At 65.3% G+C, this 55,379-nt stretch carries 47 protein-coding genes and 1 pseudogene; 27 read left to right on the forward strand and 21 right to left on the reverse strand.

Features of this window, described 5'->3' with window-relative positions:
• Positions 1 to 260: 260 nt before the first annotated feature.
• The 3 genes from folD to AC6LJW_RS20660 are packed head-to-tail and all read right to left on the reverse strand — an operon-like array spanning position 261 to position 3,486.
• Positions 261 to 1,112 (reverse strand): bifunctional methylenetetrahydrofolate dehydrogenase/methenyltetrahydrofolate cyclohydrolase FolD, encoded by an 852-nt coding sequence (gene folD / locus AC6LJW_RS20650; protein ID WP_498088163.1) that lies wholly within the window; start codon positions 1,110 to 1,112, stop codon positions 261 to 263.
• Positions 1,109 to 1,735 (reverse strand): response regulator transcription factor, encoded by a 627-nt coding sequence (locus AC6LJW_RS20655; RefSeq protein ID WP_056570132.1) that lies wholly within the window; start codon positions 1,733 to 1,735, stop codon positions 1,109 to 1,111. The genes folD and AC6LJW_RS20655 overlap by 4 nt, the downstream gene beginning before the upstream one ends.
• Positions 1,732 to 3,486: a PAS domain-containing sensor histidine kinase gene (locus AC6LJW_RS20660; RefSeq protein ID WP_105238467.1), complete on the reverse strand. Its 1,755-nt coding sequence runs from the start codon at positions 3,484 to 3,486 to the stop codon at positions 1,732 to 1,734. Before AC6LJW_RS20660 ends, AC6LJW_RS20655 begins: the two co-directional genes overlap by 4 nt.
• Before the next feature lie 352 nt (positions 3,487 to 3,838).
• On the opposite strand from AC6LJW_RS20660, the gene aceE reads away from it, so the two are divergent.
• From aceE to lpdA, 3 genes are read left to right on the forward strand one after another with little or no spacing between them, the layout of a single operon-like run.
• On the forward strand, positions 3,839 to 6,547 hold the full coding sequence (gene aceE / locus AC6LJW_RS20665; protein WP_056570137.1) for a pyruvate dehydrogenase (acetyl-transferring), homodimeric type: 2,709 nt from the start codon (positions 3,839 to 3,841) through the stop codon (positions 6,545 to 6,547).
• A gap of 12 nt (positions 6,548 to 6,559) precedes the next feature.
• On the forward strand, positions 6,560 to 8,239 hold the full coding sequence (aceF, locus tag AC6LJW_RS20670; RefSeq protein WP_498088164.1) for a dihydrolipoyllysine-residue acetyltransferase: 1,680 nt from the start codon (positions 6,560 to 6,562) through the stop codon (positions 8,237 to 8,239).
• 12 nt (positions 8,240 to 8,251) lie between these two features.
• On the forward strand, positions 8,252 to 10,039 hold the full coding sequence (lpdA, locus tag AC6LJW_RS20675; RefSeq protein WP_498088165.1) for a dihydrolipoyl dehydrogenase: 1,788 nt from the start codon (positions 8,252 to 8,254) through the stop codon (positions 10,037 to 10,039).
• Positions 10,040 to 10,134: 95 nt separating this feature from the next.
• Here the strand turns inward: lpdA and AC6LJW_RS20680 are convergent, their stop codons facing one another.
• A complete protein-coding gene (locus tag AC6LJW_RS20680; RefSeq protein ID WP_498088178.1) occupies positions 10,135 to 11,319 on the reverse strand; it encodes an MFS transporter in 1,185 nt (394 codons plus the stop codon).
• 112 nt (positions 11,320 to 11,431) lie between these two features.
• On the opposite strand from AC6LJW_RS20680, the gene AC6LJW_RS20685 reads away from it, so the two are divergent.
• Positions 11,432 to 11,935, forward strand: a complete 504-nt coding sequence (locus tag AC6LJW_RS20685) for a MarR family winged helix-turn-helix transcriptional regulator (RefSeq protein WP_498088166.1) — start codon at positions 11,432 to 11,434, stop codon at positions 11,933 to 11,935.
• Between the two features lie 110 nt (positions 11,936 to 12,045).
• Here the strand turns inward: AC6LJW_RS20685 and AC6LJW_RS20690 are convergent, their stop codons facing one another.
• From AC6LJW_RS20690 to AC6LJW_RS20755, 14 genes are all read right to left on the reverse strand, one after another.
• Positions 12,046 to 12,603: an REP-associated tyrosine transposase gene (locus tag AC6LJW_RS20690; RefSeq protein WP_498088167.1), complete on the reverse strand. Its 558-nt coding sequence runs from the start codon at positions 12,601 to 12,603 to the stop codon at positions 12,046 to 12,048.
• Between the two features lie 907 nt (positions 12,604 to 13,510).
• Positions 13,511 to 13,705, reverse strand: coding sequence for a putative motility protein (locus tag AC6LJW_RS20695; protein ID WP_056316520.1), 195 nt, complete (start codon positions 13,703 to 13,705; stop codon positions 13,511 to 13,513).
• A gap of 240 nt (positions 13,706 to 13,945) precedes the next feature.
• The gene (locus AC6LJW_RS20700; protein ID WP_498088168.1) at positions 13,946 to 14,896 is read right to left on the reverse strand and encodes a hypothetical protein; all 951 of its coding nucleotides are present in this window, start codon (positions 14,894 to 14,896) and stop codon (positions 13,946 to 13,948) included.
• Between the two features lie 130 nt (positions 14,897 to 15,026).
• Positions 15,027 to 15,527, reverse strand: a complete 501-nt coding sequence (locus tag AC6LJW_RS20705; protein ID WP_427984476.1) for an acyltransferase — start codon at positions 15,525 to 15,527, stop codon at positions 15,027 to 15,029.
• Between the two features lie 19 nt (positions 15,528 to 15,546).
• Entirely contained in the window at positions 15,547 to 16,302 is a 756-nt protein-coding gene (locus AC6LJW_RS20710; RefSeq protein ID WP_400520510.1) for a cephalosporin hydroxylase family protein, read from the reverse strand.
• On the reverse strand, positions 16,303 to 17,124 hold the full coding sequence (locus AC6LJW_RS20715; protein WP_498088169.1) for an NAD-dependent epimerase/dehydratase family protein: 822 nt from the start codon (positions 17,122 to 17,124) through the stop codon (positions 16,303 to 16,305). It lies immediately after the preceding gene.
• A complete protein-coding gene (locus AC6LJW_RS20720; protein ID WP_498088170.1) occupies positions 17,121 to 18,365 on the reverse strand; it encodes a methyltransferase domain-containing protein in 1,245 nt (414 codons plus the stop codon). The genes AC6LJW_RS20715 and AC6LJW_RS20720 overlap by 4 nt, the downstream gene beginning before the upstream one ends.
• On the reverse strand, positions 18,362 to 18,919 hold the full coding sequence (locus AC6LJW_RS20725) for a dTDP-4-dehydrorhamnose 3,5-epimerase family protein (RefSeq protein WP_056570154.1): 558 nt from the start codon (positions 18,917 to 18,919) through the stop codon (positions 18,362 to 18,364). The genes AC6LJW_RS20720 and AC6LJW_RS20725 overlap by 4 nt, the downstream gene beginning before the upstream one ends.
• Entirely contained in the window at positions 18,916 to 19,986 is a 1,071-nt protein-coding gene (gene rfbG, locus AC6LJW_RS20730; RefSeq protein ID WP_498088171.1) for a CDP-glucose 4,6-dehydratase, read from the reverse strand. Before rfbG ends, AC6LJW_RS20725 begins: the two co-directional genes overlap by 4 nt.
• A complete protein-coding gene (rfbF, locus tag AC6LJW_RS20735) occupies positions 19,971 to 20,741 on the reverse strand; it encodes a glucose-1-phosphate cytidylyltransferase (RefSeq protein ID WP_056570157.1) in 771 nt (256 codons plus the stop codon). Before rfbF ends, rfbG begins: the two co-directional genes overlap by 16 nt.
• On the reverse strand, positions 20,738 to 24,166 hold the full coding sequence (locus AC6LJW_RS20740; RefSeq protein ID WP_498088172.1) for an O-linked N-acetylglucosamine transferase family protein: 3,429 nt from the start codon (positions 24,164 to 24,166) through the stop codon (positions 20,738 to 20,740). Before AC6LJW_RS20740 ends, rfbF begins: the two co-directional genes overlap by 4 nt.
• Positions 24,167 to 24,423: 257 nt before the next feature.
• Positions 24,424 to 26,112 (reverse strand): flagellin N-terminal helical domain-containing protein, encoded by a 1,689-nt coding sequence (locus AC6LJW_RS20745; protein WP_056570161.1) that lies wholly within the window; start codon positions 26,110 to 26,112, stop codon positions 24,424 to 24,426.
• Between the two features lie 226 nt (positions 26,113 to 26,338).
• Positions 26,339 to 27,940, reverse strand: coding sequence for a methyltransferase regulatory domain-containing protein (locus tag AC6LJW_RS20750; RefSeq protein ID WP_498088173.1), 1,602 nt, complete (start codon positions 27,938 to 27,940; stop codon positions 26,339 to 26,341).
• Between the two features lie 180 nt (positions 27,941 to 28,120).
• The gene (locus tag AC6LJW_RS20755) at positions 28,121 to 28,876 is read right to left on the reverse strand and encodes an RNA polymerase sigma factor FliA (protein ID WP_056570165.1); all 756 of its coding nucleotides are present in this window, start codon (positions 28,874 to 28,876) and stop codon (positions 28,121 to 28,123) included.
• 426 nt (positions 28,877 to 29,302) lie between these two features.
• Between AC6LJW_RS20755 and flhD the strand changes: the two genes are divergently transcribed.
• The 16 genes from flhD (at position 29,303) to flhF (ending at position 48,627) form a co-directional block, all read left to right on the forward strand.
• Positions 29,303 to 29,626 carry a flagellar transcriptional regulator FlhD gene (gene flhD / locus AC6LJW_RS20760; protein ID WP_046806433.1) on the forward strand — a complete coding sequence of 108 codons (324 nt, stop codon included), beginning with the start codon at positions 29,303 to 29,305 and terminating at the stop codon, positions 29,624 to 29,626.
• A 33-nt stretch (positions 29,627 to 29,659) separates the two neighbouring features.
• Positions 29,660 to 30,238 (forward strand): flagellar transcriptional regulator FlhC, encoded by a 579-nt coding sequence (flhC, locus tag AC6LJW_RS20765; RefSeq protein WP_056570167.1) that lies wholly within the window; start codon positions 29,660 to 29,662, stop codon positions 30,236 to 30,238.
• A 116-nt stretch (positions 30,239 to 30,354) separates the two neighbouring features.
• Entirely contained in the window at positions 30,355 to 31,224 is an 870-nt protein-coding gene (gene motA / locus AC6LJW_RS20770; protein WP_056570169.1) for a flagellar motor stator protein MotA, read from the forward strand.
• Positions 31,225 to 31,235: 11 nt separating this feature from the next.
• Positions 31,236 to 32,231, forward strand: a complete 996-nt coding sequence (gene motB, locus AC6LJW_RS20775; RefSeq protein WP_056570171.1) for a flagellar motor protein MotB — start codon at positions 31,236 to 31,238, stop codon at positions 32,229 to 32,231.
• Positions 32,228 to 32,608, forward strand: a complete 381-nt coding sequence (locus tag AC6LJW_RS20780) for a response regulator (RefSeq protein ID WP_056316568.1) — start codon at positions 32,228 to 32,230, stop codon at positions 32,606 to 32,608. Before motB ends, AC6LJW_RS20780 begins: the two co-directional genes overlap by 4 nt.
• Positions 32,609 to 32,636: 28 nt before the next feature.
• Positions 32,637 to 34,766 (forward strand): chemotaxis protein CheA, encoded by a 2,130-nt coding sequence (gene cheA, locus AC6LJW_RS20785; RefSeq protein ID WP_498088174.1) that lies wholly within the window; start codon positions 32,637 to 32,639, stop codon positions 34,764 to 34,766.
• 17 nt (positions 34,767 to 34,783) lie between these two features.
• Positions 34,784 to 35,284, forward strand: coding sequence for a chemotaxis protein CheW (gene cheW, locus AC6LJW_RS20790; protein ID WP_056570175.1), 501 nt, complete (start codon positions 34,784 to 34,786; stop codon positions 35,282 to 35,284).
• 93 nt (positions 35,285 to 35,377) lie between these two features.
• Entirely contained in the window at positions 35,378 to 37,081 is a 1,704-nt protein-coding gene (locus AC6LJW_RS20795; RefSeq protein WP_498088175.1) for a methyl-accepting chemotaxis protein, read from the forward strand.
• Positions 37,082 to 37,089: 8 nt separating this feature from the next.
• Positions 37,090 to 37,944: a CheR family methyltransferase gene (locus AC6LJW_RS20800; protein WP_056570177.1), complete on the forward strand. Its 855-nt coding sequence runs from the start codon at positions 37,090 to 37,092 to the stop codon at positions 37,942 to 37,944.
• 22 nt (positions 37,945 to 37,966) lie between these two features.
• Positions 37,967 to 39,025, forward strand: coding sequence for a protein-glutamate methylesterase/protein-glutamine glutaminase (locus AC6LJW_RS20805; protein WP_498088176.1), 1,059 nt, complete (start codon positions 37,967 to 37,969; stop codon positions 39,023 to 39,025).
• Between the two features lie 51 nt (positions 39,026 to 39,076).
• Positions 39,077 to 39,466, forward strand: coding sequence for a chemotaxis response regulator CheY (gene cheY, locus AC6LJW_RS20810; protein ID WP_056570180.1), 390 nt, complete (start codon positions 39,077 to 39,079; stop codon positions 39,464 to 39,466).
• An 8-nt stretch (positions 39,467 to 39,474) separates the two neighbouring features.
• Complete coding sequence (cheZ, locus tag AC6LJW_RS20815; RefSeq protein ID WP_056570181.1) at positions 39,475 to 40,107, forward strand: protein phosphatase CheZ; 633 nt, start codon at positions 39,475 to 39,477, stop codon at positions 40,105 to 40,107.
• 659 nt (positions 40,108 to 40,766) lie between these two features.
• Complete coding sequence (locus tag AC6LJW_RS20820) at positions 40,767 to 42,284, forward strand: methyl-accepting chemotaxis protein (RefSeq protein ID WP_498088179.1); 1,518 nt, start codon at positions 40,767 to 40,769, stop codon at positions 42,282 to 42,284.
• 149 nt (positions 42,285 to 42,433) lie between these two features.
• Complete coding sequence (flhB, locus tag AC6LJW_RS20825) at positions 42,434 to 43,588, forward strand: flagellar biosynthesis protein FlhB (RefSeq protein WP_056570182.1); 1,155 nt, start codon at positions 42,434 to 42,436, stop codon at positions 43,586 to 43,588.
• Between the two features lie 3 nt (positions 43,589 to 43,591).
• Entirely contained in the window at positions 43,592 to 45,712 is a 2,121-nt protein-coding gene (flhA, locus tag AC6LJW_RS20830; protein WP_427984485.1) for a flagellar biosynthesis protein FlhA, read from the forward strand.
• The gene (gene flhF / locus AC6LJW_RS20835; protein WP_498088177.1) at positions 45,709 to 48,627 is read left to right on the forward strand and encodes a flagellar biosynthesis GTPase FlhF; all 2,919 of its coding nucleotides are present in this window, start codon (positions 45,709 to 45,711) and stop codon (positions 48,625 to 48,627) included. Before flhA ends, flhF begins: the two co-directional genes overlap by 4 nt.
• An 87-nt stretch (positions 48,628 to 48,714) precedes the next feature.
• Here flhF and AC6LJW_RS20840 read toward each other — a convergent pair whose 3' ends face one another.
• From AC6LJW_RS20840 to flgA, 3 genes are all read right to left on the reverse strand, one after another.
• Positions 48,715 to 49,188, reverse strand: a complete 474-nt coding sequence (locus AC6LJW_RS20840) for a flagella synthesis protein FlgN (protein WP_056570188.1) — start codon at positions 49,186 to 49,188, stop codon at positions 48,715 to 48,717.
• 31 nt (positions 49,189 to 49,219) lie between these two features.
• A complete protein-coding gene (gene flgM, locus AC6LJW_RS20845) occupies positions 49,220 to 49,513 on the reverse strand; it encodes a flagellar biosynthesis anti-sigma factor FlgM (protein WP_056570190.1) in 294 nt (97 codons plus the stop codon).
• A 127-nt stretch (positions 49,514 to 49,640) separates the two neighbouring features.
• Complete coding sequence (gene flgA / locus AC6LJW_RS20850; RefSeq protein ID WP_056570601.1) at positions 49,641 to 50,354, reverse strand: flagellar basal body P-ring formation chaperone FlgA; 714 nt, start codon at positions 50,352 to 50,354, stop codon at positions 49,641 to 49,643.
• A 177-nt stretch (positions 50,355 to 50,531) separates the two neighbouring features.
• Here flgA and flgB point away from each other — a divergent pair, with 177 nt between their 5' ends.
• The 7 genes and pseudogenes from flgB to AC6LJW_RS20885 all read left to right on the forward strand — a co-directional run.
• Positions 50,532 to 50,939 (forward strand): flagellar basal body rod protein FlgB, encoded by a 408-nt coding sequence (gene flgB / locus AC6LJW_RS20855; protein ID WP_056570192.1) that lies wholly within the window; start codon positions 50,532 to 50,534, stop codon positions 50,937 to 50,939.
• A 22-nt stretch (positions 50,940 to 50,961) separates the two neighbouring features.
• Positions 50,962 to 51,381: a flagellar basal body rod protein FlgC gene (gene flgC, locus AC6LJW_RS20860; protein ID WP_056570194.1), complete on the forward strand. Its 420-nt coding sequence runs from the start codon at positions 50,962 to 50,964 to the stop codon at positions 51,379 to 51,381.
• A gap of 20 nt (positions 51,382 to 51,401) precedes the next feature.
• The gene (locus AC6LJW_RS20865; RefSeq protein ID WP_056570196.1) at positions 51,402 to 52,100 is read left to right on the forward strand and encodes a flagellar hook capping FlgD N-terminal domain-containing protein; all 699 of its coding nucleotides are present in this window, start codon (positions 51,402 to 51,404) and stop codon (positions 52,098 to 52,100) included.
• Positions 52,101 to 52,169: 69 nt separating this feature from the next.
• Positions 52,170 to 53,636 (forward strand): flagellar hook-basal body complex protein, encoded by a 1,467-nt coding sequence (locus AC6LJW_RS20870; protein ID WP_056570198.1) that lies wholly within the window; start codon positions 52,170 to 52,172, stop codon positions 53,634 to 53,636.
• Positions 53,637 to 53,674: 38 nt separating this feature from the next.
• A complete protein-coding gene (locus AC6LJW_RS20875; protein ID WP_056570199.1) occupies positions 53,675 to 54,439 on the forward strand; it encodes a flagellar basal body rod protein FlgF in 765 nt (254 codons plus the stop codon).
• A 51-nt stretch (positions 54,440 to 54,490) separates the two neighbouring features.
• Complete coding sequence (gene flgG / locus AC6LJW_RS20880; protein ID WP_056570201.1) at positions 54,491 to 55,276, forward strand: flagellar basal-body rod protein FlgG; 786 nt, start codon at positions 54,491 to 54,493, stop codon at positions 55,274 to 55,276.
• Positions 55,276 to 55,379 (forward strand): annotated as a pseudogene (locus tag AC6LJW_RS20885) (flagellar basal body L-ring protein FlgH); the annotation flags it as partial. The gene flgG and the pseudogene AC6LJW_RS20885, both read left to right, overlap by 1 nt.

Here is a 55,379-nt window from a genome sequence, read left to right on the forward strand (position 1 = left end):
CGCCAGGCGCGCCGGCGAAGGCGATAAGGATCAGGTGAGGGCGATCGGTCCGAACGCAAGGGCCGACCAAGGGGATGGCCTCATGGGGTGCCTCAAGTTGCGGCAGGTGTCTGACACCCCTGAGACACCCGTTCAAGCTGAAGTGCATCTCACACGGGTGTCAGACACCGCGGAAGTTGCGGCAGGTGTCTGACACCCCTGAGACGCCCGTTCAAGCTGAAGTGCGTCTCACACGGGTGTCAGACACCGAGATCTACGCTTTAACCCGCAGCCCGTTCAGCCGCTTCAACCGTATTGACCAGCAGCATGGCGATGGTCATCGGACCCACGCCGCCGGGCACGGGGGTGATCGCGCCGGCCACTTCCTTGGCGGAAGCAAAATCCACGTCGCCGCACAGCTTGCCGTCGGCGCCGCGGTTGATGCCCACGTCGATGACGACGGCGCCGGGCTTGATCATCGAGCCGTCGATCATGCCGGGCTTGCCGGTGGCCACGACCAGCACGTCGGCGCGGCGGGTCTGGGCCGCCAGGTCGCGCGTCTTGGAGTTGCAGATCGTGATGGTGGCGCCGGCCTGCAACAGCAGCATGGCCATCGGCTTGCCCACGATGTTGCTGGCGCCCACGATGACGGCCTCAGCTCCGCGCAGGTTCACGCCTTCCGATTCCAGCATCTTCATCACGCCATACGGCGTGCAGGGGCGGAACAGCGGCTGGCCCGTCATGAGCAGGCCTGCGTTGCTGATATGGAAGCCGTCCACGTCCTTCTCGGCCGCGATGGCCTCGATGACCTTGTGGGCGTCCATGTGCTTGGGCAGCGGCAGTTGCACCAGGATGCCGTGGATGCTGGGGTCCTGATTCAGCACGTCGATGCGGGCCAGCAGTTCGGCCTCGGTCATCTCGGCCGGGTATTGCTCTTTCACGGAATGCAGTCCGGCCTTTTCGCAGGCCGCGACCTTGTTGCGCACATACACCTGCGAGGCGGGGTCCGCGCCGACCAGCACAACGGCCAGGCCGGGGCGGGTGCCCTTGGCGGCCAGGGCCGAAACACGCTGGGCGACTTCTTCGCGAATGCGCTGCGAGAGGGCCGCGCCGTCAATAATCCTTGCGGTCATGCGTGTGCCTCGGGTTTGGCCAAGGCCACTTTCATCAAATCTGCAACGGTGGTCACTTCAAGTTTTTCCATAATGTTGGCGCGGTGCGCCTCGACGGTCTTGATGCTGATGCCCAGGTCGTCGGCGATCTGCTTGTTCAAGCGGCCGGCGACGATGCGCTCCAGCACCTGTTGCTCGCGCGCGGTCAGGCGCGCCAGCATGGCTTCGTGGTCCTTCTGGGCCTGGTGCTTGCTCACGCGCTGCGTGGCCTGCTCCAGCATGCGCGCCACGATTTCGCGCAGGTCGGATTCGTTGAACGGCTTTTCCAGGAAGTCGACGGCGCCTTTCTTCATGGTGGACACCGCCATCGGCACGTCGCCGTGGCCGGTGATGAACACGATGGGCAGCGGCGCGTTGCGGATGATGAGCTGTTCCTGCAGCTCCAGGCCGCTCATGCCGGGCATGCGCACGTCGGCGATCAGCACGCCGATCTGGCTGGCGTCGTAGTCTTCCAGGAAGGACTCGCCGCTGGCGTAGGCGCGAACGCGGTATCCATTGGCTTCCAGCAGCCAGCGCAGCGAATCGCGGACCGCTTCGTCGTCGTCGACAATGAATACTGTGCTCGACAGGTGGGGCGTGTTCATGCGTGCAACTCCTCGGACTGATCGTTCTGGGCCTGCGTCTGGGTCGCAGCGCAGGGCAGGGTGAAGCGGAAGATAGTACCGCCGGCGGGATTGGGGTCAGCCCACAGGCGGCCGTGATGCGATTCGATAATGGTACGGCAGATGTTCAGCCCCATGCCCAGGCCCTGCGACTTGGTGCTGAAGAACGGTTCGAACAGACGCTCGGGTTCGGCCAGCCCGTGGCCGCGGTCCACGACGGCCACCTCGATATGCTGCTCGTGAAGAATTACGGCAACCTTAAGCTCGTCGGACTCGCTCTTTTCCATCGCTTCCAGCCCGTTCTTGAGCAGGTTCAGCAAGACCTGTTCGATCAGGATGGGGTCGGCCAGGACGTCGGGCGCGTTGGACGGCACGAAGCTGTCGATGCGGATGCGGCGCTTGCGAGCGTCGATTTCGGCAAAGCCGATGGCGTTGTCGACGATGCGGCCGATGGCCACGCGCTGGCGGCGCGGCTCGCTGCGCTTCACGAATTCGCGGATTCGGCTGATGATCTTGCCGGCGCGCTCGGCCTGCGAGGCGGCCTTTTCCAGCGCGGGCAGCAGCATGTTCGGACTGGTGTGGCCGGCCTTGACCAGCGCCACCGCGCCCATGCTGTAGTTGGCGATGGCCGTCAGCGGCTGGTTCAGTTCGTGCGCCAGCGACGAGGCCATTTCGCCCATCGTGGTCAGACGGCTGGTGAGCTGGATCTTTTCCTGCTGCACGCGCGACGCTTCCTCGTGGCCGCGGCGCTCGGTGATATCGCGCGCCACCTGCATGCGCACGCGGCGGCCGTCCGTCCAGGCCAGCATGCGGTGGTGCACTTCAAACCAGCGCTGCACGGACGGCGCAAAGACCTCGACCGATTCGTCGGTGAAGCGGCCGCGGCGGCCGGCCAGCAGTTCGTCGTGGCCGCCGGTCTGCGCGCCGAACACGCGGCGGTAGGTGCGGTTGGCAAACAGCAGCTCCAGCCCGTCATGCGTGTCGGCGGTGACCGAGATGGCGTCGTCCAGGCCTTCCAGCACGGTCATGAACCGTTCGTGGGCGGCGGTCAGGGCCTCTCGGATGCGCTTGGGCTCGGTGATGTCCGTCATGGACGTCATCCAGCCGATCTGATTGCCGTTGGGGTCCAGCAACGGCGACACGTACATGCGCGCCGTGAAGCGCGAGCCATCGCGCCGCTGGGCCTCGACCTCCAGGCCGCTGCTGGGCGTCTTGCCCGACATCAGCACGTCCAGCGTGTGCTGGTGCTGTTCGTGGCGGCCCGGCACCCAATACGGGAAGGGCGGGCTGCGGCCGATCAGGTCGGCCTCGTTCCAGCCGATCATCCGGCAGAAGGCCGGGTTCACATAGGCGATGCGGCCTTCCATGTCGAGCACGCGCATGCCCGTGGACATGGAGTTTTCCATGGCGCGCCGGAACCCGGTTTCGGCGATGAGCGCGGCCTCGGCGGTGGACCGGAAGCGGGTATAGCGCCACAGCATCAAGAGGCTGATGACGATGACGCACGACAGCGCCAGCACGACCCAGATCAGGCGTTGCTGGCGCAGTTCCTGGTCTATGGTGACAAACATGACGCTGTCGTCATGGATGCGCTGCAACCAGAAGAACACCGCCATCACACAGATATAGAGGATCAGCACCATCGCGGGCGTGACCCAGTACACCCCGCGCCGCCGGGTGCGGGCGTGGTCGTGGAAAGGCGTGGGTATGTTGGACTTGGGCGCGCTGGACATGGAATTCGGGGCCGGTAGACCGCGCATTTTAGTGCGTGTTGGGAGGGAATTGCCGGGAATCAAGTCCCCCATTCGGCCTAGACCATAAAAAGTATGGCGTTCAGCAATTCAGCTTGTGGTCAACTTTCCGCATTATGAAATGCCGTACCGCAACATGAAATTTTCCTTGCGACCGGTTAATCTTCTTTCTTAGAATGCCGCCTGACAGGAAACCCGCCCCTGGCAGGTCCTTTGAACACCCCGACCCCATGCATTGCATGGTAGCCCGGATGATCCCGGCTACCATGCAATGTCCGCGAGTAGATAAATAAGCGGGTGTGTGGTCACGACGAACCCCAACAGGAGACACACGATGTCCTCTAACGCCCAGGCTGGCGCCGTGCAGGCCGCCAACGACGAAGACACCCTTGAAACCCAGGAGTGGCTCGAAGCCCTGGCAGCCGTCCTTGATCGCGAAGGACCGCAGCGCGCCCATTACCTGCTGGAACGCCTGATCGACGAAGCCCGTCGCTCCGGCGCGCATATCCCGTTCTCGCCCAATACCGCTTACGTCAACACGATTCCGCCCGGCCTGGAGCCGGCGCACCCGGGCAACCTGGAACTGGAATCGCGCATCCGCTCGTACGTGCGCTGGAACGCCATGGCCATGGTGGTCAAGGCCAACAAGCACAACCCGCCCGATGGCGGCGACCTGGGCGGCCACATCGCGTCGTTCGCCTCGCTGGCCACCATGATCGGCTGCGGCCAGAACCACTTCTGGCACGCTGAAGACGAAGGCCACGGCGGCGACCTGGTCTACTTCCAGGGCCACACCTCGCCCGGCATGTACGGCCGCGCCTACCTCGAAGGCCGCCTGACCGAAGACCAGCTGAATCACTTCCGCCAGGAAGTGGACGGCAAGGGCCTGTCCTCGTACCCGCATCCGAAGCTGATGCCGGACTTCTGGCAGTTCCCCACGGTGTCGATGGGCCTGGGCCCGCTGATGGCCATCTACCAGGCCCGCTTCCTGAAGTACCTGCACGCCCGCGGCATCGCCGACACCAGCAACCGCAAGGTCTGGGTGTTCTGCGGCGACGGCGAAATGGACGAACCCGAGTCGCTGGGCGCCATCGCCCTGGCGGCCCGCGAAAAGCTCGACAACCTGATCTTCGTCATCAACTGCAACCTGCAGCGCCTGGACGGCCCGGTGCGCGGCAACGGCAAGATCATCCAGGAACTGGAAGGCGACTTCCGCGGTTCGGGCTGGAACGTCATCAAGCTGATCTGGGGCGGTTACTGGGATCCGCTGCTTGCGCACGACAAGGAAGGCATCCTGCGCCAGATCATGGAAGAAACCGTCGACGGCGAGTACCAGGCGTACAAGGCCAACGACGGCAAGTTCGTCCGTGAACACTTCTTCGGCAAGCACCCCAAGCTGCTGGAAGCCGTGTCGCGCATGAGCGATGAGGACATCTGGCGCCTGAATCGTGGCGGCCATGACCCCCACAAGGTGTACGCGGCCTTCAAGTCGGCCAGCGACCACACCGGCCAGCCGACCGTCATCCTGGCCAAGACCATCAAGGGCTACGGCATGGGCCACGTCGGCCAGGCCAAGAACCCGACCCACCAGCAAAAGAAGCTGGAGCTGGACTCCATCCGCGAATTCCGCGACCGCTTCGGCATCCCGATCCCGGACGACAAGCTGGAAGACCTGCCGTACTTCAAGCCGGCCGAAGACTCGCCCGAAATGAAGTACCTGCACGAGCGCCGCGCCGCGCTGGGCGGCTACCTGCCGCGCCGCCGCGCCAAGGCCGACGAGCAACTGAAGGCCCCCGCGCTGGACGCCTTCAAGGCCGTGCTGGAACCCACCGCGGAAGGCCGCGAAATCTCGACCACCCAAGCCTTCGTGCGCATCCTGAACCAGGTGCTGCGCGACAAGGAACTGGGTCCGCGCGTCGTGCCGATCCTGGCCGACGAATCGCGTACCTTCGGCATGGAAGGCCTGTTCCGCCAGATCGGCATCTACGCGCCGGAAGGCCAGAAGTACACCCCGGTCGACAAGGACCAGGTCATGTACTACAAGGAAGCGGCCGACGGCCAGCTTCTGCAGGAAGGCATCAACGAAGCGGGCGCGATGAGCTCGTGGATTGCGGCGGCCACGTCGTACTCCTCGAACAACCGCATCATGATCCCGTTCTTCATCTATTACTCGATGTTCGGGTTCCAGCGCATCGGCGACCTGGCCTGGGCCGCGGGCGACATGCAGGCGCGCGGCTTCCTCCTGGGCGGCACCGCCGGCCGCACGACGCTGAACGGCGAAGGCCTGCAGCACGAAGACGGCCACAGCCACATCCTGGCCTCGACCATCCCGAACTGCGTGTCGTACGACCCGACATTCGGCCATGAGCTCGCCGTCATTATTCAGCACGGTCTGAAGCGCATGGTGCAAGACCAGGAAAACGTCTACTACTACCTGACGGTGATGAACGAAAACTACCCGCAGCCCGGTCTGACCAAGGGCGACGAGGAAGGCATCATCAAGGGCATGTACAAGCTCAAGTCGCACGGCAAGGGCAAGAACCGCGTGCAGCTCATGGGTTCGGGCACCATCCTGCGCGAAGTCATGGCTGCGCAGGAATTGCTGGCCGCCGACTGGGACGTCGCCTCCGACATCTGGAGCGTCACCAGCTTCACCGAGCTGCGCCGCAACGGTCTGGACGCCGAACGCCACAACATGCTGCACCCCGACGAGAAGAAGCCGCAGGTGGCTTACGTCACGGAACAGCTGGCCAAGACGGAAGGCCCGATCATCGCGTCGACCGACTACATGAAGCTCTTTGCGGACCAGATCCGTCCGTTCGTGCCCAAGGGCCGCGAATACAAGGTGCTGGGCACCGATGGTTTCGGCCGCTCGGATTTCCGCTCGAAGCTGCGCGAGCACTTCGAGGTGGATCGCCACTTCGTCGTCGTCGCCGCGCTGCGCGCGCTGGCCGACGAAGGCAAGGTGCCGGTTGCCAAGGTGGCCGAAGCCATCAAGAAGTACGGCATCAATCCGAACAAAGCCAACCCGCAATACGCCTGAGGGTAAAGAGACATGAGCAACATCGTGCAAATCAAGGTTCCCGACATCGGCGACTTCAAGGAAGTGGAAGTCATTGAAGTGCTGGTTGCCGTGGGCGACACGATCAAGGCGGAGCAAAGCCTGATCACGGTCGAATCCGACAAGGCCTCGATGGAAATCCCCGCGTCGCAAGGCGGCGTGGTGAAGTCCATCACCGTGAAGGTCGGCGACAAGGTCGCCGAAGGCGCGGTCGTGCTGGAAGTGGAAGAAGCCGCCTCCGGCGCCGCCAAGGAAGAGGCCCCCAAGGCCGACCCCAAGCCGGCCGCCAAGGAAGAACCCAAGCAGGCCGCCGCTGCCGCGCCCAAGGCCGAGGCCTCGGCGCCCGCGCCGGCCGCCGCCAGCGGCCCGGTCGAGATCGAAGTGCCGGACATCGGCGACTTCAAGGAAGTGGAAGTCATCGAAGTCATGGTCGCGGTCGGCGACACCATCAAGGCCGAGCAAAGCCTGATCACCGTCGAGTCCGACAAGGCCTCGATGGAGATCCCGGCTTCGCAAGGCGGCGTGGTCAAGGAAGTGAAGGTCAAGGTCGGCGACAAGGTCGCCAAGGGCTCGGTCGTGGTGGTGGTGGAAGGCGGTGCACAAGCCGCTGCCGCCCCGGCCGCGAAGTCCGAAGCCGCGGCGGCCCCGGCAGCAAAGCCGGAAGCCAAGGCAGAATCGGCGCCCGCGCAGGCTGCCGCGCCCGCCTCGCGTCCGGCGCCCGCCGCCGCCCTGGAAGACGCCAACCTCAAGCCCGGCCAGCTCCCGCACGCCTCGCCGTCCGTGCGCAAGTTTGCGCGCGAACTGGGCGTGAACCTCTCCAAGGTCAAGGGCTCCGGTCCCAAGGAACGCATCACCGCGGACGACGTGCGCGGGTTCGTCAAGCAGGCTCTGTCGGCAGCGCCGGCGGCCGCTGCTGCCGGCGGTTCCGCCGATGGCGCCGCGCTGGGCCTCTTGCCGTGGCCGAAGGTCGACTTCACCAAGTTCGGCCCGATCGAAGCCAAGCCGCTGTCGCGCATCAAGAAGATCTCGGGCGCAAACCTGCACCGCAACTGGGTCATGATCCCGCACGTCACCAACAACGACGAAGCGGACATCACCGACCTGGAAGCCCTGCGCGTCACGCTGAACAAGGAAAACGAGAAGTCGGGCGTCAAGGTCACGATGCTGGCCTTCCTGATCAAGGCCGTGGTCGCGGCCCTGAAGAAATTCCCCGAGTTCAACGCCTCGCTGGATGGCGACAACCTGGTGCTCAAGCAGTACTACCACATCGGTTTTGCGGCCGACACGCCCAACGGGCTGGTGGTGCCGGTGATCCGCGATGCCGACAAGAAGGGCATCCTGCAGATCGCCCAGGAAATGACGGACCTGTCCAAGAAGGCGCGCGACGGCAAGATCTCGCCCGCGGAAATGCAGGGCGGCTGCTTCTCGATCTCGTCGCTCGGCGGCATCGGCGGCACCTCGTTCACGCCCATCATCAACGCGCCTGAAGTGGCGATCCTGGGTGTGTCGCGCTCCTCGCACAAGCCCGTCTGGGACGGCAAGCAGTTCGTGCCGCGCCTGATCGTGCCGCTGTCGTTGTCCTATGACCACCGCGTCATCGACGGCGCCTCGGCCGCGCGCTTCAACGCCTATCTGGGTGCGCTGCTGGCCGACTTCCGCCGCATCGCGCTGTAAACGGGGAGCCCTATGAGCAATACCGTTCAAATCAAAGTGCCGGACATCGGCGACTTCAAGGAAGTGGAAGTCATCGAGGTGCTGGTGGCCGTGGGCGACACGATCAAGGCCGAGCAAAGCCTGATCACCGTCGAATCCGACAAGGCCTCGATGGAGATCCCCGCGTCGCAAGGCGGCGTGGTGAAGTCCATTGCCGTGAAGGTCGGCGACAAGGTCGCTGAAGGCGCGGTCGTGCTGGAAGTGGAAGCGGCTGCTGATGCTGGCGCCGCCAAGGAAGCGGCTCCCAAGGCCGATCCCAAGCCGGCCGCCAAGTCCGACGCGCCCAAGTCCGAGGCGCCCGCTGCGAAGGCCGCCGCGCCTGCCGCCGCTACCTTCAGTGGCTCGGCCGACGGCGAATACGACATGCTGGTGCTGGGCGCGGGCCCCGGCGGCTACTCCGCCGCCTTCCGCGCCGCCGACCTGGGCCTGTCCGTGGTCCTGGTCGAGCGCTACAGCACGCTGGGCGGCGTCTGCCTGAACGTGGGCTGCATTCCGTCCAAGGCGCTGCTGCACAACGCCGCCATCATCGACGAAGCCCGCGAGCTGGCTGCCCATGGCATCAGCTTCGGCGAGCCCAAGATCGATCTGGACAAGCTGCGCGGCTACAAGGACAGCGTGGTCGCCAAGTTGACCGGCGGCCTGGCCGGCATGGCCAAGGCGCGCAAGGTCACCGTGGTGACGGGCGTGGGCGAATTCGCCGATGCCAACCACCTGACGGTCAAGGGCGCCGAGGGCAAGACGCAGACCCTGCGCTTCAAGCAGGCCATCATCGCCGCCGGCAGCCAGTCGGTGAAGTTGCCGTTCCTGCCCCAGGACGAGCGCATCGTCGACTCCACCGGCGCCTTGCTGCTGCGTGAAGTGCCCAAGAAGATGCTCATCATCGGCGGCGGCATCATCGGCCTCGAAATGGGTACGGTGTACTCCACGCTGGGCGCGCGTCTGGACGTGGTGGAAATGCTGGACGGCCTGATGCAGGGCGCCGACCGCGACCTGGTCAAGGTGTGGCAGAAGAAGAACGCCTACCGCTTCGACAACATCATGTTGAAGACCAAGACCGTGGGCGCCGAAGCCAAGAAGGACGGCATCTACGTCACCTTCGAAGGCGAGGGCGCGCCCAAGGAACCGCAACGCTACGACCTGGTGCTGCAAGCCGTCGGCCGCAGCCCCAACGGCAAGAAGATCGGCGCCGACAAGGCGGGCATCGCCGTCACCGACCGCGGTTTCATCGAGGTCGACCGCCAGATGCGCACGAACGTGCCGCACATCTACGCCATCGGCGACATCGTCGGTCAACCCATGCTCGCCCACAAGGCCGTGCATGAAGGCCACGTCGCCGCCGAAGCCGCCGCCGGCCAGAAGTCCTTCTTCGACGCGCGCGTCATCCCGTCGGTGGCCTACACCGATCCGGAAGTGGCGTGGGTCGGCCTGACCGAGGACGAAGCCAAGAAGCAGGGCATCAAGATCGAGAAGGGCGTGTTCCCGTGGGCAGCCTCGGGCCGCGCCATCGCCAACGGCCGCGACGAGGGCTTCACCAAGCTCATTTTCGACGCCGAGACGCATCGCATCCTGGGCGGCAGCATCGTGGGCACCCACGCGGGCGATCTGATCAGCGAACTGGCGCTGGCCGTGGAAATGGGCGCCGACGTCGTCGACATCGCCAAGACCATCCACCCGCACCCGACGCTGGGCGAATCGGTGGGCATGGCCGCGGAAGTCGCCGAAGGCGTCTGCACCGACTTGCCGCCGATGAAAAAGAAGTAACGCGCCGCGGCTTGCCGCGTCTGCAATGGAAAGCGCCGCCCCTTTTTGAAGGGGGCGGCGTTTTTTTTATGGGTGCGCGGTTTGTGCGTGCGTGGTCAAGCGTCGATCCGTCGGTACGAGGCGGGCGAAAACCGCATTGCCAGCGCCAGCAGCATGACCGCGCCGGCCAGCATCACGATCCAGGCCTCGGTCAGGCTCGAAAACCGGTCGCGCAGCACGCCCGCCAGCAGCGGCATGAAGCTCGCAAGCACGTAGCCGCCGCCTTGCACGAACGCCGCCAGCATCCCCGCTTGCGCCGGATCGTCCAGGTGGTCCATCGCCACGATCAGCGACAGCGGAAAGAGCGCACCGATGCCAATGCCCAGGAGCAGGCACGCCAGCAGCGCCAGCTTGAGCGGTGCAAGAATCAGGCATGCCAGCCCGCAGATCAGGATCGTCAGCACAACGGCCAGCGGCTTGCGCCGGTCGGGAAACTTGCCGATCCACGCCGACACGGCCAAGCCCGCCATCACTTCGGCCAGCGTCAGGCCGCCCAGCAGAAGGCCTGCGGCGGAGGGCTCCCACCCAAGGCCGGTGTAGAACGGGGGCAACCACGCCAGCACCAGCGTGTACGCCCCGGTGCCGATGCCAAAGAACAGCATCAGTTCCCACGCCCGCAGATTGCGCCAAAAAGCGCGCGGGGCGGTGCGAGTTGTGCGGTGGCGGGGCGAAGGCGCATCAGCGCGATCTCGCGTTGCCTTGAACCACAACGGCAGCGCAAGCACGGCGGGCACGCTCCAGAACGCCAACGCGGCGGGCCAGCCAAAGCTGCCTGCCAGCCCCGCGGCGCTGGCCGCCGCGACGGCCGCGCCCGCCATGATGCCGGTGGTGTACAAGCCGAACACCCGGCCCATGTCATGCGCGAAATTGCGCTTGATGAAGGCCGGCAGCAAGGTCTGCACCAGCGCAATGCCCACGCCCGCCAGCGCGGCCGTCAGCAGCAGTCCGTACGTGTTCACGGCGGCGTAGCGCGATAGGCAGGCCAGGGCCACCAACGCGATACCCAGACCGATCCCGCCCCGTTCATTCAAGTATCTGGTAAGGCGGCCGCCGGCCAGCGCGCAGATTCCCATGACAAAGACGGGCAACGTCGTCAGCAGGCTGGCCTGCGTATTGGTGGCCCCCGTGGCCGACTGAATCATGTCCAGCAACGGCCCGATGGCCGCCAGCGCGGGCCGCAGATTCAGCGCCACCGCGACGATGGCAATGAGGACAATCAGGGGGCGTAACCGCACGCTCAACATAGATATCTCGACATCAAGTTATTTGATGTCGAAGTATATAGACGGCACGGTGCGCTCGGCAACGGGATATCATGGCTGCCAATATAAATAGCTTCATGCAGAGAGAACCATGACTGATCGTGCAAAGCGCGCGCAGGAAGAATGGCAACGCGAGCGGCCGGACATCGACGCCAACGTGATGGCGCTGGCGGGGCGCCTGCTGGAAGCCACGCATCTCCTGGAACGCAATTGGTTCCTGCCGCTGGCCGCGCAGTTCGAACTGCACCAAGGCGAATTCGACGTCATCGCCACGCTGCGGCGTTCGGGCAATCCGTACGCCATGACGCCCACCGACCTGCACGAGGGCCTGATGCTGTCGTCAGGCGCGATGACCAGCCGGCTTGACCGCCTGGAACGCAAAGGCCTCATCGAACGCGTGCCGTCGCCCAATGACCGGCGCAGCACGCTGGTGCGCCTGACACCGGCGGGCTTGGCGCTGATCGACAAGCTGCTGCCGCTGCACGTCGCCAACGAGCAGCAGGCCATGGCGTCGTTGTCGCAGAAGGAGCAGGCGCAACTGGATGGGCTACTGGCGAAATTAATTGTGGGCTTGGGACGCAAGCCGGGGGATTAAGCGGGTGCGCGCGGTGCAGGTTGCGTGGGTGTCGGACAGCGATTTCTTAGCGTAGGTGTCTGACACCCCGGAAGTGCGGGTGCAATCTGAGCCAACCCCCCCCACGGGTGTCAGACACCGGTCTGGCTAAAACACCATTTCGCGTACTCCTTGCGCCTTGTCTGCGGGTCCGGCCCCATCGCCAGATACAGGTCATGCAAGTCCAAATGACCGTCGTTGACAATGCCCATCCGCGCCCGATAGCTCGACCAACGGTAATCCGTGGCGGACACTGTCACGCCGGCTCGTACCGGATTCAATTCGATGTACCTGCAGCAGTCCAACAGATACTGCTCGGTATCGATCACCCGCGATTTGAACCGAGCCTCCCAAAGCGAGCCGGCGACGTCTCTGCGCGCATTCCAACGTCGCGTCGCACGTTGCGCGATTCGCTGCATCAGCATCGACAGCGTCCGCGGATCATCCTGGGGCGTCAGCAACAGATGCACATGGTTCGGCATCAGGCACCAAGCGTGCAGCGCGACGCCCAGGGTTCGGCGGTAATCGTGCAGATCTTCAAGATAAGCGCAATAGTCATTGGAATCATCGAACACAGGCCGCTGCCGATGGCCACGCTGGACGATATGGTGCGGTTGATGCGCAATAAGGATTCGAGGTCTTCTGGCCATGGCTGCACGCGAGTGAATGGAACAGCAGGCAGGATAGCGATTGCCCGGTCTGAGGGGCGCGTCGGAGAGACAACTTTGGCCCTGCGTATGGCGGTGCGCCGGTGTCTGACACCCTTGAGGCGGCGGTGCAAATTGAAGGTGATCTCTCCAGGGTGTCAGACACCTTGACCGATGCCGCATGGGAGCAGGGCGCTTTCTGCTGAACCTATCGATTGCGGGCCGGTGTCTGACACCCTTGAGGCGGCGGCGCAATTTGAAGGTGATCTCTCCAGGGTGTCAGACACCTTGAACCGGTGCCGCACGGGAGCAAGGCGCTTTCTGCTGACCGTATCGATTGCGGGGCGGTGTCTGACACCCTTGAGGCGGCGGCGCAAATTGAAGGTGATCTCTCCAGGGTGTCAGACACCTTGAACCGGTGCCGCATGGGAGCAAGACGCTTTCTGCTGAACCTATCGACTGCGGGCCGGTGTCTGACACCCTTGAGGCGGCGGCGCAATTTGAAGGTGATCTCTCCAGGGTGTCAGACACCTTGAACCGATGTCGCACGGGAGCAAGGCGCTTTCTGCTGACCGTATCGATTGCGGGCCGGTGTCTGACACCCTTGAGGCGGCGGCGCAAATTGAAGGTGATCTCTCCCGGGTGTCAGACACCTTGAACCGGTGCCACATGGGAGCAAGGCGCTTTCTGCTGAACCTATCGATTGCGGGCCGGTGTCTGACACCCTTGAGGCGGCGGTGCAATTTGAAGGTGATCTCTCCAGGGTGTCAGACACCTTGAACCGATCTCTCCTGGGTGTCAGACACCTTTTCAGCTTGCTAGGGCGCCGTGCAGCCGGGCATAAAAAAGCCGCCCGTGGGCGGCTGATCTTCGTTCTTTGCGTTGCGGCTGATTGCCGCGCGGCGGGGGTTTAAGCGTGCGTGTTGATGCGCGAGCCCAGCGTGCCGTCGATTGCCAGTACCGGCAGCGATTGCAGCAGCGTGGCGACCGAGTCGGCTTGGGCGTTGATTGCCTTTTTAGTCACCGATGCCTGGACCTCCATCATGAGATTCGCGTCGCGCAGGGCCAAGGCGGAATTGACGGTGTTGTTGACGGAAGCATCCATGGTCTAGGTGTCCTGGTGATGTGAGGCCGCGTTAACGGCCGAAGCAAGTCGCATTATGGGGCACGCCATTCGAATGATGCAAAACATTTCGCAATGATCGAGAGCCGCAGTGCATTGTGGCGGGTGTTCGTGGCGGGCATGTGACACGGCCTGGCAAGCTTTGGCTGCGTCGGGCAGGTGACGGCGACAGATTTGGCCCAGTCGGGCTGTGCCGGCGTTGCCACAGGCGCGGCTTGCGCCCTACGGCTGGGCCGGGCATTCCTTGACTTGGCCCCAACCTTGATGCGGTTCGCAATACTGCTTGCGCGCGGCCCAGGCGCAGTCCGGGCGCTCGAAGAAGCCCAGTTCGGCGCATCGTGCCAACTCGCCGTCGAGCGCGGCGACCCATGCCATCGGATCGGGGGCGGGAAACTCGGTGATGCGCAGCGTCGACTGCGGCCCGGCGTGTTCGCTGGCGGATGCCGCTGGCGCCGGATGATCCGGCGCTGCAGAGGATGCCGTTGACGTCGAACGATCCGGCGCATTCGAGGGATCCGCCGGCGCGGCACGATCCGGCCCGCCGGCGGAAGCCGTCGAGGCAGCCGCAGACCCGGCAGGTCCCGCTTCTCCCGTCGCGGGCGATGCCCCAGCGCGATCCGCGCCAGTCGATGCCCCCGACGGTGACCCCACTGCTGACGACGCCGATCCGATAATCTTCTCGCCTTGCCCGCCTGCCGGCGATGGCGCGGCACCCGTGCCCGCCGTGTCCGATTCCGGCGGCAGGGGAGGCAGCGGCGTCAGGGGCACGCGCACGGGACTGGCGGACGTGGCGCCCGACGGTGCGGTGTTGGGGGAATTCCAGGACACGACCAGCAGCACCAGCGCGCCGTAGATGGCCAGCGTATAAATCACGGTCACCGTCGCGCAGCCCACGCGGCGGCGCGTCATGGGTTCGCCGTCGTCGCGGCCGAACAGGCTGCGCCATCCGACCAGCGCCGCGCCCGGCGCGGAAATCAGCCACCAGCACAGGCGCTTGAACCAGCCCGGCTCCTGCCGCGGCAGCGAGGCCTGGACCTGTGCAGCAAGCAGCTCGCGCAGGGCGCGGTTCTCTTCGCGCAGGCGCAGGGTCTGCGTGTCCACCGGCCCCTGGTCATCTTGATCCGGAGTGCCGTCGTGCTGCGTAGCGAGTGGATCGGGAGGCGTGGCGGTCATGTCGTGAAAAATATAGATACAAAAGCTGCGGTCGCAATTATGAAGCATGTCCGCAAGGGGCAACCGGGGAATAGGACCGTAAATCGGCCGCTTGGCCCAACTTTCCGCCCCGCAGCCGAATCCTCCCGCCTCAGTCCCCTGTTGCTTCCCGCCGTCCCAGCAGCTGCATCGGATTGCCGCCCTGTATCGAATACGCCTCGACTTCGCCGCGCACAATCGTGCCGGCCGCGATCACGCAGCCCTCGCGCAGCACTGCGCCGTCCAGCAGCACGCAGTTGGCGCCGATCCAGACGTCGTCCTCGATCACGATGCCACCCTTGCTGGGCCTGAAGCCCTGTTCGCGGATGGGCAGATCGCGGCGGCGGAATTCATGGTTGGCGGGGGCGAAGGTGCAGTTGGCGGCCACCGCCACGCGGGCGCCCATGCGGATGCCGTTGCCGGTGTAGAGCACGCACCCGGAATTGATGACGCATTCCGGGCCGATCTCGACATCGCCCGCGCCGCCCGCGGGCTTGATCTTCACGAAGGAATCGATCACCGCGCGCGCGCCGACCACGATGCGCGTGCCGCGCGTCGAATCCTCGATATCTGCCAGCGCGGACACCCGCGCGGTGGGATCGATCTGGATCATGCTGCCCGCCGTGCCGCGATCAGGCCTTGCGGCGCAGGAAGCCGTCGGGCGCCGACGTGACGAGCAGGCGGTCTTCGACCGAGCGGTCGATCTCGAACTCGGGATGCTGCTTGATCCATTCCCACACGGCCGTCTTGGGGTTGTTGCCCTTGCCCCAATGGCGGCCCGGCCATTCGTAGTCGGCCGGCATGTCTTCCACGAAGGTGTCGAAGACGACGCAATAGCTTCCCACGCTGACGAGATCCGCGTAGGCGTTCAGTTCGGCCAGCACATGGTCGTGCGTGTGATTGGAATCCAGGCACACCATGATGTTCTTCTTGCCCTCGGCGTGCGCGCGCACCTGCGCGATCGTCGCGGGGTCGATGCTGGAGCCTTCGATGAGGTGGATGCGCTTGGCCAGCGGGTGGGTCTCGATGGCCTTGCGGTTGTGCTCGCGGATTTCGATGTCCACGCCGACCACTTCGCCCGCGCCCAACAGTTGCAGCATGGAGGCCGACAGCATCAGCGAGCCGCCGTGGGCAATGCCCGTCTCGATGATCAGGTCCGGCTTCACGGCCCAGATCAGTTCCTGCATGGCCATGGCGTCCATGGGCAGCTGGATGAGCGGGCGGCCCGCCCACGAGAAGTTGTTCATGTACTTGCGCTCCAGCGCCATCTGGCGCCAGGCAATGGAGAGCTCGCGGAATTCCTGGTCTTTGGCAAACCCGGCAATGCGGGCTTCCTTCTCCTGGCGGTACTCCGGATGCGCGTCGGGCGTGGTTTCAAGGTAGGACATTCAGATTCCTTTGTGCAGACGGTACTGCGCTAGAAAATTCGGGAAAAATTCGGAAAACGGACGCGGGGGCTGGCGGCACAGCGCTTGCGTGCGCGTCACGTCGATGTCGTCGAACGCCCACGCCGGGGCGCCGGGTGCGACCGAAACGGGGTAGCCCATGACATCCTGCAGCCACGCTGCGACCTCGCGGTTCTCAACGCCCGCGCCGTGCGCGACATTGAAGATGCCGGCGGCATCGGACAGGGCGATGGCAAGAATCTGCGAGACCGCGTCGTCGATGTGCAGGTAGTCCTTGCGGGAGGAGAGCGCCGTGCGCAGCGTGATGCGGCCGTCGCGCGCGCCTTCCTCCAGCAACTGATCAATGAAGCTGTCCGGCGCGTCGCGCAGGCCGACGATGTTGGACAGGCGCGCCACCTTGGCCGGCCGTCCGCCATGCAGGCAGAGCGATTCGCCCATGAGCTTGGACAGGTTGTACAGGTCGCTCGCGTCGTTCGGATTGACGCGCAGCGCCGCGCTTTCACGCGTGTCGGCCACGCCTGAATACACGCGCGTGCTGGACAGGTAGGTCAGGCTGTCGAAATCGCCGTGGGCGAGCAGGCTGCGCAACAGGCAGACGTGGGCCTCGACGGTGTCCAGCGGACGGCTGCGAAAGTCCGATGTCAGACCGATCGCGTAGATCACGTGACCCAGCGGGCGGCGCAGCAGGTCCGCATCCTGGCGCGGCGGCGCGTCACAGGCGACGCCGTCGGCGCGCAGACGCGCGGCCAGATGGCGGCCGATGAAGCCCGAGGCGCCCAGAACGGTGACCGGCCTGCTGTTCATGCGTGGGGACCGCTGTCGATGGAAAGCGACGGGATCGCCGTGACCAGCTTGGCGCCCCATTCATGGCGCGCGTAGGCAAGCTGCTCCGACACCTCGGTCTTCAGATTCCAGGGCAGGATCAGGATGTACTCGGGCCGGTCCTCGCGCAGCCGCGCTTCGGCCACGATGGGAATGTGGCTGCCCGGCAGGTACTTGTCCTGCTTGGCCGGGTTCAGGTCCACCACGTACGGCAGCAGATCCGGACGCACGCCGGCAAAATTCAGCAGCGTGTTGCCCTTGGCGGCTGCGCCGTAAGCGGCAATGCGCTTGCCGCCGCGGCGCAGCTCCACCAGGAACGCCAGCAGGTCATTCTTGACCCGTTCGGCCTGTTGCTGGAAGCGTGCGTAGAAGTCCGGCCCGGCGACGCCGGCGCGCTGTTCTTCATCCAGCGTGCGCGCCACCTCGGCGCCGGTTTCATGCTTGCCGGTATCCAGGCGCTGCGCGAAGACGCGCAGGCTGCCGCCGTGCGTGCCCAGGTGCTCGACATCGAACACCGACAGGCCGTTGGCGGTGAAGATGCGCGATACCGCCGTGAGCGACAGATAGGAATAGTGCTCGTGATAGACAGTGTCGAACTGGCCTTCCTGCACCATGCGCAGCAGGTGCGGAAACTCGAATGTCGCCACGCCTTGCGGCTTGAGCAGGGCGGCGAAGCCCGAAACGAAATCGTTGATGTCCGGAACATGCGCCAGCACGTTGTTGGCGGCAATCAGGTCCGCGGCGCGTCCGCCCTCGGTCAGTTCGTCGCCCAGTTCGACGCCGAAGAAGCGCTGCACGATGTCGATGCCGCGGTCGCGGGCGGCTTGCGCCGTGCTGGCGGTGGGCTCCACGCCGTAGCAGGCAATGCCCGCTTCCTTGACGTACTGCAGCAGATAGCCGTCGTTGGCCGCGATCTCCGCGACCATGCTGTCCTTGCCCAGGCCGAAGCGGCCGATCATCGCATCCACGTAGCGGCGCGAATGCGCCAGCCACGATGACGAGAACGAGCTGAAGTAGGCGTAGTCGTCGGTGAACAGCGCCTCGCGGCCCGCGTGGTCTTCGGTCTGGACCAGCCAGCAGGACTCGCACACGAGGATGCGCAGCGGGAACCAGGTCTCCGGGCCGCGCAGCGCCGCTTCGGTCAGGTAGGCGTTGGACGGCGGGGCATGGCCCAGGTCGAGGAAGGGCAGGCGCAGTTCGGCCTGGCAATGGCGGCACTTCACAGTGCGACTCCAGAATAAGCAGCGTCCAGGCGCGGATGTTGCTGATCGCGCTCGGACACCAGGGTAGGGGGGGCGGGCCAGGAGATGCCGACGCGGGCCTCCTGGTAATGCAGACCGGCCTCGGCTTGCGGGGCATAGGGGGCGGAGTGGCAATACAGCATTTCCACGTCGTCGCTCAGCGTCTGAAAACCGTGGGCGAAGCCTTCGGGAATCAGCAGCGCGCGGCCGTTGTCCGCTGACAGGCGTTCCGCATGCCACTGCAGGAACGTGGGCGAACCTTGCCGCAGATCGATGGCAACGTCCCAGACCACGCCCCGGATGCAGCTCACGAGCTTCATTTCCGCAAAGGGCGGCAACTGGTAGTGCATGCCGCGGACCGTGCCGGCTTGCGCGGTATAGGTATGGTTGACCTGCGCGACCGGGCCGCTCCAGCCGCATGCCGCCAGATCGGCCGCATCGAACAGCCGCGCCAGAAAGCCGCGCGTGTCGCCGCGCGGATGGCGCTGCACGACCTTCAGGCCGGAGATCGGCGTATCGAGAATGACCAGGCTCATGTCCGCGCCTCGTAGCGGTCGATGTCGGCATGGCAGAGCGCCTGCGCATCGGCGCCGGCGTCGAATCGGCGGTACCAATCCATGCTGTGCGTCACCGCCTGCGGCAGCGCCCATCGGGGCGCCACGTTCAGCACGGCGCGCGCCTTGGACGTATCCAGGGTGAGCAGCCCGGCCTCGTGCGGTCCTTCGATCTGTTCGGCATAGACCACGCGGCCCTTGCCGTAGGCGGACAGGGCAAGATCCACCACGGTGCGCACCGGCGCTGCCTCGGCGGCATCCGGGCCGAAGTTGTACGCGTCCGCCAGCGCGGGCGCATCCCACAGCTTTTCCGCCAGGGTCAGGTAACCCGCAAGCGGTTCCAGGACGTGTTGCCACGGGCGTACCGATTGCGGCCGCCGTACATGCAGATCTCCGCCATCCCGCCAGGCGCGCGCGGCGTCAGGCAGCAGGCGGTCCGCCGACCAGTCGCCGCCGCCGATCACATTGCCGGCGCGCGCGCTGGCAACAGCCAGGCCTTGCTCACGCAGGAAGGCGTCGCGATAGGACGCAATGACCAGTTCGCTGGCGGCCTTGCTGGCGCTGTAGGGATCGTGCCCGCCCAGCGCGTCGTTCTCGCGGTACGGGTAGGGCCATTCGTTGTTTCGGTAGACCTTGTCGGTAGTGACCATGACCGCGACCCGGGCCGACGGCGTGGCGCGCAGGGCATCCAGCAGATGCGCCGTGCCCATGATATTGGCGGCAAAGGTTTCGACCGGCTGCGCATAGCTCGGCCGCACCAGCGCCTGCGCGGCCAGGTGCAGCACGACGTCCGGACGGGCGGCCAGCACGTGTTCGCGCAGCGCGGCGGCGTCGCGGATGTCGCAATAGTGGCTATCGATCAGCGCGCCGATGCGGGCGGCCTGATACAGGCTGGGTTCCGTGCACGGCGGCAGGGCAACGCCCGTCACCTGCGCGCCCAGCCGCTGCAGCCAGATTGCCAGCCAGCCGCCCTTGAATCCGGTGTGACCCGTCAGGAGGACGCGCTTGCCGCGCCAGAAACCGGCATTCGGCGTTACCAGACTTTCCATGGCGCCTTGCCCGTGCTCCAGAGGGATTCCAGCAGGTTCTTTTCGCGCAACGTGTCCATGGGCTGCCAGAAGCCCAGGTGTTCGTAGGCGTGGAGCTGGCCGTCGCGGCTCAGTGCTTCCAGCGGGCCGAGTTCCCACGTGCAGTCGTCGTCCTCGATCAGCTTGAGCACGCTGGGCGACAGCACGAAGAAGCCGCCGTTGATCAGGCCGCCGTCGCCGCGCGGTTTTTCCGCAAAGCCGGTGACCAGATCGCCTTCGCGGCGCAGCGCGCCATAACGGCCAGGCGGCTGCACGGCGGTCACGGTGGCCGCTTTGCCGTGCTTGCGGTGAAAGGCGAGCAGGGCGGTGATGTCGATATCGGCCACGCCGTCGCCATACGTAAAGCAGAACGCCTCTTCTTCCTTCACGTAGTCGGCCACGCGCTTCAAGCGCCCGCCGGTCATCGTGTTCTCGCCCGTGTCCACCAATGTCACGCGCCACGGCTCGGCCTTGCGCTGATGCACTTCCATGCGGTTGTCGGCCATGTCGAACGTGACGTCGGACATGTGCAGGAAGTAGTTGGCGAAATACTCCTTGATCATGTAGCCCTTGTACCCGCAGCAGATCACGAAGTCGTTCACGCCGTGGGCGGAATAGGTCTTCATGATGTGCCACAGGATGGGCCGCCCGCCGATCTCGATCATCGGCTTGGGTCGCGTGTGGGTTTCTTCGGAAATCCGGGTGCCAAGGCCGCCGGCCAGAATGATTGCTTTCATGCTTGGGTTTCGCACCAGTTCTTGAACATTTCGCGCAGCGCGCCTTCGAACTTGCGCGCGAAGGCGGGTTCGTTCATCAGGGGGCTGACGCGCATTTCTTCGCGCAGGCCGCCGCGGATCTTGGCCAGGGCGGGCAGGTCGCTCGCCAGCGCGACGACCTTCTCCACGTACTCCAATTCCGTCTGCGCGACCCACTCGGGGCGTTGGATGCCGTGCAGGATCGAACTGCCGATGCGGCCGACGCTGGGACGGCTGGCAAGGGTGACGTACGGCACGCCCATGTAAAGGGTCTCGACCAGCGTCACGCCCGAGTTGTGGGGGAAGCAGTCCAGACCGATGTCCATGCTGCGCAGGATGTCCCACGGGGGGCTGTCCCAGCCGATCAGCAGGCGGTCGCGCGCGATGCCGTGCGCGCCGAAGCGGCTTGCCAGCTCCTCGCGCATCGGGCCGTCCTTGTAGCTGCGGCTGTTGACGATCAGGCGCGACTGCGGCACGCGGCGCAGGATCTCTGCCCACACGCCGACGACCTTGTCGTTCATGCGGATCGCGCGGGTGAGGCTGCCGAAGGTGATGTAGCCGTTCTTCTGCGCCGGCAGGTCGTTGCAGTCGCCCATGCCCGCGCCGGCGCGGTAGACGAAGTTGCTGTCGGCCAGCCGCCAGGGCTTCTCAGAAAACAAGGCTTCGCTGCCCGTGGGCGCCATGACTTCATCGCTCATGATGTAGTCGATGGCGGTGAGGCCCGTGGTGTAGCCGAAGCCCAGCCAGGTCAACGAAATGGGCGCGGGCTTGCGGGCGAACACGCCCAGCCGGTTGCCGCCGGTGTGGCCGGCGACGTCGATCAGGATGTCGATGCCGTCGGCGCGGATGCGGTCGGCAAGCGCCGCGTCGCTCATGCCGGCGGTAGGCGTCCAGGCGTCGAAATAGCGCTTGAAGCGGGTGGTGACGGGGTCTTCCGCGACGAATTCCGCGTAGGCATGCAGTTCAAGGTTCTCGCGGTCGTGATGCGACAGCAAGGGCTCGATGAAGTTGTTGCCCGAATGCTGGCGGAAGTCCGGAGACACGTAAGCCACGCGGATGCGGCGCTTGGCGTCACGGAGGTTCGCATGGGGACGCCACGTCGACCGCAGGCCCTCGCAATGGACCTGATTGAACTGGCGGTAGGCGTCGAACACCTCTTCCGCGGTCGCGGACGGGGAGTAGTTCAGCGAAAACAGCAGGTTGTTGTGCGCGATGAGCGCCTTGGGCGCGATCGACACCGCGGCCTTGGCGGCGGTCACGGCGCCTTCCGCATCACCGCGATCCAGCAGGATCTTGCCCAGGTTGGTTCTGGCCTTTTCCTGATAGGGATCCAGCGACAACGCGGTCAGGCAGCTTGCCTGTGCTTCCTTGTAGCGCAGCTCCGAACACAGCGCATCGCCCAGCACGCCATGCGTGGAGGCGTCGCGAGGCGCAAGCTCCACAGCGCGGCGCGCCGCGCCGATGGCTTCGGAAGTGCGGGTGAGCGCCGTCAGGCAGGACGACAGCACGATATAGCTTTGGGCCCGCGCGGGCGCCAATTCCAGCATCTTGAGCGCCGGCGCGAGCGCCTGGCGGAACCTGCCGGAGTTGCACAGCGTGACAGCCAGGGGCTCCCAGGCCGCGGAGGCGCCCGGGACCGTCTTGATGAGCTGGCGCGCCAGGCCTTCGGCCTTGTCGTATTGCCGTTCGGTCAGCAGGTCCTGGATGCGCATGGCAAGCGTCGCCGCGGCCGGCGGCAGGCCACCGGCCATCGAGCCGGCCGCCAGAACGCGCTGATTCAGGCTGACGCGTGCCAGGGCGCCGGCATACAGTCCAAAGAGCTGCGCGTCGCCGTGGCTGGCGGTCAGCGCCTCGTTGAGCAGCGCGGCCCACGCCGACGCCGACCCCTGCAGCAGCCCATAACGCTTGAGCAGGCCCAGCAATTCCAGGAGGCCCGATGTGTCCCGCGGGATACCTGCTTCGGTCGTTTCAGGCGCGGTGCTTACCTGCAGCAGCGGCAGCCCTTGGGCAAGCCGGTCCGCCATGGTCTGAAAATCGGGCGTCAGGATCAGCTTGACGGGTTCGTGCCACAGGTTGAACCGCAGCGGAACGCCTTGCGCAAGCTGTTCGGACAGCGCGACGTTCAGGCAGGCAACCGGGCGGACCGGCGCGTTGTCTTCACGATCGTAAGGGCCCGCTTCGACGCAGAAATGCGCCAGATCGTGCTCCATCAGCGTCGTCAGCGACTTGTCGAGCAGCTTGCGCGCGGCGCCGTCGTCCAGCCCCTCCGCGTGCATCAGCACGGCGACCAATGTCGTATAGGGCAGGGACCCGGGCCAGGCGTGGGCAAGCGTGTCCATCAGCTTGACCATGTGCGCTTCCGTGGTCACCAGGCCGCGGCCCAGGTGGTTCACATAGGTCGCACCCACCTCCTGCCCGTTGGCGGCCAGGCGCTGCGCGCCGCACGCCCAGCGCAGGTCCTTGAGCCGGCTCAGGTCCGGCCGCGGCTGGAGCTGTTCGGCGGCGGCCTGGGTGGTGAGAAGGCTTTGCCGGAATCCGCGTCCGGTCGCGAAATCCAGGTATTGCTGCCTGACGCTGGCAGGCTGGCCCATGGTCAGCAGGCTGTGGGTCAGCGAGACGTTCTGCCCCATGTTCAGGGCGATTTCGGAAAGGGGCTGGGCATCGCCCACGTAACCCAGTCCGGCCTCGGCCGCCCGGCCCGCAAACTCGACGAAGTAGCAGGGATTGCTGGCGACCGGGACCACCGTGTCCTGCGTCTGGCCGTCGAAGGCGCGCTGGAACTGCGCCGCGGCCGTCGCGAGGTGATTGCCGATCGGGTTGGACGCCGCAATCCCATCGTTGAACAAGGTCAGCGCGGCCAGCGCGCTGGCGCGGAACTGGTCTTCTGTCTGCGCGGCGTGGCCGTGCAGCATGATGGCGTCGCGCACGACTTCCTGGGCTTTCGCGCCGGGGTAGACGTGGTAATCCACATACAGGATGCCGTTCGGCGACAACAGCCTGCCGCAGCGCTCCAGCAGGGCTTGAGCCTCGCCGGGCGGCAGATAGCTGTAGAGGCCGGTGACGATGATGTAGTCGAAGGGACCTGCGCCCGGATCCAGCTCGGCATAGTCCTGCGCCAGCAGCGTGAGATTCGTCAGGCCCAGCGCGGCGGCCATGTCGCGGCCTTGCGCGATGACGGCTTCAGACGCGTGGATGCCCGTGACCTGCGCCTCGGGGTAGGCCAGGGCGAAGGGAAAAAGCCCCTTGCCGGTGCCGCAGCCCACGCCCAGCACACGGGCCTTGCCCAGCGCCGGCGCCTCGACGCCGTAGAGATAGGCGGTAGCCTGCAGGTTCAGGGGGGAGTGGCTGGTCGCCAGAAGTCCCGGTTCGGCAATTGCCTGGCGGTGGTGGTAAGCCGGATTCGACATGGATGCGGGTGACGGACAGGCGAGAAGCCCGGAGTACGAGGAATGTGGCAATTCTACGAATCGCCACCCCCGTTCATTCCGCGAATCAGCGTCGGAATTCCGCGCCACTTTCCCCAAAGCGCCCGGCGCCTGGCAGACGAAAAAAAACCCGCCAGAAGCGGGTTTTTGGGGTGACCGGGTAAGGCGCGAAGGGCCTTGCCCGGTCTGCAGCCGGGAAAGCCGTGGCTTTCCTGGCTGTTCGTACCGTTTGCCGAGAATTAACGCAGCAGCGACAGCACGGTTTGCGGCACTTGGTTGGCTTGCGCCAGAACCGAGGTACCAGCTTGTTGCAGGATCTGAGCCTTGGACATGTTCGACACTTCCGTGGCGTAGTCGGCGTCTTGAATACGCGAACGAGCGTTGGAGAGGTTGTTGACCACGTTGTTCAGGTTGGCGATCGTCGATTCCAGACGGTTCTGCACAGCACCCAGTTCGCCGGTCAGCTTGTCCAGCTTCGTGAAGGCGGCGTCCAGCGTCTTCATCGGATCGGTGGTCTTCGTGCCCTTGCTGGTGTCTTCCGTGGTCAGCTTGCCGGAGCTGTTGACCTTGGCTTCCTTACCGATCTTGGCTTCGTAGTCGCCGGTGCCCGTGCCGCTCTTGACCGTGGCCTTGCCCGTGTTCGGGTCAACGGTGTAGGTCGTGTCGTACGTCTTGGTCGTGGTGAACGTGCCCTTGTCGTCGACGTAGGTGTCGGTCGACTTGCCGCTCGTGAACGTGACGTTGGCGCTGGTGATGCCTTGACCCAGCTTGACGATCACGCCGCCGGCGGTGGCGTTGGCCTTGACGTTAGCCAGCAGCGCATCGGTAGCGATGGTGTTGGTGAACGACAGTTGGTTGGCCGTACCGGTGTTCGAGTACGTCTTGCCGCCGATCGAGACCGACGAGTTGCCGGCGCCGCCGCTGCCGTTCGAGGCAGCTGCCATGACGGTGTTCAGCGTAGCAGCCGTGGCGCTGGAGCTGTTGGTGGTCAGGTTGCCAGCGGCGTCCAGGAACGCGTCTTGGCCGCCGATGGTGACCTTGCCGGTCGCGTCGACGTCGAACGAGGTCGAAGCCGAGCCGTTGCTGTGCGTGTAGGTGCCGGAGGTGGTGCCGGTAGCCGGGCGCAGCGAGGTGGCCAGGGCGGTAACAGCAGCAGCGTCCGAAGCCGACTTGTCGGTGAACGTGAAGTTCTTGTTGGCGGCGTCGTACGTGTACGTCACGCCGGTGGCGCCTGCGCCAACGCTGACGGTGTTGCCGTTTTCCAGCTTGGCGAACGTTTGGTCGGCGGTAGCAGCAGCGTGCGTCGTCGTAACCTTCCAGTCGTTACCGGTGGCCACGCCGCCAGCAGCTTGCAGGTCGGACACGGTAGCCGAACGGTTCTGGGTCACGCCCGAGCCGTTGACGTTGAAGCCGTCCAGACCCAGCGTCTTGACGCTGATTTCGGTCAGGTTCAGGGTGATCGTTTCGCCGTCGTTGGCGCCGACTTGCAGCGTCAGGGGCTTGGCCGAATCCGACAGAACCTTCACGCCGTTGAAGTCGGTTTGTTGCGAGATGCGATCGATGTCCGACAGACGCTGGTTGATTTCGTCTTGCATCGAGTTCAGCTGTTCTTGCGAGTAGCTGCCGTTGGCGGCTTGCACGGACAGTTCGCGAACGCGTTGCAGGTGGGTGTTGACTTCGGAGGCAGCGCCTTCCGTCGTTTGAGCCAGCGAGATGCCGTCGTTGGCGTTACGAGCGGCTTGGGTCAGGCCCTTGACGTTCGCGGTGAAGCGGTTGGCAATGGCCATACCGGCGGCGTCGTCCTTGGCGCTGTTGATGCGCAGGCCCGACGACAGGCGCTCGATGGCGGTGCCCAGGGAAGATTGCGACTTGTTCAGGTTGTTCTGAGCAACGAGCGACAAGTAGTTGGTATTGATGACTGCAGCCATGTTTAGGCTCCCAAGAGAGAAAGGCTTCTTCAAACCGGGCAGCGGGGCCGCCCATCTTTGTAACGGGAAGAATTCTTTGACTTGTGTCTTCGAATTTCTCCGTTGCCAGGATTACGGCAGTCAAAAATCAATCTTTAGGCTTTTTTTTCGGCAATCGTAAATTTGCACGATGGACAGCGGGATTTCCTGCCGGTTTCCCCTGGAGGACCGGCAGGACGCCGTGCGCTTAATTCAAGATGAGGCCGCTGCGGCGCAATTCGGTCAGCAGGGAATTAAGAAATTCCTGCGCGACCGGCTCCAGATTGCGGGCGCCTTTATAAGACTGGCCGTTCGGATGCGGATGGCGGCCGGTCGTCAGCGCGTCGCGCACGGCGCTGCGCAGTTCGGTCGCGCCGCGCGATCCATCCATCAGGCTCATGATGTGCCGGCTCAGCGGATCGGCCGGCGGCGTCACGCCCTGATGCCAGAAGTTATGCAGGCTGACCTGCGTGTTGGGCCGGATGGCTTCGGGCAGCAGATTCAGGGCGCCCGTGATGAGCACGGGCCTGGATTGCGGCGCCTGATACGGCGACGGCTCCAGGCGGTAGTACAGCGCATTCGATTGCACGAGCGCGATGACATGGGCCAGCAACGCGGCGGTCATCTCGTCCTGGGTGGCGGCAGGCGCGTGCTTGCTGGCGGCTTCGCGGACGGCGCCGAACGTCACCGACTGCGGCCACGACTCGCCCAGCATGTCCATCAGCGTATGGGCGACCGGGTCATGCGAGGTCAGCGTGGCGCCGCGCGCGGACTGGTATTGCCGTTGTTGCGGGGCAGCCGCGGCGCCGGGTTGGGCGCGCAGGTCGGCAGCCAGGTGCATGCCCTCGAAGGCGCTGCCTTCGGGCTGCTCCAGGATCGTGTCGGCGCGTTCGGCGTGAATCAGAAGGCTCTTGCGGAACGAGCGGCCGATGGCGAAGTCCAGATACTGTTCCCGCATCTCGCGGCCGGCGTTGACGGCCAGCCCGTTCAGGCCCAGTGCCACACGCGAACCGTATGTTGAGGGGAACGACAGTTGCGGTTCGGCATCGGTCACATAAGCCAGGCCGGCCTGTTGCGCCGCCGCCGCAAACTCCAGGAAGTAGCAGGGCGTGTTGACGGCTTCCAGGTATTCGTGAAGCAGGTAGTGATCGCTTTGGCCGCGCAGCTTCTGCGCGGTGTGCTGCAGCGCCGACTGCAGGGGATTGTTTTCCCACAGGCCGTTTTCAATGAGGCCGAGCATGTCCTTGGCGCGCGCCAGCTTCTCTTGCGGCGTTTGCGCACCGAAGCTGTTGAGCATCATGGCGTCGCGAATGACGTCCGACGCCTTCCAGCCCGGGTAGGTGTTGTAGCTGATATAGGCGATGCCCTCGGGCGCGAGGTTCTCCTTGCAGATGCGCAGGATCGCGTCACGCACTTCCGGCGGCACCCAGCTGAATACGCCGTGGCAAATGATGTAGTCGAACGTGCCGAACTCGGGCGTGATGTCGGTCAGGCTCATGGCGTGCAGATCGAGGTTGCGTGCGCCGGCGGCCTCGGCCGCGCGCTGGCCCGCTTCGATCTGTTGCGGCGACAGGTCGACACCGACCGCGCGCGCCTCGGGATAGGCCATCGCGAAGGGCAGCAGGTTGCCGCCTGCCGCGCAGCCGAGTTCCAGCACGCGGGCGCGGCTCAATTCAGGCGTGGAAATCCCATACAGATGCGCCACGGCGCGCAGGCTGCCTGGCGCGGTGTACGAAAAGGGCAGGGAAAGATAGGGGGTTTCGTCGTAGGCGTCAGAAATGGCCTGCGTCAAGCGGTCGGGTGCGCTCATGGCGAAATTCCGGGATGGTCGTGGTGCGCTGCGAGGCTCTTGCGGTTCGCCGCGCACGCGTTGTGGGCTAGACCGAAAGGCTAGCAGCCCCACCGCGCCCCGGAAGGCATGAACAAGGTCCGATTTTCCCCCTGAATCCGCGCTGGCTGAAAGCCGCCCGGCGTCCGCAGGCGGGGAAAATCAGATGATCTGCGCGATCTGCCCCTCCTGGGGCAATTCCTGCCAGGCCTGATCCTTCAGCCGCGCCCGGATGCGCGCGGTCGCCTGCGACCGCAACTGGCACACCCGTGCCTCGGTCACATTCATGATCGCGCCGATTTCCTTCAGGTTCAGCCCCTGCTCGTAACACAGCGACAGCAACAGCTTTTCGCGGTCGGGCAGGGCGTCGATGGCGTGAACCAGAGCCTGCCGGAAGTCGCCGGCCAGCAGCGAGTCCAGCGGGTTGCCGCTGGGCGCGCCGTGATTCAGCGTGGCGGACCAGTCGGCCTGGCCGGACGCCGAATCCGGCTCGGTGGTGAAGTCTTCATAGTGGACGATCTGCACGCCTTGCGCGTCGTGCAGCAGCGTCTGGTATTCGTCGATCGGCAGCTCGAGCTGCGCCGCGATCTCGGCCTCGGTGGGCGCGCGCATCAAACGCTGTTCCAGAAACTGGATCGCTTGGTCGATCTTGCGCGCCTTCGTGCGCACGCTGCGCGGCAACCAATCCTGGCCGCGAAGCTCGTCAAGCATCGCGCCACGGATACGTGTCGTGGCGTAGGTCTCGAACTGCGCGTCCGCGGTTTCCTGGTAACGGCGGACGGCGTCGAGCAGGCCGATCATGCCGGCTTGTATCAAGTCGTCGAGTTCGACGCTGGCGGGTAGCCGGGCGAGCAATTGCAGGGCCAGCTTCCGAACTAGCGGCGCATATTCGACCAGGCTGTCATCTGCGTGGGGCATTGCGGGAATTCTGGCGGAGTCCATCGTGAAGCGCGGTCGTGTTGCCAATTTGCGACATTGTCGACAAGCGCGGCTACGGTAATGCGGGCGAATCTTAAGAATCGCTAAGTTGGCATTGTCGGCAATGGGCGGCCGTTCATTTCAGGAAGTACGCAACGTTTTGAATGCTTATTTGGCAAATTGGCGAGAATTTGTCACGAACTTGTATGTCAAGGTGTGTCTAGAAAGGCACGTTGCGCAACATCAACAAAGATTTGTCATATAAGTCATAGAAAATGACATGACCTGTGGTAAATTTTACTTAATTTGCGAACAAATGATACATTTCGCATTAAAACAGGATGCAGCAAGCGGACAGGTAACAAACGTTGCCTGACGCCACGAGTAATCAAGCCCCTCGGGTGGGATAGGGATAGGGAGTACAGCGTGCAACAAGTCGAAAATTCTTTGCTGGCAGACATTCGCGAAGTGAATCTGTCGTATCTGTTACTGGCTCAGCGCATGTTGCGGGACGATTTCGCCGCATCGATGTTCCGCCTGGGTTTCAGTAACGAAGTCGCTGACATTCTCATGCGTCTCTCGCCGGCGCAACTCGTGAAACTGGCCAGCTCCAGCTCGCTGCTGTGCCGCTTCCGTTTTGACGATTACAGCCTGCTGTCGGCGCTGACCCACGACGTGCTGGGTGGAGCGCTGCAGCAAGCACATGCAACCATCCTGCTCGCCAAGCAGCCTGTCGAAGAACTGGCCTGACGGCCTAGCGAATCCCACTCGGACACACCTGTCATGGCCTCCAAGAGCGTTTCCCAGGAAGCGGACGACATCCTGCTTGCCAGCTCCATGATTACGCTGGGCGCGCGCCTTCAGGTGCTTGAGGCTGAAACCAGCCTCAGCCATGATCGCCTCGCCCGCCTGTATCGCGAAATCCGCGGCTGCTCGCCACCCAAGGGCATGCTGCCTTTTTCGGTTGACTGGTTCATGACCTGGCTGCCGAATATTCATTCCTCTCTCTTCTATAACGTGTATTCGTTCCTGAATACGCGCACCACCAGCAAGGGCATACGCGCCACCATCGACGCGTATCGCCTGTATCTCGAGAACGCAGGGCAGGAAACTGCGGACGCCGAGCCCGTCCTGAGCTTCACCCGGGCGTGGATGCTGGTGCGATTCTTCGACAGCGGCATGCTGCAGCTTTCCGCGTGCCGGCAGTGCGGCGGTCATTTCATCGCCCACGCCCACGATCCTCAGTCGGATTTCGTGTGCGCCATCTGCCGTCCGCCACCCCGCGCCGGCAAGACCCGCGCGGCGGCAAAAGCACGCGCCGGCAGCCGCCCAGCCCCCATTGCGACCGCCGCTCCGACCTGATCGGGCGTCCAAATACATCAAAAGCCCTGAAAAACACCCCCTAACCCGCCTTTTTGGGGCAGGGGGGACAGGGGATCATTGACGCAAGTTATAGACTTCGTTGGCAGGGGCCCGTTGTGTTGATTGTTATCGGTTTTCTTGTGGTGATCGTGTCGGTCGTCGGCAGCTTCATGGCGCTGGGCGGACACATGGGCGCGCTTTACCAGCCCTTCGAGCTGACGCTGATCTTCGGCGCGGCGTTCGGAGCGTTCCTGGCGGGCAACAGCAAGAAGTCGCTGATGCTGGTCAAGAAGGCGCTTCCGGACGCGCTCAAGAGCTCGCGCTACGGCAAGGACGTCTACATGGAGCTGATGGCGCTCCTGTACGTGCTGCTGAACAAGGCGCGCCGCGAAGGCCTGATGGCCATCGAGTCGCATATCGAGGATCCGGGCTCCAGCCCGATCTTCAGCGAATATCCCCGTATCGCCAAAGACGAGAAGCTCATGGAGTTCATCACGGACTACCTGCGCATCATGATCAGCGGCAACATGAGCTCGTTCGAGATCGAGACGCTCATGGACGAGGAAATCGAAACCTACCGCCACGAGCGCGAAGTGCCGGCTCATGCGCTGCAGCAGATGGCCGACGGCCTGCCTGCTTTCGGTATCGTGGCCGCGGTGCTGGGCGTGATCAAGGCGCTGGCCGCCGTGGATCAGCCGCCCGCCATTCTGGGTGACCTGATCTCCAAGGCCATGGTCGGCACGTTCCTGGGTATTTTGCTGGCGTACGGCTTTGTGGGTCCGCTGGCCTCCCGCGTGGAGCGCCGCACGGACGAAGCCATGAAGGTGCTCGAGTGCATCAAGACGACGCTGCTGGCCAGCATGAACGGCTACCCGCCTCAGCTTGCGGTGGAGTTCGGACGCAAGGTGCTGTTCTCGGCGGTGCGGCCCACCTTCGGTGAGCTGGAAGAGCACGTCCGGCAGACCAAGTCGACCGGCAAGGCCTGACGGAGCGGGCCATGAGCACGGTAAATAATCACCGTGTGGTGATCCGCCGCAAGAAGGTCAAGGGCGGCGGGCACCACGGGGGCAGCTGGAAGATCGCGTACGCCGACTTCATTACGGCAATGATGGCGTTCTTCCTGGTGATGTGGCTGGTCAGCATCGTGCCGAAGGAAGAACTGAAAGGCATCGCCGAGTATTTCCGCATGCCGCTGCGCGTCGCCATCACGGGCGGCCCCAGCAGCTCGGCGGAAACAAGCGCCGTGCCCGGCGGCGGGCAGGACCCGCTGCGCAGCGAGGGCGATGTGCGCCGTGGCCAGGGCAACCGGGTCGAGTCCCAGCCCATGGGCGACGCCGAGCGCCGCGAGCAGCATCGCCTCGAAAACCTCAAGCGGCGCCTCGAGAACGTCATCGAGACGAGCCCCGTCCTGAAATCCTTCCGGCCGCAGCTCCTCATCGACCTGACGACCGAAGGGCTGCGCATCCAGATCATCGACAACCAGAACCGCCCGATGTTCGCGACCGGCCGCGCCGAAGTGCAGCCGTACATGCGCGACATCCTGCGCGAGCTGGGACCGGTGCTGAACGAATTGCCCAACAGGGTGAGCATCTCCGGTCATACCGACGCGTCGCAGTATGCGCGCGGCGAACGCGCCTACAGCAATTGGGAGCTGTCGGCCGACCGGGCGAACGCCTCGCGCCAGGAATTGGTGGCGGGCGGCATGAACGAAAGCAAGGTCATGCGCATCCAGGGTCTGTCTTCAAGCATGAGTCTGGTTAAAGATGATCCGTATGCAGCCGTTAATAGACGCATCAGCCTGGTGGTGCTCAACCAAAGCACCCAGAAGCGGATCGAGAGCGAGAACGCCGCAGCCGCGGACGTGAGCGCCAAGGATGCGCGCGAGGTGGGGTCGGCCGTGCAGGCGGTGCAAGCCGCCAGCCAGGCCGCAACGGCAACCAAGCAGGGCGAGGCGGAGAACACCCCGCCCGCTGAAGGGGTTCAACAACAATGACGGCAACGATACTCGTGGCGGACGATTCCACGACCATGCGGATGATCGTGCAGGCGACGCTGACCGGCGCAGGCTGGAAGGTGTTGACGGCTTGCAACGGCCAGGAAGCGCTGGAGGTGGCGATGGCCAACCCGGTGGATCTGGTCGTCAGTGACTGGAACATGCCGGTGAAGGGCGGTCTGGAGTTGATCCAGGGGTTGCGCGAAGAGGATCGGTACATGGATGTGCCGGTGCTGGTGCTGACCACCGAGGACGACGTGGACAGCAAGATGGCAGCCCGGGATCTGGGCGTTTGCGGCTGGCTTTCCAAGCCGGTGGATCCCGATGTGCTGGTGGAATTGGCGACCGAACTGCTCGATGAGCAGGCCGGCGCGTAGCAGGTTCATTTAGAAAGGCGTACGGGTCATGAGTTCTGGTTTGGACCTCAGTCAGTTTTACGAGACCTTTTTCGACGAGGCGGACGAGCTGCTTGCGCAAATGGAGCAGCTGTTGCTCGAGCTCGATGTGGGCGCGCCCGACATCGAGCAGCTCAACGCCATCTTCCGCGCGGCCCATTCGATCAAGGGCGGCGCAGCGACGTTCGGCTGTTTCACTCAGCTGGCGGGTACGACCCATCTGCTTGAGAACCTTCTGGACGCGATCCGGCGTGGCGAAATGGCGCTGCGCACGGACATGATTGATATTTTCTTGGAAACGAAAGACGTGCTCAAAAGCCAACTGGATGCCTATCGGGCCTCCGAAGAGCCCGATGACGCCGTGTTTGAGCGTATTTGCGCCGTATTGAGGCAGCTTGCGCTGGAGCATCAGGACCCCGCCGCCGCAGCCGCTGCGCCCGCGCCCGCTGCTGCGCCGGTCGCCGCCCCGGCGCCCGCACCCGTGCAGCAGGCGCCCCAGCCTGCGCCGGCCGCGCCGGTCGAACCTGCCGCATCGGCCGCCGATGCTGACGGCCTGCCGCTGCGCGTGCGCATCACCAAGGTGTCCGACAAGGATGCCGCGTCCCTGCTCGAAGAAATGGGCAACCTGGGCGCCGTCAAGGCGAGCGAACGCGCCAATGGCGTGCTGACCGTCTGGGTGGAAAGCACCTGCACGCCGGAAGACATCGAAGCGGTGTGCTGCTTCATCGTCGACGGCGACCAATTGAACATCGCCCGTGAAGCGGCGCCGGCAAGCGGCGACGCCGCGCCTGTGGCCGCCGAAGCGGCGCCTGCCGCGCAAGCTGCGCCGGTTGCCGAGGCTGCCGCAGCCCCGGTTGCGCCCGAAGCGCCTGCCGCCGATGCTGGCGCGCCGGCCGCCCGTGCCGCCGCGCGTCCGGCCGCTGCCACCGCTGCCCATGCAGACAAGGAATCGACCTCGATCCGCGTCGGCGTCGAAAAAGTCGACCAGGTCATCAACCTGGTGGGTGAGCTTGTCATCACGCAAGCCATGCTGGCGCAGACCGCCTCCACGCTGGATCCGGTGCTGCACGATCGTCTGCTGAACGGCATGGAGCAGCTCGAGCGCAATGCGCGCGATCTGCAGGAAGCCGTCATGTCGATCCGCATGATGCCGATGGACTACGTGTTCAGCCGCTTCCCGCGCCTGGTGCGCGATATCGCCGGCAAGATGGGCAAGCAGATCGAACTGCAAACCTACGGCCGCGCGACCGAGCTGGACAAGAGCCTGATCGAACGCATCATCGACCCGCTGACCCACCTGGTGCGCAACAGCCTGGACCACGGCATCGAAACGCCTGAAAAGCGTGTCGCCGCCGGCAAGGATCCGGTTGGCCAGCTGGTGCTGTCCGCGCAGCACAACGGCGGCAACATCGTCATTGAAGTCAGCGACGACGGTGGTGGCCTGAGCCGCGAGAAGATTCTGAAGAAGGCCATGGCGCAAGGCCTGGCCGTCAACGAAAACTCGCCCGACGACGAGATCTGGCAGCTGATTTTCGCGCCTGGTTTCTCCACCGCCGAAAAGGTCACGGACATTTCCGGCCGTGGCGTGGGCATGGACGTGGTGCGCCGGAACATTCAGGATATGGGCGGTCACGTGCAGCTGTCGTGCGAGCCGGGCCACGGCACCACGACGCGCATCGTGCTGCCGCTGACGCTGGCCATTCTGGACGGCATGTCGGTGCGGGTGGGCGAAGAAACCTTCATCCTGCCGCTGAACCACGTCACCGAATCGCTCCAGCCCACCAATGACCAGATCTACTCGGTCGCCGGCAACGAGCGCGTCATGCACGTGCGCGGTGAATACCTGCCGCTGGTCGAGATGCACCGGGTGTTCTCGGTGGGCGAGGCCCAGACCGATCCCACCCAGGCGATCGCCGTCATCATGCAGGCCGAGGACCGGCGCTTCGCGCTGCTGGTCGATCACCTGATCGGGCAGCACCAGGTCGTGGTGAAAAATCTGGAATCGAATTACCGCAAGGTCCCGGGCATTTCCGCCGCCACCATTCTTGGCGATGGCAGCGTGGCCCTGATTGTCGACGTATTTGCGCTCGCGCGCGCCAACCGGGAGCGCTGGTCGCAGCCCGAAGCCGTTCTGAATTGATGGAGCACTAAAAAATCATGGCAGCCAAACCGCAAGCGCAAGCCGCGCGCAATGAAGATGTCGGCAGCGAGTTCCTGGTCTTCACGCTGGGCGACGAGGAATACGGGATCGACATCCTGAAGGTGCAGGAAATCCGCGGCTACGACGCCGACACGGTGACCCGCATCGCGAATGTCCCGCCGTTCATCAAGGGCGTGACGAACCTGCGCGGCATCATCGTGCCGATCGTCGACCTGCGCATCAAGTTCAACCTGGGCCGCGTCGACTACAACGAGCAGACCGTGGTCATCATCCTCAACCTCGACCGCCGTGTCGTTGGCATCGTGGTGGACGGCGTGTCGGACGTGCTGATGCTCAACTCGGGTCAGGTTCGTCCGGCTCCCGAGTTCGGCGCCACGCTGTCGACCGAGTACCTGACGGGCCTGGGCACCGTGGACGAGCGCATGCTGATCCTGGTGGACATTGAAAAGATGATGACCAGCGACGAAATGGCGCTGGTGGAGAAGGTCGCCTCCTGATCGGAGTCTGGCCGGAATGCGGGGTAAAGGCGCCATATTGATCGCGATGTGGCGCTTTCCTTTAACGATTGCAGTCAAGGGATGGTTCTTGTGATGCGCAAGTTTTTCGCGAACATGACGATACGCAGCAGCCTGTTGTGGGTGCTGGCGTTCTTCTCATTCATGTTGGTGATTGGTGCCGCGCTGGGCGTGTTGTCGTTGCGCATCAGCAATGGGACGCTGGCCGAGATCAAGCAATCGCAGGAATTGGACGACGCCGTCGGCCGCGTGGTGATGAGCCACAAGGACACGCTGAACGGCCTGGCGCGTGCCGCCACGTTGAACTACGCGGACATCGTGCGCAGCGTGGGTCAGCCGACCCTGCTGGCGCAAGGACTGTCCAGCGAGGCCGCCGGCCTGCTCGAGCGCGCCAAGGCGTCGCTGAACAAGGGCCAGGCCGAGTTTGATTTCTTCAAGACCTTGCCGCGGCCGCCCGAGGCAGCCGAGGCTCTGAAGGAAATCGACGATGCCTATGCGGCGCTGGTGCAGCAGGGCGTCGCACCCCTGGTCGCCGCGCTGGAAAAGGCCGACATGCCGGCCTACCAGACGCAGATTCAAAAAGTGCAGGATGCGCTGGAAGGGCGCTTTGCGCGCGCCGTCGAAGGCTTTGATTTCTGGCGCGCCAGCAAGATGACGGACGCGTTCGAAGTGGCGCAGGTGCGCTACCAGTTCGTGCTGATGGCCGTCAGCGCCGGCGGCATCATTGCCGCGCTGCTGGTGTTTGCCACGTACGTCTTCCTGCGCCGCCGCGTGCTGCAGCCGCTCAAGGATGCTGGTCACCATTTCGACCGCATTGCCGGCGGCGACCTGACGGCTCGCGTCGAAGCCAGCAACACCAATGAAATCGGCCAGCTTTTCGCGGCGCTCAAGCGCATGCAGGAAAGCCTGACCCGCACGGTGGCCTCGGTGCGCCGCGGCGTGGACGAAATCAATGTCGGCTCGCACGAAATCGCGGCCGGCAACACGGACCTGTCCAGCCGCACGGAGCAGCAGGCCGCTTCGCTGGAAGAGACCGCCGCCTCGATGGAGGAGCTGGCCTCGACCGTGAAGCAGAACGCGGACAACGCGCGGCAGGCCAACCAGTTGGCGGCCAGCGCGTCGGACGTGGCCGAGCGCGGTGGCGCGGCGGTGTCGGAAGTGGTGCACACCATGGAAGGCATCTCGGCCAGCTCGCGCAAGATTTCGGAAATCGTGTCGGTCATCGACGGCATCGCTTTCCAGACGAACATCCTGGCGCTGAACGCGGCGGTGGAAGCTGCCCGCGCGGGCGAGCAGGGCAAGGGCTTTGCGGTGGTGGCGGGCGAAGTGCGCTCGCTGGCGCAGCGCAGCGCCCAGGCTGCCAAGGAAATCAAGGGTCTGATCGAGGACTCCGTGACCAAGGTGGGCGCGGGTTCGCAGCAGGTCGAACGCGCCGGCTCCACGATGCAGGAAATCGTGGCTTCGGTGAAGCGCGTGACGGACATCATGGGCGAGATTTCGGCGGCGTCCGAAGAGCAGTCGAGCGGCATCGACCAGGTGAATCGCGCGGTGTCGCAGATGGATGAAGTGACGCAGCAGAACGCGGCGTTGGTGGAACAAGCCGCGGCCGCCGCCGGCTCGCTGCAGGAACAGGCGCAGCGCCTGGCCGAAGCGGTGGCCGTGTTCAAGATCAATACGGGCGAGGTCATCGAAGTGCCGGCGCATCGGCTGTCATCGGTGCGCGCCACCTATGACGACGCCCGCCTGCATGCGCCCGATGCGCCTGCTCTGGGACGCTGAGGATACGCGTGGCAACTTCGGCGAATACGGCCCCGTCCATTTCGGTGGACCGCCAGTTTGATTTCCGTGACGCGGACTTTTCCCGCGTCCGCAAGATGATCCACGCACGCGCCGGCATTTCGCTGGGCACGCACAAGCGCGAGATGGTCTACAGCCGCCTCGCGCGCCGCCTGCGGGCGTTGGGCGGACAGGACTTCGGCAGTTATCTGGACAGCCTGGAGAACGAGCCCGACGCCGCGGAGTGGGAAGACTTCATCAACGCACTCACGACGAACCTGACCGCGTTCTTTCGTGAGTCGCATCACTTTCCGATCCTGGCGGACTTCGCGAAGAAGCGCGGGGGACCCGTTTCGGTGTGGTGCTGCGCAGCCTCGACGGGCGAAGAGCCGTACTCCATCGCGATCACGCTGACTGAGGCCCTGGGCCCGCGCGCCGCCGGTTCGACCGTGCTGGCCACGGACATCGACACCAGCGTGCTGAACCGCGCGCGCACCGCGGTCTATCCGAACGAGCGTGTCGCGAAGATGGAAGACGAGCGCCTGCGCCGCTTTTTCCTGAAGGGACGCGGCTCGAACGAAGGGCATGTGCGGGTCCGGCCCGAGATCGCCGACATGGTGCGCTACGAGACGCTGAACCTGTTGTCGTCGTCGTGGGGGATCACCGAGAAGTTCGACGTGATCTTCTGCCGCAACATCATGATCTATTTCGACAAGCCGACGCAGGCCAAGATCCTGGAGCGGTTCGTGCCGCTCATGAAGCCGGGCGGCCTGCTGTTTGCCGGCCACTCCGAGAACTTCACGTACATCAGCCGGGATTTCCGTCTGCGCGGGCAGACAGTCTACGAATGCGCAAATAAGGCCTGACCGGGCCAGGGCAGCAAACAAGATGAAGAAAATAAGCGTTTTGTGTGTGGATGACTCCGCGCTTGTGCGAGGCTTGATGACCGAAATCATCAATAGCCAGCCGGATATGGAAGTGGTTGCGACCGCACCCGATCCGCTGGTCGCGCGCGACCTGATCAAGCGTCACAACCCCGACGTGCTGACGCTGGACGTGGAAATGCCCCGCATGGACGGGCTGGATTTCCTGGAAAAGCTGATGCGCCTGCGCCCCATGCCGGTGGTGATGGTGTCGTCGCTGACCGAGCGCGGCGGCGAAATCACGCTGCGCGCGCTGGAGCTGGGCGCCATCGACTTCGTGACCAAGCCCAAGCTGGGCATCCGCGACGGCCTGCTCGAATACACGGAACTCATCGCCGACAAGATTCGCGCGGCGTCGCGCGCCAAGCTGCGCGCGCCGCCGCCCCATGCGGCGCAGGCTGCGCCGGCGCCCATGCTGCGCCGTCCGCTGTCCAGCTCGGAAAAGCTGGTCATCGTGGGCGCGTCCACGGGCGGCACCGAAGCCATTCGCGAAGTCCTGCAGCCGCTGCCGCCGGACAGCCCGGCGATCCTGATCACGCAGCACATGCCGGCCGGCTTCACGCGGTCGTTCGCGCAGCGCCTGGACGCGCTGTGCGCCGTGACCGTACGCGAGGCCGTACATGGCGAGCGCGTGCTGCCGGGCCACGTGTATCTGGCGCCGGGCGGCGAAATGCACATGCGGCTGGGCCGCAGCGGCGCCAACTACGTCATCGAGCTGGAAGCCAGCGAACCAGTCAACCGCCACCGTCCGTCCGTGGACGTGCTGTTCAACTCCGCGGCCGTCGCGGCGGGCAAGAACGCCATCGGCGTGATCCTGACGGGCATGGGCAAGGATGGCGCCACCGGCATGCTGGCCATGCACCGGGCGGGCGCCCACACGATCGCGCAGGACGAAGCAAGCTGCGTGGTCTTCGGCATGCCCCGCGAGGCCATTGCCATCGGGGCTGCAAGTGAAGTGGTGCCGTTGTCGGCGATGAGCGAACGCATTCTGACTCGCCTGGGCGACCGTGGGCACCGCGTTTAACGCGGGCTGACGCCACGATCGGTCTCAAGCAAATTTTTTCTGGAGTGAAAGATGGTAGACAAGGGCCTGAAGATTCTGGTGGTGGATGACTTCCCCACCATGCGGCGGATCATCCGCAACCTGCTCAAGGAGCTGGGTTTCGAAAACGTGGATGAGGCCGAGGACGGCGCCATTGGCCTGGAGAAGCTGCGCAACGGCGGCTTCCAGTTCGTGGTGTCCGACTGGAATATGCCCAACCTGGACGGTCTGGAGATGCTCAAGCAGATCCGCGCCGACGCGTCGCTGGCCTCGCTGCCGGTGCTGATGGTGACGGCGGAAGCCAAGAAGGAAAACATCGTTGCCGCAGCCCAGGCCGGCGCCAACGGGTACGTGGTCAAGCCTTTCACCGCGGCAACGCTGGAGGAAAAGCTGACCAAGATCTTCGAGAAACTTGGCGGCTGAGGCGTGCGATGAGCTCAACGGAAACCGTCGACCCGGCAGAGTCGCCAGACCTCATCCATCGCATCGCCTCGCTGACCCGCATGCTGCGCGACAGCATGCGCGAACTGGGCCTGGACCAGGCGATCAAGGATGCCGCCAATGCGATCCCCGACGCCCGCGACCGCCTGCGGTACGTGGCGCAGATGACCGAACAGGCCGCCAATCGGGTGCTCAACGCCACCGAGCAGGCCGGTCCGATCCAGGACAACATGTCGCGTTCGGCGCAGGCGCTGGATAGCCGTTGGCAGCAATGGTATGACCAGCCGCTGGAGATGCCGGAAGCGCGCGAACTGGTGCAGGACACGCGGGCCTTCCTGGCCGACGTGCCCAAACAGACGCAGCAGACGCAGTCCAAGCTGATGGAAATCATCATGGCGCAGGATTTCCAGGACCTGACGGGCCAGGTCATCATGCGCATGATGGACGTGGTGGGCGCGATCGAACGCGAACTGCTGCAGGTGCTGCTGGACAACGTGCCGCAAGAGCGCCGCGATGAAGCCAACAGCCTGCTCAACGGTCCGCAAATCAACCCGCAAGGCAAGACCGACGTGGTCACCAGCCAGGACCAGGTCGACGACCTGCTGGCCAGCCTGGGCTTCTAAGCCCGGCTTTCGCGCGATGTCCGGCGTTGGCGGGAAAGCGGATCGCCTTCCCGCCCGCATGCTCCAGAGGCGCCGGATGTTGCGCGGGGGTTCTCGCGGGTGTCTGACAACCGGCGTGCTAACCCAGTGTCTGACACCCGGGTGGCGTCATCGTTACGTGCCCGGCTGCTTCAGGGGTGTCAGACACCTCCATCCAGGCATCCCTAGGTGTCTGACACCCTTCAGAGACACGCTTCATAAGCCTGGATGCCCCTTGGGTGTCTGACACCCGGGTGGCGTCATCGTTACGCGCCCGGCTGCTTCAGGGGTGTCAGACACCTCCATCCAGGCATCCCTAGGTGTCTGACACCCTCCAGAGACACGCTTCATAAGTCTGGATGCCCCTTGGGTGTCTGACACCGTCCAGATAAGTCTCGTTGGGTGTCTGACACCGTCGAGCTCTCCGCCCTGCGGATGTAGCCGTTCGGCTTCCCTCTCATGACGTATTCCCTAAGGGTGCAATCGCTGCCCGGCCGATAGACTCCTGCCAACAATAATCGGGGCCTTGCAGCGTGAGACAAGGCGCGCTTTGCGCGTCAGGCCATGGATGCCCACAGAAGGCGGTCCAGGCCAGGGAGAGGAGGTTCATTGTGGCCAGATCCGTATTCCGCCTGGGCGGCATGTGGGGCTTGTTGCGTCGGCTCAATCGCGGCGACGCGATGCTGTCGGAGCGCGCCCTGTCTTTCAGTCCGGCCGCCTGGCCGTTGTACCGGTTTCTTGCGCAGATCCGCCTGCGGGTCATGACCGTGCGCCAGTCCAGCATCGAGATCGCGCTCAACGCGGCGCGCACGCAGTTCCAAGCGGGACGCTGTTCGCTGCTGGCGCGCGAGCAGGCCAGGGCTGCCGAGGCGCTCGCGGTCAGCGGCGCGCAGATCGCCGACCTGTCCGCTTCCACGTCCACGCATGCGCGGGATATCGCGGCGGTCTCCGGACAGAATCTGCACGCCGCGCAGCAGGCGCTGGCCGAGCTTACCGAGGTCAAGGAGCGCGTCGATCGCATGACGCGCGAGATGGCGGCGTTTACCGAAGTCGTGGAGCAATTGGCCGCCCGCGCGCACTCGGTGGGCGACATCAGCAAGGCGATCAAGGGCATTGCGCTGCAGACGCAACTGCTGGCGTTGAACGCGGGCGTCGAGGCCGCCCGGGCAGGAGATGCGGGCCGCGGCTTTGCGGTGGTGGCCAGCGAGGTCGGCCGGCTGGCCGAGCGCGTCAACAGCGCCACCGGCGATATCGGCGGCCACACGGCTGAGATGCTGGGCCTCGTCGAGTCCACCCAGCGCCAGACCGGCACGCTGCGCGAGGACGTGGACGCGTCGGGCGCCGTGCTGAACCGCACCTGTGGCGGATTCGAGCGCTTCGTGCGCGACTTCGACAGCATGAACCGGCAGGTGGGCGAAGTGGTCCAGGCGATCGGCGAGGTCGACGCGACCAATCACGGCATGAGCCAGGAGGTCGGGCGCATCGCGGCGCTGAGCGCGGACGTGCTGGAGCGCGTGGGCAGCATGTCGGGCGAGATCGACCGTATCCGCCGCCAGACGGAAAGTGTGCAGGAGGTGCTGGCCGACATGCGCACGGGCGATACCGCTTTCGACAGCCTGTCGGCGTCGCTGCAGGCGTTTGCCGATGCGGCGGCCGGGCTGCTGCACGATGCCCGGCGGCGCGGCGTGGACGTGTTCGACCGGCACTATCAACGCATCCCCGGCAGCGAGCCGCCGCGCTATCACACGGCATATGACCGGACCATCGACGAGCCGCTGACGCGCCTGCTCGATAGCGTGCTGGAGGCGGTGCCGGGCGCCATCTACACGATCCTGGTGGACAACCGGGGCTACGCGCCCGCCCACAACAGCCGGTTCTCGCAGGCCCCGACCGGCGATCCGAAGGTCGACATCGTCCGGGTGCGCAACAAGCGGATCTTTGACGATCCGGTGGGCGCCCGGCTGGCCGCCAACACGGGGGCTCAGCTGTTTCAGACGTACTCGCGCGATACCGGCGAGATCGTCAACGACATTTCCTTGCCCATTTATCTGGGGCCGGAACACTGGGGCGCCGTGCGTATCGGGCTGGATTACGCGCGCTTTCAGGCCATTCTGGACGGGCAGGCCGGCGACGGCCGGGTGGCGCGGGCGGCGGGTTGATCGCACGGCGCCCGGCAGCCGGCGGCGCATCCGGGAATAGCGCCGCTTTCCCCCCGTTTCTTGGCATATCGCCAACCCCCGGCGCCTCCTAGAATCTCGGCGGGCGGCTTGCATTTCCACGTCAGCGAGCCGCAACAATCCCGAAGAGCATGTCCGAAGAAAGCGACCTCGAGAAATCCGAAGCCGCCTCTCCCAGGCGCCTGGAAAAGGCGCGCGAGGAGGGGCAGATTGCGCGTTCCCGGGAACTGGGCACGTTCATGATGCTGGCCGTCGGTGTCGCCGCGATCTGGGCGAGCGGCGGGTCGCTGTACAAGGGCCTGAGCGGCGTGCTGCGCAACGGGCTGGCGTTCGATCAGCGCGTCGCGCTGGATCCTGGGGTCATGATCGAGCAGGCGGTAAGCGGTTTCGGCCATGCGCTGATGGTGCTGCTGCCGATCTTCGGTCTGCTGGCGGTGGTGGCGGTGCTGTCGAGCGTGGCGCTGGGCGGTCTGGTGATTTCGACCAAGCCGCTGACGCCCAATTTTTCGAAGCTCAGCCCGCTGGCGGGCTTGAAGCGCATGTTCTCGTCGCAGACGGTGGTGGAGCTGATCAAGGCGCTGGCCAAGGCGATGCTGGTTGGCGGCGTGGCGGTCTGGGTCATCTGGCGCTACCACGACGACATGATGGGGCTGATGCACGTGGCGCCGTCGGCCGCGCTGACCAAGGCGCTGAGCCTGGTGGCGATGTGCTGCGCCTTCATCGTGGCCTCGCTGCTCATCATCGTCTTGCTGGACGTGCCCTGGCAGATCTGGAGCCACCTGAAGAAGCTGCGAATGTCCAAGGAAGACGTGCGCCAGGAACACAAGGAAAGCGAAGGCGATCCGCATGTGAAGGCGCGCATCCGGCAGCAGCAGCGCCAGGCGGCCCGCCGGCGCATGATGTCCGAGGTGCCGAAGGCCGACGTCGTCGTGACCAACCCGACGCACTATGCGGTGGCGCTGAAGTACGACGAATCGAAGGGCGGCGCGCCGCGCGTGCTGGCCAAGGGCACGGGCCTGATCGCCGCGAAGATCCGCGAACTGGCCGCCGAGAACAAGATTCCCACATTGGAGGCGCCGCCGCTGGCGCGCGCCCTGCATCAACACGTCGAGCTGGGGCAAGAAATCCCGGCCGAGCTGTATACCGCGGTGGCGGAAGTGCTGGCATGGGTTTTCCAGCTACGATCCTGGCGCTCGGGCTGGGGGCTTGAACCGTCGGCCCCCACGAAACTGAACGTGCCAGCCGAACTGGACCCGCAGGCTAAAACCGCAGGACAAGGAGTTTAAGGAATGAGCGCATTGCTCACCATGTTGAAGAATAACGGCGGCACGCACGCGCGGCTGCTGGCGGGTCCCATCCTGATCGTGATGGTGTTGGGCATGATGGTGCTGCCCTTGCCCACGTTCCTCTTGGACTTGCTGTTCACCTTCAACATCGCGTTGTCCGTGATGATCCTGCTGGTGGCCATGTTCACGCGCAAGCCGCTGGACTTTGCCGCGTTCCCGGCCGTGCTGCTGTTCGCCACGCTGCTGCGCCTGTCGCTGAACGTCGCGTCCACCCGGGTCGTGCTGCTGCACGGTCACACGGGTCCGGACGCCGCGGGTAAGGTGATCGAGGCCTTCGGCCACTTCCTGGTGGGCGGCAACTTCGCCGTCGGGATCATCGTCTTCATCATCCTGACCATCATCAACTTCATCGTCATCACCAAGGGTGCGGGCCGTATCGCGGAAGTGGGCGCGCGTTTCACCCTGGACGCCATGCCCGGCAAGCAGATGGCGATCGACGCGGACCTGAACGCCGGCCTGATCGGCGAAGACGAGGCGCGCAAGCGCCGCGCGGAAGTGTCGCAGGAGTCGGACTTCTTCGGCTCGATGGACGGCGCCAGCAAGTTCGTGCGCGGCGACGCCATCGCCGGCCTTTTGATCATGGCGATCAACGTCATCGGCGGCCTGGTCGTCGGCGTGGCGCAGCACGACATGTCCATGGGCGATGCCGGCCGCGTCTACACGCTGCTGACCATTGGCGACGGTCTGGTGGCCCAGATCCCCGCGCTGGTGATCTCCACCGCCGCCGGTGTGGTGGTGTCGCGTGTGTCGACCGACCAGGACATCGGCCAGCAGATCATCAGCCAGCTCTTTTCGAATCCGAGCGTGCTGTTCCTGACCGCCGGCATCATCGGCATCATGGGTCTCATCCCCAACATGCCCCACATCGCGTTCCTGACGCTGGCCGGCGCGCTGGGCTGGGGCGGTTGGGCGCTGCTCAAACGCAGGAAGGCCGCCGCCGTGGCCGCCGAGGAGATACCGCCGCAGGCGATCACCCAGGCGCAGGCCGCGGCCGCCGAAGCAAGCTGGGAAGACGTGTCGATGGTGGATCAGCTGGGGCTGGAAGTGGGCTACCGCCTGATTCCGCTGGTGGATCACGCCCAGAACGGCGAGCTGCTGCACCGCATCCGCAGCCTGCGCAAGAAGTTTGCCCAGGACGTCGGCTTTCTGCCGCCCGTGGTGCACATCCGCGACAACCTGGAACTCAAGCCCAACGATTACCGCATCCTCTTGTCGGGCGTGGAAGTGGGCAATGGCGTCGCGATGCCCGGCCAGTGGCTGGCTATCGACCCGGGCGGCGTGACCATGCAGATCAAGGGCACGCCGACGACCGATCCGGCGTTCGGCCTGCCGGCGCTGTGGATCGACAGTTCGCTGCGCGATCAGGCGCAGGTGGCCGGTTACACGGTGGTGGATGCGGGCACGGTTGTGGCCACGCACCTGAATCACCTGATGCACCGCCACGGCTCAAACCTGCTGGGCCGCCAGGAAGTGCAGCAGCTGCTGGACCGCATCGGCCGCGACGCGCCGAAGCTGGTCGAGGACCTGGTGCCCAAGACGCTGTCGCTTACCGCGCTGCAGAAGGTGCTGCAGGGCCTGCTGTCGGAAGAGGTGCCGATCCGCGACATGCGCACCATCATCGACACGCTGTCCGAACACGGTCCGCGCCTGGCCGCGATGGCAGCCGGGTCGGGCGGGCAGCCGGACATCAACGAACTGATCGCGCTGACGCGCCGCGCGCTCGGCCGCGCCATCACGCAGCAATGGTTCCCCGGCGAGGGCGAGCTGCGGGTGATCGGCCTGGATGTGAAGCTGGAACGCGTGCTGTCGCAAGCCATGACGACCAGCGGCGGTCTGGAGCCGGGCCTTGCCGATACGCTGCTGCGCGAGGCGCAAGCGGCGGTCGAACGGCAGGAATCACAGGGCAATGCGCCGGTGCTGCTGGTGTCGCCGGTGCTGCGCGCGCCGCTGTCGCGCTTCCTGCGCCACCACCTGCCGCAACTGGGTGTGTTGTCGAATACGGAAATTCCCGATGAGCGCATCGTCCGCGTGACGGCGCTGATCGGCGGGAGCAACGGGCAATGAAGATCAGCCGCTTTTACGGGGCCAACACCCGTGACGTGATGCGTCAGGTGCGCGAGGCCTTGGGGCCGGACGCGCTGATCGTGTCGAACCGCAGTGTCGACGGCGGCATCGAGGTGCTGGCCACCATCGACGGCGCCTTCGATGACGCGCCGCAACCGCAGACCCCGCCGCGCGAAGCGCCGGCCTATGCGCCGCCGGCTCAGGAACGCCAGCCCGCGGCGCCGTCGTTCCGCGAGCCGGCTGGGTTTGAGCGGCCGCAGGTAACGCCTGTCGCCATGCCGCCTCTGCCGCCTGCCGCGATGCCGCCTGCCGTGTCCCCCGCGATGGCGCCCGCCGGCTATGCGACGCCGGCGCGATCCATTGCCGCCTACCAGTCCGCGTACGCGGCGTCGGCCCAGCCGGAGATTGAACCGTCCCCGGCAGTATTCACACCCGCTGCACCGTCGCCGGTGGCCGCGACGGCGGCCGCGCCTCAGCCGACCGCGCCTATGCCGGCCGCGCCAATTCGCGTCGAGCTGCCGCCGCTTGCGCCCGTTGCACGCATGGCGCCGTCTCCCGCCATGCCCGAGCGCATGGCCACTGCGTCTGCGCCCGCCGCCGCCATGGCCGCCGCGCCCGCGACCGCCTATCACGCGCCGCAAAGCTACGCCGCGCCGCCCGCACCCGTGCAAGCGCCCGCCATTCCGCCCGCAGCGCCGCCGCAACCTGCCACGCTGCATGCCGCACCGCCCATGGGCCGCACGCCCGATGCCCCCGTGCGGCCGCCGCAGGGCCTGCCGCCCGCGAATCTGCCGGCCGATACGGCCGCCGGTCTGCAGGACGCGATCAGCGCCTTGCGCGGCGCGATGGAAAGCCGCATGGACGGCCTGCTGTGGGGTGGCCGCCAGGGTCCGGGCCGCGAGCCGGCTGGCGCCGCGCTGTTCCGCAGCCTGCTGGACGCCGGTTTCAGCACCAAGCTGGTCCGCACGCTGGTCGAGCGCCTGCCGCAAGGCCTCTCCACCGAGGCCGCGTTGAGCTGGGCACGCAATGAACTGGTGACGCACCTGCCGGTGGTGCGTTCCGAAGACGAATTCCTGGCCGGCGGCGTGTACGCGCTGGTCGGTCCGACCGGCGTGGGCAAGACCACGACGCTGGCCAAGCTGGCCGCGCGCTGCGTGGCGCGCGAAGGGCGCGAGCAGGTCGCCATGCTGACGACCGACCTGTTCCGGATCGGCGCGCTGGAACAATTGCAGATCTACGGCCGCCTGATGGGCGTGCCGGCGCACTCGGTGCGCGATGCCGGCGAGCTGCGCCGCATCCTGGCTGAACTCGGCAACCGCAAGATCGTGCTGATCGACACCACCGGGATCAGCCAGCGCGATCGCCTGGTGGCCGAGCAGGCGTCGATGCTGTGCAACGCGGGCAAGCCCGTTCGCCGGCTGCTGGTGCTCAATGCCGCCAGCCAGGGCGACACGCTGGACGAGGTGGCGCACGCCTATCGCAATGGGGTCGGCGAGGACGTCGCCGGCTGCATCATCACCAAGCTGGACGAAGCCACCCGCCTGGGCGCGGCGCTGGACACCGCAATCCGCCACCGTCTGCCGATCCATTACATGTCCGTCGGCCAGAAGGTGCCCGAGCACATGGAACTGGCCCGCGCGGACGTGCTGATCGACCGCGCGTTTTCGATGGTGGAGCGCGCCCGCGCGCTGTACACCCCGAGCGAGGCCGATCTGGCGTCGCTGGTGTCGTCGTCGCGCGAGCCGGACGCCGTGGACCCGGCGCGACGCCGCCAGTTGCTGGCCTCGGCCATCCTGCCGCAGCAGGGCGGTGCTGGGTCGATCGCCGCGGCCCAGAGCCTGGACGACACCATTTCGTGGCTGGACAGGGACCCGGCGTGCCTGCAAGCGCGTAGCGCCTGGCGCGAGTACGTCAGCGACGGCGCGGGCGCCAGCCTGGCCGCGCTGGGCGACGAGCCGCTGGCGATGGTGCGCCGCGAGTTTTCCGCCGTCTGCAACCGCAACCTGCTCGTGATGCACGGCAAGACCGCCATGAAAGGCGAGGCCTTGCCCGGCGGCGCGCTGCTGGGCGCGTTGTTGATGAGCGACCGCGGCGCCGCGCTGGCGTCGCCCGCGCAGCAGCTCGTGCTGCCGCATGGCATGTTGACCTCTTTTTCGCCCGCCGCGCCGGCCCAGCCGGATCCGGCGGCCGCGTTGCAGGCCCGCGTGCAGTGGCTGGGCGAGCGCCTGCAGTCCGTGCCGCTGGTTCACATGCTGGAGGCCGGCACGGTTGCGTTGTGGCAGCCGTTGAGCGAGCAGGGGGTGTCCTGGGTGGCGCGTTGCGCGGGTGGCACGCGGGTGATCCAGGATGAATGCCCGACCAACCTGAATGCCGTCGGCAAGAGCGTGGGCTACCTGCCCGTGGGCCAGCCCGGCGACATGCCGGGCCTGTGCCCGGCGTCCGGCGGCAAAACCGCGCCGCTGGCACTGTGGGCCTCCGGCACCGAAGTCGTGCTGCCGGGCAAGGGGCAGGGCGCGAGCGTTCGCCTCATCTGCGCGCGTCTGATCGACACGGTCACCGGCGAGGTCGCGGGCCAGTTGTTTGGCGCCACGAACCTGCCGGCTTCGCAGGCGGACGCGGCGACGATCGCGCGCTGGCTGGTCCTGCAGGACGAGGCCAAGGCGGCGTTCCGTTACATGGCCAATGCCTGGCAGGCGCTGCCCGCCGTCGATGGCGCCCACACGCTGGCGCGCCAGTCGCTCATGGCCGGGCAGCTCGGCGCGGCCTGCTGGCAACTGGCCCATTCGCCGGCGGCCGACGTCGTGCGTGGGCCGCTGTCGGGCATCGTGGGCACCGAACGCAAGCTGTCGGGCAAGATGCTGCCGGTGGCGCTGCTGAAGATGTTTGCGCTGCTGGAGATGACGGGCGGGGCGTGAGGCCGCAAAACCCATCTAGCGTGATCGAATAAAAAAACGGCGTGCCATGCACGCCGTTTTCTTTTGGACGGAGGTCCGGGGAGGGCTTCAGCCTGCCACAATCGGCCGGCGTCCCGGCGCGCTGCGGGCGCCGCGGCCTTGCGCGTCGTAGGTCGAGGCGCTGCCGACGCCGACGTTGCGCAGGGCGTCCAGCGACTGCTGGGTGTAACGCAGATGCACGTCGATCAGGGCGCCGTTGCGCATATTGATTTCGCTGGCGGAGGCCGACTTGGTCAGCAGGGCGTGCCACACGCCGGACAGCTGCGGATATTGCGCCGCGGCCTGTTCGGTGCCGACGTGGCCCGCGGGCAGGCCGATTTCGGTGAGCAGGTTGTCACGCGTCTGGCTCAGGTCGACCAACTGCTGCGCGATGCCGCGCTTGCGCTCGGTGATCTGGTTCAGCGCCTCGACGCTGCCCTGGCTGACCAGGACCTCGGTTTCTTCCTCGAGGATCGAGGAGAACTCGGAGATCAGGGTGTCTTCCTGCTTCATGCAGGATTGCAGGGAATCGACGAGGCTCATGACAGACGGCTCAATGGAGAGAAGGGACGGGCTATTTCAGCAGGTCTCGGGCGCTGGCGATCAGGCTGTCGGCGATGCGGCCGGTGTCGATCTTGAGCTGTCCGGAGGCGATCGCGGCGCGAATGGCGGCAACGCGCTCGACATTGATGTCGTTCGAGCCGTCTTGCATGGCCAGCATCTTGCGCGACGCCGAGCTCAGCGCGACTTGCGAGCTGCTCGAGCCGGTGGCGCTGCCGGCGCCATAAGCTTGACTGACCGCGGACTCGGCGCGGGCACCGACGGCATCGGCTGCTAGGGGCCGGTTGGTGGTCGAATTGATTTTCAAGGTTTTCTCCGCAGGGCGTTCTGGGTCGGTTTGCGACGGATCCGCCTACTTATGTCTCTGTAACGACAAGGGCCGGAGGAACTTTAGGGTATATGCGAGCCAGGCGCAACGCGATTTGTAACAGTATCTATAGCTGAATTTCCACCAGGGTGGCGTTACGGACGACGCCGCTGACCACCTGGCCGCCCGCGGTGCGGACCTGGACCACGGCGCCGGGGGCCGCGTTGCCCATGGCTTCGCCTTCGCTGCTGACCATGAAACCGTTGCCGCGCGCGTTGATCCGCACGTTCGTGCCGCGCTGCACGGACTGGGCATTGCGCAGCGACGAGCTGCGGATCGGTTGGCCGGCGTTGATGCGGAACGCGGCGGTCATGCCGGCCACTGCCTGCGGGTCGGTGATGGCGCCCGGGGGCAGGGAGACCAGATCGCCCTCGCGGGCGTCCAGGTCTGCCGGGGTCAGGGCCTGGCCTGCGGCGATCAGGCGCGAGGCCACGTAATAGTGTCCGGCCACGCTGACGGACGCCTGCACGTAGGCGGTCCAGCCCTTGGCCGTGTTGCAGCGCACGCCGACCGTCATGCGGGACCGCAGTTTCATGCCGGACGGCAGGAACGGGGCCAGGTCGTCGCAAGGCGCCAGGCGATCGGTGCGCGGCGGGTCGATGGCGATGGACGCCTCGCCGGGCAGGGAGGCCAGTTGTTCCTGCAGATACGTCTGCGCCGCAATGATGATCGCTTCCGGGGCCTGGGTGGCCGCGGCCTGTGCCTGGACGGCGCTTGCCGAGGCCAGGAGCAGGGCGGCGATGCCGGCGCGCGCGAGAAGGAGTCTTGCGGAGATTTTCATGATGGATGAATTGTAGAAGTGGGCGGCGTTCGGCAATACGTGAATTGGATGAGAAATGACGGGTTATTTGGCTGATTGTGTTACAGGTCCGGCCCCTATCATGCCGTCATCCAATGGGATAACGGTGTGTCCGGCATCCCAGCTTTATCCGATTTGCAACGAATTCAAGGCGCCACGATGCTCGACAGGCTCAACGAAGATTTCCGGTTCTACCAGCAGGCTTTGTCACTGCGCGCGCAGCGCCAGGAAGTGCTTTCCTCGAACATCGCCAACGCCGACACGCCCAACTACAAGGCGCGCGACATCGACTTCAAGGCCGCCATGCAAAGCGCCATGGAAGGCACGATGCGCCTGCCCGACACGTCGCTCAAGCTGACGTCGGCCCGCCACATTCCGGCCAAGGCCGTGTCGCAGGGTCCGACGGATCTGCTGTACCGCCTGCCGTACCAGCCCAGCATGGACGGCAACACGGTGGACATGGACATCGAGCGCGTGCAGTTCGCCGACAACACCCTGCATTACCAGAGCACGATGCAGCTTATCTCCAGCCGCATCCGCGGGTTGCAGACCGCCATCCAGGATTGATCTTTAAAGGGAGCAACAGGCAATGTCCTTGTTGAGCATTTTCGATATCGCCGGTTCGGCGTTGAGCGCGCAGTCGCAGCGCATGAACGTGGCGGCCAGCAACATGGCCAACGCCGACAGCGTGGTCGGTCCGGATGGCCAGCCCTACCGCGCCCGGCAGGTCGTGTTCCAGGTCAACCCGGCCGCAGGCCAGGCGCTGGGGCAGGAAATCGGCGGCGTTCGCGTGGCCGGCGTGGTCCAGGACCAGTCGCCCCTGAAGATGGTCTATGACCCCAAGCACCCCCTGGCTGACGCGCAGGGCTACATCAGCATGCCCAACGTCGATCCGGTGGCCGAAACGGTCAACATGATCGCGGCATCGCGGTCCTACCAGGCCAACGTCGAGGTCCTCAACACCGCCAAGACGTTGATGCAGAAGACGCTGACCATCGGTCAATCCTAATTTTCAGCCAGAGTCTATCCATGACGACCGTCGATCAAAACACGAGCACCACGGCCATGGGCCTGGCGCAAACCGGCGCCAACAGCGCGAGCACCGCGCAAGGCCTGCAGGACCAGTTCCTGAAGCTGCTGGTCACTCAGCTCAAGAACCAGGATCCGCTGAACCCGATGCAGAACGCGGAGCTGACGTCGCAATTGGCGCAGATCTCCACGGTGGAAGGCATCACCAACCTGAAGAACACCATGCTGGCCATCAGCGGCCAGATCGACGTGTCGCAGTCGATGAACGCCGTGTCGATGATCGGCAAGGGCGTCCTGATCCCGGGCTCGAAGGTCAAGGTCGGCGTCGACAGCGCCAACCCCGCCGACCGCGTGGTCACGCCTTACGGTCTGGATCTGCAGGGCGACGCCGCCAAGGTTCAGGTCCGCATCTCGGATTCGAACGGCGCGGTCGTTCGCACCATCGAGCTGGGCGAGCAGAAGAATGGCGTGTACACGCTGGAGTGGGACGGCAAGAACGATTCCGGCGTGGCGCTGGAAGCGGGTGCGTACAACGTGTCCGTGCTGGCGACCGATGCCGACGGCGCGAAGGTGAATTCGGAAGTGTTGAGCTACGGCAACGTGAAGAGCGTGGCGTACTCGACCAACGGCCTGCGTCTGGATCTGGGCCTGGACGGCCAGACCAGCATGCTGGACGTGCGCAAGGTGATCGGCGCCTGAACGGGCGGATATGAATTGGTGCCGGCGCACGGGCGACGGCTTCTCCACTAAAGATTAGCGAGAGTAAACATGGGCTTCGGACAAGGATTGAGCGGCTTGAATGCCGCTGCGCAGAACCTGGACGTCATCGGCAACAACATCGCCAACTCGGGCACCGTCGGCTTCAAGTCGGCAACCGCATCGTTCGCTGACGTCTACGCCAGCTCGCGCGTGGGCCTGGGCGTCAAGGTCGCGGCCATCAACCAGCGCTTCACCGTTGGCGCGGTGACGGGCGGCGGCGGCGAATACGACATCGCCATCGACGGCGCCAAGGGCATGTTCCGCGTCACCGACCAGAGCGGCTCGGTCATGTACACGCGCAATGGCGAGTTCCTCGTCGACAAGAACAACTTCATCGTGAACGCCCAGGGCTATCGCCTGACCGGCTACCCGCCCGGCGCCATCGGTGCGAACCCGGTCGAACTGCAACTGCCGACGGCCAACGTCGCGCCGCAGGCCACCAGCACCGCCACCACCGTGGCCAACCTGGACGCGAACGCCAAGGTCATCTACCAGGTCGACACCGTGACGGCGCCCGCCGTTCCCGGCTCGGTCACCCTGGGCGGCACGCCCTACACCTTCACCAAGGCCGCCGGCGGCGCGCTGACGTGGACCCCGGCCAACCCGCCGGCCGCCGTGTACGGCACGGCTCCGAACACCGTCACGATCGACGGCACGGGCCAGGTCTCCGCCGGCACGCTGGAAAGCATTCCCGGCTACGTGGACTACACCGCCGCGGTCACCGAAATCGGCAAGCCGTTCGATCCCAAGATCTCCAGCACCTACACGAACGCCTCGCCCATGACGGTGTTCGACTCCCTGGGCAACTCGCACCAGGTCATGCAGTATTTCGTCAAGCGTGAAGCGACGGGCGGCACCAGCGTGTACGACGTGTACTACACGATGGACGGCCAGGCCATGGCGCCCACGTCGGAAGCCGGCGGCGTGTGGGGCAACCCCCAGCAGTTCACGTTCAACAACGCCGGCACGCTGACCAGCGCGCCGATCGTGAACCTCTCGTTCGCCCAGCCCGGCGGCACGTCCACCCCGGCCGATCCGCTGAACGTCGCGATCAACTACACCGGCACGACCCAGTACGGCAGCAACTACAAGCTGGTTGCCAAGCCCGACGGCTACACGTCCGGCGAGTTCAGCGGCATCAACATCAGCAGCGACGGCAGCCTGGTCGCCAGCTACACCAACGGCGAAACCCAGATCGTCGGCACGCTCGTGCTGGCCGACTTCTCGAACCTGCAGGGGCTGCAGCCCGTGGGCAACAACGCCTGGAAGGAAACGGCGGCTTCCGGCCAGCCGATCCTGGGCCAGCCCGGCACCAACAGCATGTCGACGGTGGTCGGTCAGGCGACCGAAGCGTCCAACGTGGACATGAGCAAGGAGCTGGTCAACATGATCATTGCCCAGCGCACCTACCAGGCCAATTCGCAGACCATCAAGACCCAGGACGAAATCATGCAAGTCCTGATGAACCTGAAGTAATGCCCGCTGGGCAAGCGACGACACCGACGGAATAGGCAATGGATAGAATCATCTACACCGCCATGAATGGCGCAGCGCGGATCACGGAGCATCAGGCCGCGCTCTCCAACAACATGGCCAACGTGAATACGGCGGGCTTTCGCGAGCAGATCGCGCTGTACCGCTCGGTTCCCGTGACGGACGGGGTGAGCCTGCCCACGCGCGTTTCGACGGTGGCGTCCACGCCCGGCAACAGCTTTCAGATGGGCACCATGCAGACCACGGGCCGCGACCTGGACGTGGCGCTGGCCAGCGAAAACGGCTGGATCGCGGTGCAGACGCCGCAGGGCGAAGCCTATACCCGCGCCGGCAGCCTGCAGGTTGGCATCAACGGCCTGTTGCAGACGTCGCTGGGCCAGCCGGTCCTGTCGGACCAGGGCGGTCCCATCGACGTGCCCGACCAGGCCGCGCTGACCATCACGTCGGACGGCACGATCACGGCGCTGGGCGCCGGCGACGGTCCGAACAACATCCTGAATCTGGGCCGGCTCAAGCTGGTCAATCCGGACAACAAGCAGCTGGTGCACGGCGATGACGGTGTCTTCCGCATGGCGCCGGTCAACGGCCAGCCCGCGCCGCCGGTGCCCGCCGATCCCAGCCTGCGCCTGTTGTCGGGCGTGCTGGAAGGCAGCAACACCAATCCGATGGCGTCGATGGTGGGCATGATCGAAAACGCCCGCCGCTTCGAGCAGCAGATGCAGGTGATTCAGCAGTCGGACCGCAATGCGGAACGCGCCAACGGCATTCTGTCCGTAAGCGCCTGATTTAAATAACATTTAGTTCGCGGCCAGGCCGCGGCACCGGAGTCTTTCATCATGATGCGTTCGCTGTGGATCGCCAAGACGGGCCTGGAAGGTCAGCAGACCTCCATGGACGTGATTTCCAACAACTTGGCCAACGTCTCCACCAACGGGTTCAAGCGCGGCCGTGCCGTGTTCCAGGACCTGATGTATCAGACGCTGCGCCAGCCCGGCGCCCAGGTGGGCGATGCCACGCAACTGCCGTCCGGCCTGCAGTTGGGCACCGGCGCGCGCGTGGCCGCCACCGAGCGCATCCACTCGGACGGCAACCTGAACAACACCGGCAGCGAGATGGACGTGGCGATCAACGGCCGCGGCTTCCTGCCGGTCGAACTGCCCGATGGCACGCAGGCTTATACGCGTGACGGCGCCCTGCAGCGCGACCAGAACGGCCAGCTCGTGACTGTCAGCGGCTATGTCATCCAGCCGCCGATCAACGTGCCGGACAACGCGCTGTCCATCACCATCGGCAACGACGGCATGGTTTCCGTGACGCAGCCCGGCGCGGCCGGCGTCAACGTGCAGATCGGCCAGCTCCAGATCGCCACCTTCATCAACCCGACCGGCCTGCAAAGCATCGGCGAAAACCTGTATCTGGAAACCGACTCGTCGGGTCCGGCGAACCTGCTGCAGCCCGGTGTGGACGGCGCGGGCTCGATCATGCAGAAGTACGTCGAGACCTCCAACGTCAACGTCGCTGAAGAACTGGTCAACATGATCACGACGCAGCGCGCTTACGAAATGAACAGCAAGGCCGTCAAGACGTCGGACGAAATGCTGGCCCGCCTGACCCAACTGTGATGCTCATGTCTGTCCTGCGCCTGGTACTTGCGTCTGCGCTGGCTCTGCTGGCGGCTGGTTGCGCCATTATCCCGCCCGAACCCATCGTGACCGGGCCGACGAC

Source organism: Achromobacter sp. 1012554356, from assembly GCF_059760815.1.

What these genes read in the sequence shown, in the direction of transcription:
- folD (WP_498088163.1), bottom strand. Translation starts at nt 1,112, where the DNA reads ATGACCGCAAGGATTATTGACGGCGCGGCCCTCTCGCAGCGCATTCGC.
- AC6LJW_RS20655 (WP_056570132.1), bottom strand. Translation starts at nt 1,735, where the DNA reads ATGAACACGCCCCACCTGTCGAGCACAGTATTCATTGTCGACGACGAC.
- AC6LJW_RS20660 (WP_105238467.1), bottom strand. Translation starts at nt 3,486, where the DNA reads ATGTCCAGCGCGCCCAAGTCCAACATACCCACGCCTTTCCACGACCAC.
- aceE (WP_056570137.1), top strand. Translation starts at nt 3,839, where the DNA reads ATGTCCTCTAACGCCCAGGCTGGCGCCGTGCAGGCCGCCAACGACGAA.
- aceF (WP_498088164.1), top strand. Translation starts at nt 6,560, where the DNA reads ATGAGCAACATCGTGCAAATCAAGGTTCCCGACATCGGCGACTTCAAG.
- lpdA (WP_498088165.1), top strand. Translation starts at nt 8,252, where the DNA reads ATGAGCAATACCGTTCAAATCAAAGTGCCGGACATCGGCGACTTCAAG.
- AC6LJW_RS20685 (WP_498088166.1), top strand. Translation starts at nt 11,432, where the DNA reads ATGACTGATCGTGCAAAGCGCGCGCAGGAAGAATGGCAACGCGAGCGG.
- AC6LJW_RS20690 (WP_498088167.1), bottom strand. Translation starts at nt 12,603, where the DNA reads ATGGCCAGAAGACCTCGAATCCTTATTGCGCATCAACCGCACCATATC.
- AC6LJW_RS20695 (WP_056316520.1), bottom strand. Translation starts at nt 13,705, where the DNA reads ATGGATGCTTCCGTCAACAACACCGTCAATTCCGCCTTGGCCCTGCGC.
- AC6LJW_RS20700 (WP_498088168.1), bottom strand. Translation starts at nt 14,896, where the DNA reads ATGACCGCCACGCCTCCCGATCCACTCGCTACGCAGCACGACGGCACT.
- AC6LJW_RS20705 (WP_427984476.1), bottom strand. Translation starts at nt 15,527, where the DNA reads ATGATCCAGATCGATCCCACCGCGCGGGTGTCCGCGCTGGCAGATATC.
- AC6LJW_RS20710 (WP_400520510.1), bottom strand. Translation starts at nt 16,302, where the DNA reads ATGTCCTACCTTGAAACCACGCCCGACGCGCATCCGGAGTACCGCCAG.
- AC6LJW_RS20715 (WP_498088169.1), bottom strand. Translation starts at nt 17,124, where the DNA reads ATGAACAGCAGGCCGGTCACCGTTCTGGGCGCCTCGGGCTTCATCGGC.
- AC6LJW_RS20725 (WP_056570154.1), bottom strand. Translation starts at nt 18,919, where the DNA reads ATGAGCCTGGTCATTCTCGATACGCCGATCTCCGGCCTGAAGGTCGTG.
- rfbG (WP_498088171.1), bottom strand. Translation starts at nt 19,986, where the DNA reads ATGGAAAGTCTGGTAACGCCGAATGCCGGTTTCTGGCGCGGCAAGCGC.
- rfbF (WP_056570157.1), bottom strand. Translation starts at nt 20,741, where the DNA reads ATGAAAGCAATCATTCTGGCCGGCGGCCTTGGCACCCGGATTTCCGAA.
- AC6LJW_RS20740 (WP_498088172.1), bottom strand. Translation starts at nt 24,166, where the DNA reads ATGTCGAATCCGGCTTACCACCACCGCCAGGCAATTGCCGAACCGGGA.
- AC6LJW_RS20745 (WP_056570161.1), bottom strand. Translation starts at nt 26,112, where the DNA reads ATGGCTGCAGTCATCAATACCAACTACTTGTCGCTCGTTGCTCAGAAC.
- AC6LJW_RS20750 (WP_498088173.1), bottom strand. Translation starts at nt 27,940, where the DNA reads ATGAGCGCACCCGACCGCTTGACGCAGGCCATTTCTGACGCCTACGAC.
- AC6LJW_RS20755 (WP_056570165.1), bottom strand. Translation starts at nt 28,876, where the DNA reads ATGCCCCACGCAGATGACAGCCTGGTCGAATATGCGCCGCTAGTTCGG.
- flhC (WP_056570167.1), top strand. Translation starts at nt 29,660, where the DNA reads ATGGCCTCCAAGAGCGTTTCCCAGGAAGCGGACGACATCCTGCTTGCC.
- motB (WP_056570171.1), top strand. Translation starts at nt 31,236, where the DNA reads ATGAGCACGGTAAATAATCACCGTGTGGTGATCCGCCGCAAGAAGGTC.
- AC6LJW_RS20780 (WP_056316568.1), top strand. Translation starts at nt 32,228, where the DNA reads ATGACGGCAACGATACTCGTGGCGGACGATTCCACGACCATGCGGATG.
- cheA (WP_498088174.1), top strand. Translation starts at nt 32,637, where the DNA reads ATGAGTTCTGGTTTGGACCTCAGTCAGTTTTACGAGACCTTTTTCGAC.
- cheW (WP_056570175.1), top strand. Translation starts at nt 34,784, where the DNA reads ATGGCAGCCAAACCGCAAGCGCAAGCCGCGCGCAATGAAGATGTCGGC.
- AC6LJW_RS20795 (WP_498088175.1), top strand. Translation starts at nt 35,378, where the DNA reads ATGCGCAAGTTTTTCGCGAACATGACGATACGCAGCAGCCTGTTGTGG.
- AC6LJW_RS20805 (WP_498088176.1), top strand. Translation starts at nt 37,967, where the DNA reads ATGAAGAAAATAAGCGTTTTGTGTGTGGATGACTCCGCGCTTGTGCGA.
- cheY (WP_056570180.1), top strand. Translation starts at nt 39,077, where the DNA reads ATGGTAGACAAGGGCCTGAAGATTCTGGTGGTGGATGACTTCCCCACC.
- cheZ (WP_056570181.1), top strand. Translation starts at nt 39,475, where the DNA reads ATGAGCTCAACGGAAACCGTCGACCCGGCAGAGTCGCCAGACCTCATC.
- AC6LJW_RS20820 (WP_498088179.1), top strand. Translation starts at nt 40,767, where the DNA reads ATGTGGGGCTTGTTGCGTCGGCTCAATCGCGGCGACGCGATGCTGTCG.
- flhB (WP_056570182.1), top strand. Translation starts at nt 42,434, where the DNA reads ATGTCCGAAGAAAGCGACCTCGAGAAATCCGAAGCCGCCTCTCCCAGG.
- flhA (WP_427984485.1), top strand. Translation starts at nt 43,592, where the DNA reads ATGAGCGCATTGCTCACCATGTTGAAGAATAACGGCGGCACGCACGCG.
- flhF (WP_498088177.1), top strand. Translation starts at nt 45,709, where the DNA reads ATGAAGATCAGCCGCTTTTACGGGGCCAACACCCGTGACGTGATGCGT.
- AC6LJW_RS20840 (WP_056570188.1), bottom strand. Translation starts at nt 49,188, where the DNA reads ATGAGCCTCGTCGATTCCCTGCAATCCTGCATGAAGCAGGAAGACACC.
- flgA (WP_056570601.1), bottom strand. Translation starts at nt 50,354, where the DNA reads ATGAAAATCTCCGCAAGACTCCTTCTCGCGCGCGCCGGCATCGCCGCC.
- flgB (WP_056570192.1), top strand. Translation starts at nt 50,532, where the DNA reads ATGCTCGACAGGCTCAACGAAGATTTCCGGTTCTACCAGCAGGCTTTG.
- flgC (WP_056570194.1), top strand. Translation starts at nt 50,962, where the DNA reads ATGTCCTTGTTGAGCATTTTCGATATCGCCGGTTCGGCGTTGAGCGCG.
- AC6LJW_RS20865 (WP_056570196.1), top strand. Translation starts at nt 51,402, where the DNA reads ATGACGACCGTCGATCAAAACACGAGCACCACGGCCATGGGCCTGGCG.
- AC6LJW_RS20870 (WP_056570198.1), top strand. Translation starts at nt 52,170, where the DNA reads ATGGGCTTCGGACAAGGATTGAGCGGCTTGAATGCCGCTGCGCAGAAC.
- AC6LJW_RS20875 (WP_056570199.1), top strand. Translation starts at nt 53,675, where the DNA reads ATGGATAGAATCATCTACACCGCCATGAATGGCGCAGCGCGGATCACG.
- flgG (WP_056570201.1), top strand. Translation starts at nt 54,491, where the DNA reads ATGATGCGTTCGCTGTGGATCGCCAAGACGGGCCTGGAAGGTCAGCAG.